This is a genomic window from Prosthecobacter sp. SYSU 5D2, from assembly GCF_039655865.1.
Lineage (GTDB): Bacteria > Verrucomicrobiota > Verrucomicrobiia > Verrucomicrobiales > Verrucomicrobiaceae > Prosthecobacter.
In genome coordinates this window covers 1-52,381 of record NZ_JBBYXL010000019.1, presented here as the reverse complement: position 1 = coordinate 52,381, position 52,381 = coordinate 1, and the positions used below count along the sequence as shown (strand labels likewise).

The following is a 52,381-nucleotide window of genomic DNA, read 5'->3' as shown; positions in this document are numbered from 1 at the left end:
GTGGGGCGAGGGGCGAGGGGCGAGGGGCGAGGGGCGAGGGGCGAGGGGCGAGGGGCGAGGGGCGAGGGGCGAGGGGCGAGGGGCGAGGGGCGTGGGGCGTGGGGCGTGGGGCGTGGGGCGTGGCAGAAAAAGCTGAAAGCTGAAAGCTGAAAGCAGAATGCCGAATGACGAATGACGAATGCCGAATGGCGAAGGACGAAGGACGAATGACGAATGGCGAATGGCGAATGGCGAATGGCGGAGGGCGGAGGGGCGGAAGGCGGAGGGGTCAGGGGCGGGGGCGGGTGATGAAGATGGGGAGCTTGACGCTCCAGTACATGGCGGCGAGGCGGAGAAAGAGGATGATGGCCATGCCGATGTAACGATGGCTGGGCGATGCGGGGAGCCAGTGGACTGACAGGACGTAGGCGGTGGCTCCGAGGCCGGCCGCTGTGGCGTAGAGCTCAATCTCGGCCCGCAGCACGACGGGGATTTCACCGCGCAGCACATCTCTGAGGATGCCGCCGGCGACGCCGGTGATGATGCCCATCAATACGGCCACCAGTCCGGGTGAGCCGACCATGAGGGCCTTCTCGGTGCCGATGATGGCAAAGAGCGCGAGACCAAAGGCATCGGCCACGGCCAGGGCGCGTGCGGGCATGTCCAAAAACCTGGCCAGGATAAACGTGCCGACGGCTGCGACCAAGGACACGGTCACGAAGTCCGGCACCTGGATCCAGAACACCGGCAGATCCAGGCAGAGATCACGAAGGGTGCCGCCGCCGACGGCGGTGACGAGGGCGAGCACCAGCGCGCCAAAGAGATCCATCCGCTTCCCTTCTGCGGCCAGCACTCCGGAAATGGCGCATACGGCACAGGCAGAAAATTCGATCCAGGGCGGCATGGGAATTGGGGTGTTGGAAGGCTCCGGGAAGACCGGCTTTGGGCAGTTCTGAGGAAGAGGCTCAAAGAACCCGTCCCAGCATGATACATCTGTCCCCTTCCCCGACGACTGAAATGGACTGGCAACGACCCAAATTTTACCGCGAGGGGCAAATCAGGGGGTACTGAGGATTGAAGACGCTTGCTGCCGCGTTACATCTTGATGTCTGGATGATTTACCTCGACCACAATGCTACAACGCCCGTCTTGCCTGAGGTCAGGGAAGCAATGCTTCCATTCCTGACTGAAGAATGGGGCAATCCATCCAGCTCTTACAGATTTGGTTCGCATTTAAAATCAGGGATAGAACGAGCTCGTGAACAAGTGGCGGACTTGATTGGAGCTAATTCAGCTTGTGAAGTGCTTTTCACCAGTGGCGGTACGGAGAGCAACAACACTGCCATCCATGCCGCCATTCACAGCACCCAAAAGACGCACATTGTCACCTCGAAGGTCGAGCATTCGTCCGTGCTAAGCTATTACCGCTTCTTGGAAGAATTTCGCGGCTACAGGGTGACCTACCTGCCAGTGAACCGCGAGGGATTGATCACCATGGCTGACCTGGAGGACGCGATTGTTTCGGACACAGCGCTGGTTTCGCTTATGTGGGCGAACAATGAAACAGGCGTCTTGTTCCCAGTCGAGAAGATCGGCGAACTCTGCCGCAGCAGGGGGGTTCTTTACCACTGTGATGCCGTGCAGGCTGTCGGAAAGCTGGCAATGAAGGTTGAGGAACTTCCCATCGACTACCTCTCCCTCACTGGGCACAAGATCGGCGCTCCGAAAGGTATAGGTACCCTCTATGCGCAGAAGTGGGCACCATTCACGCCCTTCTTGCACGGCGGTCATCAAGAGCGCTCTCGACGCGGCGGCACAGAGAATGTTGCAGGCATCATTGGCCTCGGAACTGCAGCAGCCGTTGCACAAAAAAAGCTTCCAGCCTACGATGCTACTGTTCGCCCACTCCGCGATGCCTTGGAGGAAGGCCTCCTTGCAGCCGTTCCAAATACTGAGCGCAATGGCCATGTGATCCAGCGCCTGCCTAACACTACTAATATATTCCTCCCTGGAATGGATAGCGATGCCACACTCACGTTCCTGGATAGTCAGAATATTTGTGCTTCTTCAGGGTCGGCGTGCATGGAGAGTGCCATCACTCCTTCACATGTGATTCAGACAATGTCAGGTTCCCATGATCGTTCTTCTGAAAGCATCCGATTTAGCCTTTCGCCTGAGAATACACTAGAAGAGGTCCATGAGGTCTTGAACAAGATCGAAGGGTTGATGAGCTTGATCGATTAATCAGCCAGCGATGCCATGAGTTGCTCCGCTGCGCAGTGAATGGGCTCAGCCTGCTCTCAACCCACTTCTGGTAGTGCAAAGCAAATGTTTGCTTCCGCATCCACGTTGACAAGAGTGTCGAAAAGAACTTTTAGTTTCACTTTGAACAGGCCTTTTTTAAATCTTCCAAGAAATTTGTGATTTCTTCCGTTCTTTTTCTTTTATCTACGGGAATCACATGAATAGAGAAGTCGTGAAACAGCACCTTGTCCTCAGCATCCAAACGTTCATCAGATGGAATAAGCGCGTAGTGTGTTGCCGTATCCCCGTGGAAAGCACTATGGAGAAAAGTCAGCATCATTCTCAGGTCCGGATCTGCTAGCGAGCACCCAATGAACAAAAATGAATTGGTTGTAAAAAGAGCTTGCAATACTGCTTGATAACCTATTTCTCGATGCACCAAATTGCGGTAATCAGATTCGGTCAATACTACTGACTCGGGCTTCATCTTCGCATCGCCATGTGCTTTGACAATAAACTTCTCCCCTCTTCGATAGTTTGAGGCTATACCTCCTGGACTAGCGTATGTCAAAACGGGTATATCTCCCTGATCTCCAAGCTTGCGAGCAAATGCGCGTTCAATTAAGCGATCATAATTAGTGGTGACAATAGCACTCCATGGAAGGTCCACGATCAAATCGTGAACTTCATTGGGTTTAATCTTGGAGTCAGCAAATCTGCGGCCAACAAACTCATTAAACTTTTTGCCGAGTTCGTTTCTCAATAGTTGCGCAAGGGTAAGCCACTTACTCCTATCTTTCAGAAGCTTCCTTGCGTCAGCTATCAACCTTGTGGACACTCCTGGCTGCCCTTTCAGCTCAACGATGAGCTCATCCAGCAAACCGGACCATGATGGCAATCCGCTTATCGCTGAAATACCCGCCCCCACAAACAAGCTCGCCCTGCCATTTTTGAAAGCGGCACCCAGCTCATCTAGAGCTCTTTGTCTGACATGCTTTTGGCTCATTGGATGATAGTTGCTACTAAATACTGAAGACGAGAATCCAAGCTTTCCTTTAGAGCAGCTCCTGTTTGATAAGCTTTGATGTATTGGTAGAGAAGACGTTTGTTAGGCACTCGGCATGTTGTTTCCATAAGCATCTCCGGGCGTTTGGAGTATTCCTTCCGCCAATCCTCAATCTTGCCGAGAACTTCGGCAAAAGCCTTGGGGCGCAGTTTTTCAGTTCCATGATGAGAACAGTAGATCACCGCATCCACAAAGGACCATTTGTTTCTCAGTGTCTTTTGCCTGCATTTGACGACCGCCTGCAAGAAGGTCAGGATTGCATCAATCCGCTTTTGGTCTGCGCGATCAACACCATGTTGTGATTCTAGCACATACTTTCGCAGAGATGGAGCCTTGATATCCTTTAAAAGATTTTTCCGAGAAAAGTGCAGATACGCGAAAACGTGTGTTAAGTAATCTTCGCGCTTGTAGCGGACGTTGCTGATACCAGCGTTATCGAAAAAAGAGTGGGTTGTCGCAAATGAGCGCAAATCTGTAGGCGTCGAGCTTGGAAGCGCATTGCGCAGCTCGGCTGAGTTTAAGCGTTCACCTAGCTGCAAACGCTCAAATAAAGTCCTCTTGAACGTTGGAGATGCATCCGAAAGAATTGTTACAGTTAGACCAAAACTATTAAATGACTCCTTAGCTTTTTCAGATAGATCCTTGTAATTGGTGTATTCAGAATCAGAATTTCCGTTGATTGAATCTGACGGCACTGAGAAGAGATTATCCGCGAACTCAAAAATAGCTCGCACTCGTTGCTGGCCATCAATTACTTCAAACTTTTGGCTTTGAGCACTTCCGATTTTAGCCAAATAGATTTTTGGCAAGTCATAGGATCTAAAAACTGAGTCAATCAGCAGTGCTTTTTTGTCGTCACGCCAAGCTGGCCCCCGTTGGTAAGCGGGATTCAATTCGATGTGCGGCGCTGCTGCAACCAGCTGACCCACAGTCCATGTTTGAACTTCTGTTTTCATTTTTGACACAGTAAGCAAGCCTCATTAACCTTCACCGAGGCTCCAGTGAAGACGCTGACAAGGGACTTGTCGGTGGATTTTGTTTTGGCTCGAATGCCACCTGTTAGGATTTTCTCTCGCGTGGTTTCATCGAGCAATGATTCAAGCGGGCCTTCAGACATCCATGTGAACTGCTTATTTGGGTTGGATGGATCTATAGTTTCATACTCCATTGCTTCTTTGAACTTGTCCGGATAAGTTTCCTGCAGGCGGAGCCATTCGTACGGTGTTTGGAAGAAACAAAAGGTGCATCCGGAGTTTGTCCTTCCCCATTTCATAAATGTCGGCAGACCGAGTCCACTGTCTTCGAGAATGCGAATGACACCATTGTAGTCGATGCCCGCCTCACGAAGGGGATACCGAGTCTTAATATTGGGCTTGGTGCTGATGTATCCGATCCGATCTTCATCGGCACGAAGGCCCACATAACTGATCACCGCATCATCACCTACGTGAGATTCGAAAGGCTTGAGTTTGAGGAGTTTTGTACACCAGCGGTTCTGCGGCGAGGGCAGGTAGCCACCGAATACTTTGTGCCAGTGATCAAAACCCGCCTTGGCGTTGAGGTAAGTGATTTTGCTTCCAAGTTCCGCCTCAAGGCGGGACAGGTATTCGTAAGTCTCAGGCAGTTCCTTCTGCGTGTCGCAAAACAGGTACTCCATGTCGTCCAGGCGAAAATGTTCCAGGCCACGAATGCGGCCCGCCATCAGCAGGGCCATGGCGGAACTGTCCTTCCCTCCTGAGACGTTCAAGACGTGGCGTACAGGCTGATCCTTACCAAAATGAGGGTCGGGTGGCTTCATGAAGAGGAGTCCATCATTTCCCAGAGAAGCTGGGAAAGAGCGGCAACAGCAAGCTTTTTATCCTCCGGCATCTGAGACTGCAATCGTTTTCTTAAATCAATAGCCTCTTTTACTTGTGATGAGCTAAGGTGGAACACCTGATCCCGTTCCTCTCCCGTTTTCTGGGTAAGGGCAATCCGCACAGCGTTCTCGGGCGCTCGTGAACCTTCTCCAAAGTGAAGCGACTCGACTCGTTGAAACTGCCGCACCAGCCCAAGGACGCCCTCTCGAAAAGCGGTCTCGTCTTTGTCCCTCCAGCGGGACGGAGGAACACGGGTCACCAGACTACCGAGCGCCTCAAGCCAGACAGACTCTTCCGTGGCATCGTCAATCAGTTTCAAGGTGAATGCCCGCAACTCTGGGTTGGTCACCCCCACGATCACGGTTTCTGCCCTCTCAGCGACCGACCGCCGCCAGGCAGAAAAGTCTGCAACCTTTTCACTAAATGCTTCCAAAATCGTCTGGGTCATGCGCTTCCGGCATTCTGGCAAAGCACGTCGTAATTCAGAGAGGCTTTGAGCCAACTTGGAGGCCAGCTTAGAGGCTTCTGATTTGCTCACATCCCCCTTGAAGCCAAGTGCCTCGGGGATGTCTCTAAACACCAAGTGAGCCGGTTCCTCAGCCGCTAAAACGTGCTTCCGCACTGTTATTGTCTGGGGGCTGAGATTTTCTGTGTTCTTTGCGTAGTCAGGTAATTCGGCCACTATCAGACAGATAGGCCGGACGATGGAAAGCAACTCAGTGCGCTCGGCACGCTCCAACTTCACAACTTCAGCAAGGTGCGAGAGCAACTCCCTTCTCATGCCATGAATGCGGCAAAGCTGGAACTCGAAGGTTTGCGGAGCTTTGGCGAGGCGCATTTTCAAGAATTCCTCGACATCGCTGACAAAGCGCCCGTCCTCATAAATGGCCAGTTCTGCCTCATGCTGCACATAGATGGCAACCAGGAGGACCGGGATCAAGCCATCGCGTACACCATAAGGTGGGCGGCGAAGTTTTTCAACGATTCGATCAACCCGGATTCTTGCATCTGGCCTTGCCTCAAGCATCTCAATGACATGCTCCAGTGCCGGACGCAGGCGAAGTGGGTCTTTTTCCGGGAACTCAATGCTCCAACCATGAGCCCGCTCCGCATGAATACCTGATTCTTTAAGGACTGACAGATACAGTGACTTCTCGGGTGGTGCTTTGTCAAGAGGCAGCCCCAAGTGGGGATCATCTCCATGATTAAGCATCAGTTCAAACAACCGTTGACGGGCAGCAGCAGCGGCGGAACTAAGGGTATTACGATTCACAAGCTCATTATGAACGTTTGGAGCTTTCGGGAACAAACTGTCACACAGCTCCGACAAATAGCATTGCAGAGAACCATCACGATCCAGGCCCTTAACAGACATGGAATTGTAAAACCAGTGGATCCTTGATTGCACGTCCTGGGAGAGTCCACGGAAACCCACATAGCGATGAAGGGCGTTCTCCAGGGCCTGGTTTGCATGAGCTATCTGTCGGGACACCTCCTCGGCGGCAAAACGGTCATCCTTCAGCTCGGGTGTATGGCGCTCGACGTGATTCCAACGCTCCAAGCTCAGAATGAAACCATTCAAAACTTCCAGCGCTTCCGTCACTCCAAACAAGACCTGTGGACTGGCGGGCATTTCGGCAATCTGTTTTTGCGCCCGCTTCCTCTGCTCTTCTGTTTCGCTCAGAACGATCACGATCATACCGTCCGCAGGGTATTCCGGCTGGAAGATTGTGGGGTCTGCACTGATTTCATCAGTAGAGGAGAACCGAATGGTAAAATGCCTGAGATTGCCAGTACGTATGTAGTGAGCACGAGCGACGACCGGTCTGGCATCCAAGCGCGCACGAAGCAGTTCGCCCATGTTGGAGATTTGCTGGATGGATTCGGATGCCTTGGCGTACTCGTGCTCCAAATTGACGCTGGTGTGCGACCACAGCGCATAACCTCTTCTTGCCCCTCTGAAGAAAAGCAGGTTCTCCTTTTTCAACCTTGCGACGGCTGCTTTGAGATTTTCCGAGTTCCCCAAGGCGAGAGCAAGCAGGTCATCTCGCGGAAGCAGATCAGCAGTGGAGTCGATAGTATTTAGGACACCAATTGTCTTCAAGATGCGTAGCTCCAACTCGCGCTCTGCGGGAAAGCTCCGAATGACTGCATCTATGTGACTCCAGTGGCTCCGAAAGCTCTGGGCGCTCAGACGGCCTCCGAAGTTCTGAGCAATGAAGTCGTAGAATTCAGGCAACCGGTAGATGAATCTCAACGTGGCCTCGTTCTGAGCGAAGTCCTGCAAGGCATGGGGTTCCGATGATAACAGGAAGCTGAACAACGAACGCTCATTCTGACCAAAACGGCGAAAGAACTTCGCCAGCACCGGAAGGACTGTTGGATGCAGAGGATACAAGCTAGGGGCAAGCTCAACGAGAGCGCTTTTGCCAGCGTTGGCTCCAAACAACCCAAGATCGACCGCCGCCCGCATGTCGGTATGGGCTTCTGACTTCCATCCACGAGGACACTCATCCTCCTTCACATTCAAAGCAGCGCTTAAAAGTGAGGCAACCTGGCTTAACGGCTGGGCAAAGACGATTTCCTCGAAACGCTCCGCCACTTTCTCCCATTCACGCTGGGCCTGTTCTGTTAGTTTGTCGGCATAGGTGCTGAATCCTTGATGAAGGAGGCCCACAGTGAAGAGACAGTTTTCACCGCTACGTGATGATGCCTCCCCCAACTGCTGGAGGAAATACACATCCTGCTTTTCGGGGTTCAGTGCGGAATATTCAAGGAACTTGCCCAGCTCATCTATGATGACGAGAACACCATCGAAGAGATCATGTTGCCGAAGCTCTGCTGATGCCTGTATCAGCAACGCGATTACACGGTGGTCCAGATTGGACTTCGGAGCGGCTAGAGTTTCGTCCACTGCCATCCTGACCTTGAGTTTTTTCCTTCCATCAATGTTCTGATGCAGTGAGTTCGACAGCGCAGAGAGTAACGCCATCGACATCTGCTGCCGGGAACCTGTGACCAAAACTGGAAGGAACCCACGTCGAGAGCGTGTCAGGCCCATATCAACTGGCAACCCTCGCAGGTGCTTGGGCAGATCGGAACTGCTGGGGGAAAGCAGATTCGCCAGCAACAAGGCAAAGCTCGATTTGCCGGAGCCGAAGTCGCCTGTGACACGCCATGAACGCTGACCAGACACTGATCTCGTGCCTTTCAACAAGCGTGAAAGGTGCGCGCGCGTATCCTGGGTCAACACATACCCACCTAGAGCTTCGGGGTCGCGGAAGTCGCGTTCTAGCTGCGCCGACCGAAGAAAGCGGGGGCTGATTCGAAGAAGTTTATTTATGGAGCGCGATGCCATCAGGCGGGAACGTAGATATTTTCAAGAAAGTCGAACGAATCAGCCTTGCTAGACCGGGTTACCTGCTGAAGCGAGGCGGACTCTTGGAATGCAATCGCTCCATTTGTTGTCTGCTTGATCTGATCGAGATAGTGTCGAACCGATGCTTCGGGAAGTTTGAAGATCTGCCCCGGACTTCCTTCACCAACAGCTGCTGCGCCAAATGAGATGGTTTGCTCGTTGGCATGTTCATTTCGCCAGAAATCGTTAAGACAATATGCAAAGAGCTCGGCTGAAATGCCCGGCTTGTCTTCGATTGCAAAGGAATAGATCCATTCGAGTTGACCGCTCTTGATGTCGGTGCGCTCACCGCAGCGTCGAAGCAGGCCAAGCTCAACGAACGGACTGTCGAGGTTGTCCTCGGCGACCTCACCTTTGCGTCCTCTTGTGGGTATGAAGGTGTTGATAAACACCCGAAGGCCATCCTCGGTCGTCCGGTCTGAGAGGCTTTGCGCCTTCGGTGGTAGATTCTTCTTCAAGAACCCCATCGCTTCAACCTCGGTGAATTCAGAACGATGCCAGTGATTAAGCATTTGTACCCACTGGTATATCGGCCCGTTTGGATTTGTGGCGATTTTCCAATGCAGGAGCCAGAGGGTCGATGGGTGTTCTAGATATGGATCATGCCCATCGTGCCCGAGCAATTCCTGGCCGAATGGAGTGACTGCATAACCTTTGTGGTCGCCAAGAGACACGATAACACCCGCCGTCTCAGCCCAGAACCGAATGGAGCGAACCATGTTTTTGCCTACACCGAGCCGGACCATGGCATCATTTTCGTCACTGAAGAGTTTCGAGTTTCGCCCATCACTAAGATGCTTTACTGCCTTTGGCAGCCAGGCATATCGACAAACGAAAGTTTCGTGGCCTGAATAACGGAAGGTGGACGGGGAAACGGGCATTGATGCAAAAAGATGTATGCAAGAGCCACTATGCACGGAAGAGATCGAATGAAACATCATTTCTCTGATACTGTGAAACAGTCTCATTCGTCGTGCCAACGGACGTTAGGGGCTTGATGACGAGAGGCGGGAAAACGAAAGGGGTCATCGGTTGATAAGGATGAGGTTTAATCTGGCGTGTCGTCATGGGGAAGCGGCTCGAAGAAGCTGACCCAGCAGGAGACATCCACCTCGTCCTCGATGTCCCCGAGGCGGAGGGCTTCTTTCCGGGGGTTAAAACGCCCCGGCTACCGGTCAAATGTCGCTTCGCGACAGGTCCCCTCCCCTCCCCGCACTGGGGAGGGTGAGGAGTGGTGTACGGGGAACCGCACCAGGGACGGTGCGGACCACTTTACGGGGAACCGCACCAGGGACGGTGCGGAGTACTGTACGGAACCGCACTGGGACAGTGCGGACTACTGTACGGGGGCGGGGGCTACCTAAAATCGTCTGATTGCGGACGGATGGCTCGGCGAACTTCATATTCGGACGGGCTTTTGCCTGGGTCCCAAAAGCTGATGAGGGAGCGGGTGACCTGCCAGTCCTTAAAGGCATCGAATGCGGCGGCCTGGTGGATGAGGAGGATGAGGGCGAAGACGATCTGGTAGCTGCGTTTGGCGCATTTATGCCGGAGGCGGCGCTGGGCGATCCATGCGCCGGGCCAGCCGCCGAAGAACTCGAGGAAGTGGAGATTGAACTCGGGGATGCGCCAGCCGCCGGATTCGGCGAGGCGCTTGTCCAGGGCGTAGGCGGAATAGGTGGTGAGGCTGAGGATGGCGACGTAACCGGCGACCCAGCGCCAGTCCCAGCCGAGGGCCTGGACGGCCTGATAGGGCAGGATGAGCAAAGCGGCCAGCAGCAGCAGATTGACCAGACTGAAAGTGCCCTTTCGCGGTCTGGCCTGCTGGCGGGGGAGTGGATCCCGATGTGGGGGCCGTTTGTTCATGGGGGAGGGCGGGCTTTTTAGAGCTCCTGGTTCCGCACCCGGGACGGTGCGGAGTACTGTACGGGTCGCGGGAGGGGAAACTGCGCGGGCAGGAGTGCCCACGGTATTTTTACTGGCGGGAAACCGCGCGGGCAGGAGTGCCCACGGTACTTTTTACTGGCGGAATACTGTACCGGCAGGAGTGCCCACGGTACTTTTTAGCGGCGGATGGTGGCGGGGAGGGCTTTTTCGAGGGCGGCGAGGATGCGGGCGTGGGTGGCGTCCACTTCGGGGGTCTCGAGGGTCTTATCCGGGGCGCGGTAGGTGAGGGTCCAGGCGACGGATTTGCGGTCGGTGGGGAGCTTGGTGCCGGTGGGGTCGGCGAAGACGTCGAAGAGATCGGCTTTGATGAGGAGGGGCTCTTTGAGGCCGGTGAAGAAGGCGTTGACCTTGGTATTGGGGAGGTCGGCGGGAAGCTCGAAGGCGACGTCGCGGGTGACGGAGGGGAAGCGGGGGAGGTCCTCGAACCGGGCGGGGCCGGTGCTGCCCTGGCGGAGGGCGCTGAGGAGGAGCTCGACGATGTAAACGGGGTGGCGGGAATCCAGCTGGCGGGCGCGGGAGGGATGGAGCTGGGCGATCCAGCCGAGGACGCGGTTGCCAACTTTCAGCTCGCTGTGGAGGAGGAAGGTGGGGCTGTCGGCGAGGGGCTTGATGTCCAGGGAGGTGACGCCGGGGAGGGCCTCGACGATGCCGCGGAGGTCGAAGATGTCGGAGGCTTTTGGCTCGCGGGTGTGCCAGGAGCCGGGGGCGACGGGGCCGCTGAGGAGGATGGCGAGGCGGTCTTCTTCGCGGGTCTGGCCATTGGGGAGGCGGAGGAAGATGCGGCCGGACTCGAAGAAGCGGAGGCGGGGGGCGCCCTGGCGGTTATTCAGCGCGGCGGTGGCGAGGAGGCCGGGGATGAGGCTGGGGCGGAGGGTGGTGAGGTCTTCGCTGAGGGGGTTTTTTAACGCGACGCTGACGGCGGCGGGGGTGGGGTGGCCGAGGCTGTCGCTGATCTGGGCGGTGGAGATGAGGCGGAGGGTCTGGGCTTCATTGAACCCGCGATGGGCGAGGGCGTGGCGGAGCTGCATGACGTGGTCATACTGGCGGTCTGTGGAGTCGCCACTGGCCATGACGGCGGTGAAGCGGGAGGGGACGCGGTCCAGGCCGACGACGCGGGCGATCTCCTCGACAAGGTCCACGCTGCGGACGAGGTCCAGGCGGTAGCTGGGGATGGTCCAGACGGTCTGGGCGGAGCCGCCAGCGGTCTTGGTGAGGCCGAGCTTGGTGAGGATGGCGTGGGCTTCATCAGTCTGGAGGTCGGGGATGCCTAACAAACGATGCGCGCGGGCTTCATCGAGGGTGACGTCTTTGACCAAGGCGGGGGCGGCCCCGGCGACGGCGAGGGTTTCTTCGACCTGGCCGCCGGCGATTTCGAGGATCAATTTCACGGCGAGATCGGAGGCACCCTGGACCTGGTGGGGATCGCAGCCGCGCTCGAAGCGGTAGCTGGAGTCTGAGTGGATGCCGAGGCGGCGGGAGGTGCGGCGGACGCCGGAGGGGGTGAAGTAGGCGCTCTCCAGGAGCATATTGACGGTGGAGTCGGTGACGCCGGTTTCCTCTCCGCCCATGACGCCGGCGATGGCGATGGGGCGCTGGCTATCGGCGATGACGAGGTCTTCGGGAAGGAGGGCGGGCTGGGTGCCATCCAGGGCGAGGATTTTTTCGCCCTCGGCAGCGCGGCGGACGACGATGCCGCCCTGGAGTTTGCTGAGATCGAAGGCGTGGAGGGGCTGGCCCATTTCCATGAGGACGTAGTTGGTGATGTCCACGATGTTGTTGATGGGGCGGAGGCCGATGCTTTCGAGGCGGGCTTTGAGCCAGGCGGGGCTGGGGGCGACTTTGATGCCTTTGATGATGCGGGCGGTGTAATAGGGGCAGGCGTCGGCGGCCTGAAGGGTGACTTCGTTTTCCTGGGCGGGGCGGGTGGTGGAGGTGGGGGCGGTGTGGTCGCGGGGGCCTTTGAGCGGGAGGCCGGTGAGGGCGGAGAGCTCGCGGGCGAGGCCGAGGTGGCTGAGGAGGTCGGAGCGGTTGGGGGTGATCTCGAGATCGAAGACGGTATCGGAGGCGAGGATGTCCTTGAGGGGCTGGCCGGTGGGGAGGGAGGGGTCCAGGATGAGGAGGCCGCCGGTGTCTTCGCCGAGGCCGATTTCTTTGCCGCTGCACATCATGCCGTTGGAGATGACGTCGCGGAGCTTGCCTTCTTTGATGGTGAAGCCGCCGGGCAGGACGGCACCGGGGAGGGCGAGGGGGACTTTGTCGCCCTGCTTGAAGTTCTTGGCGCCGCAGACGATCTGGCGCAGGGTGCCGGAGCCGTCGTCCACCTGGCAGACGCTGAGCTTGTCGGCATTGGGGTGCTGCACGAAGGAGTCGATCTGCGCGACGACGACTTTGTCCGAGGCGATGCCGGTTTCCTGGATGCCTTCGACTTCGATGCCGGCGAAGGTGAGGAGGTCCGAAAGCTGGGCCGTGGAGTAAGCGCTGAGGTCAAGATGGGTGGTGAGCCAGGAGAGGGAAACTTGCATGGGAAAAGAAGAGAAGATTTTGAAACCACTAATGGGCACTGATAAACACTAATAATTTCTGGCAGAGGGGATTCTGACACGGGTGTTTAGGAGTGGAGGGACCGGCTTTAAAACTGCTGCAGGAAGCGGGCGTCGTTTTCGATGAGGTGGCGGATGTCGGAGATGCCGTGGAGGATCATGGCGAGGCGGTCGAGGCCCATGCCGAAGGCGAAGCCGGTGACTTGGTCGGGGTCGAAGAGGGTGTCGCCGCGTTTTTTACTGACTTCGGCGAAGACGGCGGGGTCCACCATGCCGCAGCCGGCGATCTCGATCCAGCGGGCTTCTTTGCCTTTGGCTTCGAGCTTGACGTCAATCTCGAAGCTGGGCTCGGTGAAGGGGAAGAAGTGGGGGCGGAAACGGACGACGGTTTTGGGGCCGAAGACTTCGCGGAAGAAGAATTCGAGGGTGCCTTTGAGGTCGGCGAGGCTGACGTCCTTGTCCACGTAGAGGGCTTCGATCTGGTTGAAGACGCTGAGGTGGGTGGCGTCAATCTCGTCGCGGCGGTAGGCGGCGCCGGGGGCGATGATGCGGATGGGGAGGGACTTGGCGGTCTCCATGGTGCGGATCTGCACGCTGGAGGTGTGGGTGCGCAGCAGGCGGCCATCGGGGAGGTAGAAGGTGTCGCTCTCGTTGCGGGCGGGGTGGTCGGCGGGGGTGTTGAGGGCATCGAAGCAATGCCACTCGGTCTCTATTTCCGGTCCGTCCGCGAGGGTGAACCCGACGCGGCGGAGGGTGCGCACGGCGAGGTCGCGGATCTGGGTGAGCGGGTGCAGGCTGCCGACGCCTGCGCCGGGGCGACCGGGCAGGCTGAGATCAATGCCGGCGACGGAGGCGGCGTCCTTGGCGGATTGGAGGGCTTCCTGGCGGCTGGTGAGGCCGCCGGTGATGGCCTCGCGCACTTCATTGAGCCTGGCGCCGACTTCTTTTTTCAGGTCCGGGGACACATCGCGCATGCCGGCGCTGAGGGCTGTGAGTTTGCCTTTTTTGCCCAGGTAATCAATGCGGAAGGACTCCAGCGCGGCTTCATCAGACAGGGTGTCGAGCGCAGCGAGGGCTTCGGTTTTCAGGGAGTCGAGTTGTGCGAGCATGGGAAAAAGAATGGCGGGTGGCCAAAGAAGGGCCGCGATGATGCGCCCGAATCGGGCTGAGTGCAACCTGGAGACGGGGGACGGGGGCGGTTTTCGGTGTTCGGTATTCAGGCGGAGTGGCGAGGAGCATGGAGAAAATGACGAATGACGAATGACGAATGATCCGGTGAAGCGTGAATGAAGGGCGGGGGGCGAGGATGTCGTGTTGGAGGGGGATCAGGTGCGCAAGCGGGACTGAATGGCGGTGAGTGATGTTTATGGATGTTTTGGGATAGGCGCTGCAGGGCCGGGGGCGCCGGACTCGATTCATCTAGTAAATGGTGTTTTATGATGCATAACAAAGCAGGAACGGGTGGGGCTGGGATGAAGTTTTTCCAGTCTTGCTATGCAGAACGTCCCGGACGCTCTGCACCATCGCAGAAGCGTCCAAGCGACCTATCCCCAGCCCACGCTCTCCCGCCGGCAGGCCGAATCTCAATCCAGCCTTCGAAAAACAGGATTCAGGATCAAAAAGTCTGGACAGCCTCAACGCTGGTCAAACGGGCCAAGCCATCAATTCTCATCCACCACCGCCGGATCCACTGTCAGCAGGAGCATGCGACCGGAGAGGGTGGGGGCGGTTTTGAGGGTGGTGGGCGGAGTGGCACCGGGAACGGCCAGTTGCTTCAGCAGGAAATGACCGCCGGCGGCCAGGTCATCGCCCAGGCCGGGAACCAGCATCCCGGAGAATTTCACCTTGCGGGCGAGGGTCTTGCCCGCCTTTTCCGGATTGGCATCCGTCAGGGTGAAGGTGCCTGAGGCCAGGCCAGTGGCGGCGGTGATTTTCACGACCGCCTTGCCGGGATTCAAAGCGGGCGACACCTTGAAATTCGGCACTGCGGCCTTGTTCTTGTCATTCACCGTCACAGGCAGGGCGGTCAGCATCATCGCGCTCAGCTCCAGGCCGCCGTTTTCAAAGGTCAGCCACAGATTGGGCGCCGGGCTGGCGGAATTATATTGCAGGCCCAGCACCGTGGCACCCTTCGCGGGTGACCAGGCGCCGCCCGCCACCGTCAGCGTGACGGGGCCGGCCTCATCGGCACCGAACCCGGCGGCATAGACCAGCGGCTTTTCCTGAGGATTCTTAATCCAGGAACCGGTGCCGGTGAGCGCGGCCGTTTCACTCAGCCTGCCCTCCATGATCACCGACCCCTGGCCTTTATAAAGGTTGGCCCACAGAGCCACATCAAAATCAGGCCCCAGCAGGGTGCTGCCGGTCAGCTTGCTGCCGTCCGCCAGTACACCGGCCCAGGCAGCCTGGCCGTTGTTTTTCAGCGTCAGCGCGGAATAGCTGATCCCCTGCGGCACCCGGGTCATATTTTCCGTATCCGTCCAGGGCGCACCGCTGAGGTCGGCCAGCAGGTTCACGCGGCCGAGATGGGGCTCGGGGACCGGATTGTCCTTTGCGTGCCAGGTGTTCCGCCATCCGTTCATATCAGCCCCCTCTTCTCCATCCTTCAGGGCACCTGCGATGGTATGATCCTCATTGAAGCCAAACTCTACACTGTAAGCCGCCAGCGGTTTTTTGCGCGCCGCCGTGCTGGTGAAGCTGACCGCATTGTTAGCCCCCACTGTCACCGTGCCTTTGAAGGACAGCTTCTCCGCTCCCAGCATGATTTTTCCAGAAACCGTGCCCTTCGTGGTGATGCTGGCCGTCAGCCAGCCACCCAGGCCGTCACCCACGTCCGCGTCCCGCTGCACCAGGGCCTGGAAGGTCCCCACCACCTCATCCGGCAGCGGCAGGATGCTCCAGTTCAGAGCGAGCGCAGGCCCGGTGCCCTTGGCGTTGGCCGCGCTCAGGGTCACCGCATACGGAGCGATGCTACCGTCCTTGTTGTACTTCGGCGTCGTCGGCACGCCTTCGATCATCAGGGTCTTCGCGTTCCACTTCAGGCCCTTCGGCAGGCCCTTAACCGTCCACTTCGTCGGGCTGTTGGAGGCGCTCAGGGCCAGGCTGACCTGCGTTCCCACCAAAGTGTCTGACAGCACCAGCGGGCTGATCACCGGCCTGCCGTCGCCGCCACCGATGTCCGGCAGCTTGCCCGTCCCGGACAGGGTGATGAAAAACGGGTTCCGCTGCGGATCGTTGCTGGCCAGGCCCAGAGTCGCCGTGTGGGCCCCGGCCGTCTGCGGAGCAAAGCGCACCGTCACAAAGGTTTGCTCCCCGGCCTCCAGCTCCGCATCCGGCGGCGTCACAATCGTATAAGTTCCCGCCTCCGTGCCATCCAGCTCCGCCACGATGTCCGTCAGCGGCAGCTCGCCCCCATTGTGCAGAGTCAGCGTCACCTCCTGGCTCTGCTCCAGCACCACCGGGCCAAAGTTCACCACGGCGCTGCCATAGGCCAGCGGGTTGTCGTCCTGGCGCACCACCAGCTCCGGCTGCACATAGTCCACGCGCACCTGGTCCAGCCACGCGGCATCGTCCCCGCGCGCCGCACCGTCATCCTTGGCATAGGTCCAGCGCAGCGTGTGCGTACCTTCCGCCAGTTCATACTCCTCCTCCTGCCAGCCATTGCTCAAACCGGAGATGCTTTTTTGCGTGCTGCCGTCCAGGGTGAAGCTCAGCTTGTCATAGTCTCTTTCGGACGAGACGCGCCAGTGAAAGGAGACCGTGGCCGGGCCCACCACCGTCGTCTCCACCCAGCTCTCCTCCTCATCGCCCAGCGCCCCGCTCTGCGCGGCCTCGCCATCCGGACTCAGCGCCGCCTGGCCCACCCAGGGCAGGTCACCGCCGCTCGTCCACACCAGGCCGAGTGCATTCACCGCCACGCCGATCGGGATGGTCACTTTCAGTTTCAGGGTGGCCGCAGTCGTGCCCTCCCCGTTTGTCGCCGACAGGGCCACCTCAAAAAGGCCCGACTGGGAGGGAGTGCCGGAGATCAGACCCGTGCCCGCATTAAAAGTTAGGCCCGCAGGCAGTCCGGTGGCCGCCAGGGTCTGCGCTACGCTGCTGGTTGTCACCGTGTATTCAAAAGCCTGCCCGCGCAGCGCCTGCACCTCCAGCGCACTGCTGATGTGCGGCGCCAGGCTCGGCGTAAAGTCCACCTCATCCAGCCAGCCTACCCCATAGTGATCGTGCACCCAGTACAATCCATAGGACCAGCGGACCGTGTGCGTCCCTGGCGGGATCTCCATCGCCACCGTCTCCCATTCAGTTGTTCCCCGCAGGGACGGCACCGTACCGGTCTCCTCCCCGTCCAGCGTCACACTCAGGCGATCTAGTTGCCAGGCATCCACCGTCTTCCATTTAAAGAACAGCGTACCCGGCCCCGTCAGGGTGGTTTCCATCCATGTTTCACCATTCGCGCCGGTCTGCGCCGCCGTGCCGTCGGCAAATGAGACCTCCGTCTGGTCAAACCAGAACGAATTCCCGCCGCGCGTCCACACAAGGCCCGGCGCGTTCAGGGCCTGCCCGATCTGAGGAAAGACATGCAGCGTGAGCGTCGTGGCCTTTTCCCCCGCTTCATTGACGGCCGTGAGGGTCACCTCATAAACCCCTGGCTCCGCCACCGCGCCGGTCATCATCCCCGTCTCCGCATCCAGCACCAGGCCTTCCGGCAGGCCGGTGGCCGCAAAGGAGGTCGCCTCTGACGTTGTCGTGATGGCATGGCTGATAGCGGTTCCTACCTCGGCCCGCACCTCGGTGGCGCTGATGATCCACGGTCTCAGATCAGGCACAAAGGTCACTTCATCCACCCAGGCCGCAGTGCCTGGACTACCGTTATAATACGCCCAACGCAGAAGATGCTCTCCAGGCAGCAACTCAAAAGTGCGGGAGACCTCCCAGTCGCGTTCTTGCCCTGGAGGAATGTCAGCTCCATCGAAAAATTTTCCGGAAGCATCCAGAATGGTGAACAGAAGCTGACTGCCAAGCCCGCTCTTCTTCCATTTGAATGTTACGGTCCCCGGCCCGGTCACCGTCGTCCGCATCGTTGCGTTACCGCTGCTCCATGGGTAATCCAGCGCACCTGCCTGTGCGGCGGAGGGCGTCTCATCCACGGTCACAGTCTGGCCGAACCATTTGGCCCCTGCCGTACCCCAGCCCGTGCCGTCGGTCTGCCACACCAGTTCAGGCGCATCCAGGACCTCTCCCAGATCAGGCTCCACCGTCAATTGCAGAGTCTCCGAGCGGCTCTCAACGCCGTTGCCCAGGGTCACTTCCACCGCGTATAGGCCCGCTGTGACGGCCGTGCCGGAGATCACCCCTGTGCTGGCATCCATCTCCAGCCCGTCCGGCAGACCGCTGGCGGAAAAAACCGCCGGCCCGTTGGCCACAGTCACCGTGTGGGTGAAGGGCACCCGCGGCACAGCCGTCAGAGCCAGCTCATTGGAGATGAACGGTGCCGAAGTGGCCTCAAAAGCCACGTGATCCAGTGCTGCGGTTCCATGATGCGGTCGGAGAGCCCAGTTTCCAGGCCCGTCCTGCCACGGCAGGTAAGTCCACCGCAGCACCTGCACCCCAGCCGGGATGGCCACCTTGGCCGCCCGCCAGCCATCGCTCGTGCCCCTTAGCACAGCCATTTCCACCCCGCCGACCGTGAGCTGAAATCTTTCTCCATAGCTGACGTTTTCCGCCATCCACTGGAAAGTCAGGATGCCCGGGCCTGTCACCGTGGTTTCGATCCAGGATTCTCCTTTATTGCCACTGACGGCGTGAGGCTCATTGTCAGCCAGGCCCCTAGACCAGGACGAATTTCCACCCCGGTTCCACACCAGGCCGGATCCCTGCACATTCACCACCGGGCCGATGGGCTCCAGCACGTTCAGTTTCAGGTAAAAGGGCGGCGACCACCCGTCCTCATTCCTGGCACCGAGGAAGATGGAAAACTCCTCCTCCCCCACCAGGGTCGTCCCGGAGATCACGCCCGTGGCAGGGTCCAGCACCAGGCCCTCCGGCAGCTCCGCCGAGGTGAACAAATCCGCCTCCGTGTGCGTGGTGATCGTGTAGCTGAAGGGCACGCCCCTCTCCACCACTAGCGACGACGCACTGGTGATCACCGGCCCCGCCACCGGGGTCAGCACAATCTCATCCACCCACCCGGCATCCTCGCCATCGCTGCCGCCGCCATCGTTCTCATACTCCCAGCGCAGCACATGGCTGCCCGGGGGGATGTGGCCGCTCAGGCTTCTCCAGACCGTCCCGTCCGTGCCGGACAAGCTGTGCCACACCCTTCCATCCACCTTGAAATCCAGAAAATCACGGTCTTCTCGCGAGGACACACGCCATTTAAAATATAGGAAGCACGGCCCGGTGACCGTCGTCTCCATCCACGTGCTGCCATAAGATCTGACGGGCCCGCTGCGTGCCGCATCCACCCCGTCGGAGGTGAGATCATCCTGGCCAAACCAGGGCGCGTCTGGCGATGTCGTCCACACCCGGTCCGGCGCATCCACTGCCACCGCCAGCGGCACCGTCACCCGCAGATACAGGTAGCCCGTCGGCTGGTTGTTGCCGTTCCTGCCGGCAATCTGCACCTCAAACAAACCCGCCTCCGCCGGTGTGCCCGAAATCACCCCGCTGGCCGGATCATAATCCAGCCCTTCCGGCAGTCCTGACATCTCAAAACTCGTAACATTCCTCGTCAGCACCGGCCAGGAAAAAGGCACGCCCACCTCCGCCGTCGCCTCATTTCTTTCCACCAGCGTCAGCGCCTTCGGCTCATACGTCAGCCGGCTCACGCGGTTGTACCCGGGATTCCCGATGAGCAGGTCCCCGTGCACCGCATTGTACTCCGGCACCTGCTTCCACAGCCCGCCGCTAGCAGGTCCCGCCACGGCCTCCGACATTTCCTCCAGCTGGTCCAGACTGCCGCTCACCGCCCCGTCCTTGTCCCCAAAGATCACCGTAGCACCGTCCGTATGCTCGGTGTGTTCTCTGACCACCACATAACCGCCCCCCGGCAGCGCGTTCACCTGCGTGCCCAGGGCATCTCCCCCGAGATACCTTTCAGACTCCCATTCATCCCATCCCAGATATCCCTCATTGATGCCCATGATGGAATTCAAAAGCGAAATCTCCCCCGTGACGCCGCCCGTCGCGCTGCCCCACGTCGCCGCGCCGCGCCCCTGCCACCACTGCGAGCTGCCCACCACAAAACCACCCCCGGCCAGCTCCTCCACCATGGGCAGCAGCCGGTCCACAGGGTAGTCGTCCTCAACGATATAAAAGGGCTGCTCGGCCAGGCCCACCCGGTCCCCAGCGCGGCTGCCCACCAGGGAATTCACCGCCCCCACCACACCGCTCACACCCGCCGTCCCGCTGCCCCAGGTCACCGCCCCACGCCGCTGGTTCCAGTTCGGGCTGAACACCAGATAAGGGCCGCTGGCCAGCGCCCGCAGATGCAGGCCCACCTCATCCCCTGGCGTATCAATCCCGAGCTCATCATCACGGAAAGCCTCACGGCTGCCCACCAGGGAATTTGCCGCCGAGACCACAGCTGCCGTCGTTCCCGTGCCCGTGCGCCACGTCGCCGCCCCGCGTCCGTTGTGCCAGTTCGGACTGCCCACCACATAGTGCCCGCCGGCCAGCGCCACCGCCTGGCTGCCCACCTGGTCGCCCCCAGACAGGACATCCTCATTCGGGTCAACCTCCCCCGGCATCTCCCCCGTCAGCGAATTCGCCGCCGTCACCGTCCCCACTGTGCCCGTCTGGCCGTTGCCCCAGGTCGCCGCCCCGCGGTTAAAGTTCCAGCGCGGACTGCCCACCACATAGTGGCCGGTGGTCAGCGCCTTGACCGACTCGCCCACACGGTCGCCCGTTTCAACAATCACATCATTCTTGTCATACTCCCACGCCCGTTCCCCCACCAGCGAGTTGGCCTCCGTCACAGTCCCGGTGCGCCCAGTGCCGCCATTCCCCCAGGTAGCCGCACCGCGGTTGGAGCCCCAGTTCGGGCTGCCCACCACATAGTGGCCGTTGCTCAGCGCCGTGATGGTCTGCCCAACCCGGTCTCCATCCCTCCCCCCCCAATAACTTGCCCCCCATGTCCCGACGAGAGAATTGGCCGCCGTCACCGGTCCCGTCGCCCCCGTGTTCCCGTTCACCCATGTCGCCGCCCCCCGGGTCTGGTTCCAGCCCGGACTGCCCACCACATAGTGGCCGTTGCTCAGCGGCACCACCAGGCCAATCATGTCCTCCCCCAGTACAAGATCATAGCCCCAGCCGATCATGTCCCCCTCCTCCGTACCCACCAGGGAATTGGCCGCGCTCACCGCCCCGGTCACCCCCGTCGTGCCGTTCCCCCACGTCACCGCCCCGCGTGTTTCGTTCCAGTCCGGCGAGCTCACCACGTAGTGGCCGTTGCTCAGCGGGATCACATGCCGGCCCACCTCAAAGCTGAGGGCGTTGCCCACCAGTGAATTCGCCTCGCTGACCTCGCCCTTCACCCCGGTGGTCCGGCTGCCCCAGGTCGCCGCCCCGCGCCAGTCATTCCAGTCCGGGCTCTGCACCACATAGTTCCCGTTTGCCAGCAGCTTCACCCCCCGGCTGCCCACGCGGTCCCCCTCCACCGCGCCCACCAGGGAATTCCCCTCCCCCGCCACGCCCTTCACCCCCGCCGTGCCGCTGCCCCACGTCACCGCCCCGCGCGCCTCATTCCACCAGGGGCTCAGCACCACATAGCTGCCATTGCCCAGCCCCGTCAGCCCGCCGCTGCCCACCGCATCCTCACTGTCCTCCCGGCCCACCAGGGAATTTTCCGCGCTCACTTCCGCATTCAGTCCCGTAACCCCATTTACCCACGTCACCGCCCCGCGCCCCGCCCCCCACTCCGGGCTCAGCACCACAAAGTGACCGTTGGACAGAACTTCCACCCCGCCCGTGCCCACCCCCTCCCCATACAGCGCACTGATCAGCCCATTCGTCGCCCCATCGTACAGGTAAACCGCCCCCACCAGACTGAAAAGCCCGTCAAAATGCTTCGGCGTCGTCACCACATAATTCCCATTTGGCAGCACCTTCACTACCACGCCAAAATCCTCCGTGAACTGCGGCGGCTCCACATCCGTCCGCCCCGCCAGCACCGTCCCCGTCCCCATCATCATCATCAGCAGCAGCAGCATCCGCCCCATCAACGTCCCGCCCACCCGCCGCCCCAGCACCCCGCCCGTCCGCATCACCCACTCACCGGCACAGGCACGCACACAGGCAGATTCAATGGCTGCTCGGCCAGCCACCTGGCCGCAGGTCACATCAGAAAAGTCAGAAATCATATCAGGGGTGGGCGGACAGAAAAAAGAGGTCAGTTCACCCCCTATTACCTGACACCTGCCTCCCGAGTTACAAAAAACAACCTTTAAATCAAAAGCCCCGCCCTATTCTCACCTCCGGCACATCATAAATCTACGACACCTAAGCCTTTAACCCCAAGCCCAACCGCCGAGATCCACTTCACAACCGCAAAAACGCCCGCTGGCGGTATAACCAAAAGCATAGCAGCCACAGCACCGCCAGCACACTGCATCTTTCCCATACCGGCCCCCAGGAACCGCCGAAGAGCTCCGCCCCCGCGTGCGTCTTCAGCGTCGTCAAAATCCATCCCGCCGCCAGGCTGTGCATCACATAGATGAACAGGCTGTTCATTCCCACCACCACCAGCGGAAAGACCAGCCGCCGCCAGCCCGCCACCTCCACCAGCCAGTAAAAAGCCGCCAGCATCATCAGCACCCACCCGCCGCTGAACATCACCCAGGACGGCGTCCAGATCCGCTTCACCACCGGCACCGCCACAAAGCCCATCACCGTCCCCACCAGCAGGCACACCACACCCGCGATCAGCAGACCCGCCGCCCGCTGCCCATGCGTCCGCCCGCTCCGCATCAGCCTCTCCCCCGTCACCGCCCCCAGCAGCATCGTCGCCAGCGCCGGCACAAAATTCATTGTCGTATAGCCCCCCGCATTCGTCACAAACGGCTCCCCGCGCGGCAGCAGATTCAGCAGCCAGCGGTCAAATTCCGCCGCCACGTTCACATGCTTGCTCCAGTGGATGAACCGCCCCGGCAGCACCTCCCCCGCATTTGCCCCCGCCGCCGCCAGCGCCTCCTCTGTCACCGTCACCGGATGCTGGAAAAACCAGTACCAGTCCCCCACCAAAATCACCACCACCGCCGCCGCACAATACTCCCAGCCAAGCGACGCCAGCACAAACAGAAACACATACCCCAGGCCGATCTGAGCCAGCACATTCGTAAAGATCCAGTTCGTCTGCCCGTCCCCTGCCCTCGTCGCCAGCAGCACCCCCAGCAGCACCAGCGCCACCGCCCGCAGCAGCGCATGGAAGCCCCGTTTGGCAAAGCCCTGCCCCTCCTGCTTCCTCCGCATCATGGACAGCAGCACCGCCATCCCTACCATGAACATAAACGCCGGCTGGATCAGATCCCACAGCGCACACCCGGCCCACTCCACATGCGAAAGCTGAAAAGCCACCGCCTGCCACCCCGCCGACTCTGGATACCCCTTGGCCATCTGCACCAGCCCAAACCCCGATGACACCATCATCAGCATGATAAAACCCCGGAACGCATCCAGAGAGACAAGGCGTTGGTGAACGTGCATGAGACCCAAACATACGCCCCGCCCCACCCCCGGCTTTCCACCGCCGAAAAGTCTCCCATTAATGCATCCCTCCCCAAGGAGAGGAATCCTGCCAATTCCCTGCCCGGCCTCGCCACCCTCTGTACCGCCTGCCTGACTGCCCCCAGCCGAGCAAGAACGCATTCCCTCAGCCTGTTGGCAAATCGGCCATGAAACACCTGAAATTCTAATAATATCAAGGTGGCGGTGGACCTTTCCAACCTCTAAATCACCTCTCTAAATTCTCCATTTTCAAAGACTTTGTCTGAGATGGGCGCAGCCGCTTTTTGGCAAATGCAATGCCCGAGCCTGTTTTGAGGTAACGCTCAAATTCCAACGCCTGATTTCGATCTGAAAAAGCAAGGTAAGTTTCCAGAGTCCAGGGCAGGTATTTCTTGGTATGAACGGACTTTCCTGCATTGTGATCCAGCAGCCTCTGCCGCAGATTTTCGGTGAATCCTGTGTAAACTTGGTTGGCGTCCACCTGGCTGCGGATCAGATAGACGTAGTACATCATATTTCGAATTTCATCGTTGGCGTGCCATTCGTAGCCGGGCGGGAGAAGATCAGCCCGTCCTTCGCTCTTCGAGCTTCGGAGGGCATTCTTCACCTCCCAAGGTCGGCGAAGAATGGCGGAGAGGGTGGGATTCGAACCCACGGTGGGAATTACCCCACGCCAGTTTTCAAGACTGGAGCCATAAACCACTCGACCACCTCTCCTGGTGCGTTCGTCTGTGGAACAGGGGTGGATTTTATCGCATCTTGGGCACTTGGAAAGGGGAAGTTGGGCAGGGGGTGAAATTCGGGCGACCGGGCGGCAGCGCACGGAAGCCGCCTTGACCTTTTGCCCCTTGACCCTTGACCAACTTGGCGGCCAGGAGTGGCCACCGTACTGCACAAAAAACCCCGGTCGGGGGACCGGGGTTCTTGAGGAAGCGATGAGGCTGAGGCAAATCCGGCGCACCGGGCTCGGTCAGACCAGCATGAGGGCGGGGCTTTCGATGAGCTTGCGCATCTCCGCCAGGAAGGTGGCGGCGACGGCGCCGTCCACGACGCGGTGGTCGCCGCTGAGGCCGACCCACATGCGCTGGCCGACGACGATCTGGCCTTTGTCGTTGACGACGGGGGCTTTGCGGATGCTGCCGATGGCGACGATGGCGGCCTGGGGCGGGTTGATGATGGCGGCGAACTGGTCAATGCCGTAGGCACCGAGGTTGGAGACGGTGATGGTGCCGCCGGCGAAGTCATCCGGGCTGAGCTTTTTGTTTTTGGCTTTCCCGGCGAGGTCTTTGACGCCCTGGCTGAGCTCCAGGAGGGTCTTTTTCTCGGCCTGCTTGATGACGGGGGTGACGAGGCCGTCCTCAATGGCGATGGCGACGCTGAGGCCGACGGATTTGAATTTGACGATGGCATCCCCATCCCAGGCGGCATTGATGGCAGGGTGGGCCTGGGCGGCGCGGATGACGGCTTTGAGGATGAAGTCGTTGACGGTGTATTTGTTGCCGCCGGTTTTTTCGTTGGTGGCGTTCAGATGCGCGCGGAAGTCCATGAGCGGGCCGGCGTCCACTTCCATCTGGAGGTAGAAGTGGGGGATCTGGGTCTTGGAGGCGAGGAGGCGCTCCGCGATGATGTTGCGCATGGAGCTGGTGGGCACGCGCTCGTCCTCGTCACCATAGGTGGGGCGGATGGCGGGGGTGGCGGGGAGGCCGCGGCCGGCGGAGGCTCCGCCGACAGGGGCGCTCTCCACATCAGCCCGGATGATGCGGCCGCCGGGGCCGCTTCCCTGGAGGGCGGTGAGGTCCACGCCTTTTTCTTCGGCGATCTTGCGGGCCAGGGGGGAGGCCTTGACGCGGGCTCCAGCCATGACGGCGCGGCGGGCGGGCTGCGGGGCGGTGGGCAGGCGCGGGCCGGGGGCGGAGACGGCTTTTTTGCCGCCGGCGGCACCGGCTTTAGGCTTCTCTGGCTTGGCGACGGGGGCGGCATCAGCCTGGGCTTTGGCGATGAGCTCGTCCAGGTTGGCGGGGGCTTCTTCGTCCTCGCCCAGGATGACGGCGATGGGGCTGTTCAGGGGGACTTTGGACCCGGCCTGGACGATGATTTTGAGAAAGGTGCCGTCAAAGGGACTGGCGTATTCCATGGTGGCCTTGTCGGTTTCGACATCGGCGATGGTCTGTCCCGTGGTGACCTTGTCGCCCTCTTTGACGGTCCATTTGGCGAGGGTGCCCTCGGTCATGGTGTCACTCAGTTTGGGCATTTCGATGATTTTGGGCATGGCAGGAAGAGAGCGTTAAAAAAGGGATGAACAGGGCGCGAATGAATCAGCAGATGGACAGCGCTTTGGCGACGATAACATCCGCCGTGGGGAGCTGGATGGCCTCCAGGGGCGGGCTGTAGATGGCCGGGGAGTCCAGGCTGTTGACGCGGAGGACGGGGGCGTCCAGCTCGTCAAAAATCTGTGCCTGGATGGTGTAGGCGATCTGGGCGCCGATGCCGCAGAAGGGCTTGCCCTCCTCCACATAGATGGCGCGGTGGGTCTTGGAGACGGAGTTTAAAATGGTCTCCTCATCCAGGGGGCGGATGGTGCGGATGTCCACCACCTCGGCGCTGATGCCGTGCTCCTCTTCCAGGATCTGCGCCGCCTCCAGGCAGGTGATGACGGCGCGGCCGTGGGCGATGAGGGAGATGTCTGTGCCCTCGCGCTTCACATCGGCGAGGCCGAGGGGGATGAAGAGCTCGCCATTGGGCAGCTCGTCATTGGACGGCACGTCCCACTCCTCGCCATACAGCTTGGTGCTCTCCATGAACATGACCGGGTCATTGTCGCGGATGGCGGCTTTCATCAGGCCTTTGGCATCGTAGGCATTGCTGGGGACCACGCACTTCATGCCGGGGAAATTGGCCATGATGTTTTCCGGGGTATGGCTGTGGGTGGCGCCCACGCCGGTGCCGCCATTGGCGGGGCCGCGGATAACGATGGGGCAGTTGATCTTGCCACCGGACATGTAGCGGACCATGGCGGCGTTATTGACGATCTGGTCCCAGGCGACGGTGTAAAAGCTCCAGAACATGAGCTCCATGACGGGGCGCACGCCGAGCATGGAGGCGCCGACGCCCATGCCGATGAAGCCGGCCTCGCTGATGGGGGTGTCCACGAGGCGTTTGTCGCCCCATTTTTCCCACATGCCTTCCGTCACTTTATACGCCCCATTGTACTGGGCGACTTCCTCCCCCATGACGACGACCATGGGATCGCGGGCGATTTCTTCGTCCAGGGCTTCACGGATGGCGTGGCGGTAGCTGAGTCGGCGGGGCATTGGGTGGAAAAGGGGAGAAAAAGTGAAGCCAAGTAGTTCGGCGGCAGAAGCCCCGAGTCAAGAGCAGGAAAATGCCCAAACGCTGACGAATCCGCCAGACGTAAGGTCAAGACACAGACAGAGACAAAGAGACATGAAACATGCCCCGGTTTGGCATTGCATCAAACCGGAGCGCAACGCAACATCCCTGTGATGAATTTCCCCCAAAAATACCTGACATGCACCCTGCTGGCCCTCCTGGCCGGCCTTTCCGCCCTGCCTGCGGCTGAGGAACCGAAAGGCCGCTGGACGCCCCCCACCACGGACGCCCGCCCCTGGAAGCACGGCCCCACCCAGCTCGCCTTCCCCCCCATGCTGGGCGGCTACCGCTTTGTGGGCCACTTTGACTACGAGGACAACGGAGTCTTGCTGCGCTACGAAAACCTGGATGAGCAGGGGCGGCTGGATCTCTTTCTGTTCAAATCCGAATCCTCCCTGTCCACGGTGGCAGACATCCAGGCGCGTCTGATGACGGAGATGGATATCGTCGTCCGGGACATGGAGACCATGATCAAAAACGGCCGCTACAAGAACCTCAATACCGGCGAACTCGTCGGCGGCGAGCTGGACCTCTGGCAAAAACAGTCCCTACCCATCGCCACCCGCATCATCACCGCCACGCGCATTGGCTACTCCGATGCCGGCAGCGAGGAGGCCGTGGTGCGCCAGTGGGTGGGCATCACCGCTCTGGAAGACCACATCATCACCATCCGTCATATGCGCCCTGCCGCCACCGGCGATGCCGGGGAGGAATCCATGAAGCAGGTCGTGGGGCTCGTCTTCCAGCTTTTAAAAGACCCCTCCCTGCGCACGCACATCCGTGAGCTGGTGGATGACTATTTGAAAGACCCCTTTTCTGAGAATGGGGAGCAGGCCGCCGCCGCCGTGCTGGCTTATCTGAAACAGACCCCCTACTTCCCCATCAACATCCCGGAAGACCCGGTCTCCGGCTGGCTGGACCACGTGAAAAAGGTGGCCCCCGGCACCGAGGAGCACCTCCTGCGCGCCTTCATGCTCGGCAGCGCCAAAGTCGCCTTTGCGGAGGGGGATACGGAGTCCTGCTTCAAAGCCGGCGCCCGCCAGTTTGCCAAAATCTACCGCCAGCTCCTCGCCGACCATCCCCAGATCACCCGCCCCGAGATCGAGCAGTTCGTCACCGCCGCCGAAGCCGGCCAAGCCCTCGACTGGATGAAAGCCTACGAGCTTCGGAAGTGATGGCGGAGCGCGGGCGCTCCCGCCCGCATCTGAATGGCCCTGGCCCCACGGCCCCCTTTGTCACACCTCCCGTTAGGCCCTCCACCCCGGATTCTGCCTGGCAGCTTGCTGTCTGTCACGGCCTCTTCACGGACAGATCGCGCAACTGCTTCAGCAAACCTTCATCCGTCACGCTGCTGCCGTTGTAGGGTGAGCCCCTGTACCCACGCCTGGCACCCTTCACGGTCGTCAGGGGGGCGATGGCAAAGCGAAATCCCTCCCCAAAGACCGGGTGCCCTTCCTTGAACTCAAAATGCACAATGAACAGCCGGCCTGTCGAGTCCTTGAACAGGTAGGGAATCACCGGTCCGTAAAACGGCTCCGCCGTCCATGAGGTCTTCTGAAAATCCTGGTACAGGGTCATCAGGCTCTTCCCGCCCGTCGTGAAGACGGCCAGCTCTTTGCCCGCCGTCACCGCCTCGCCCTGCTTGATGCATTCATACACCGTGATGTCCTCCGCCCGCATCTGGCCGCTGCCGAGGAGGAGCAGGGTCAACGTCAGCCTGCAGGCGCTTAAGAGGGGCGTCTTCATGGGGGAGGGGCGGTGAATTTCGCGGAACACGTTGGGGCGGACGTTTCGGATGAGGCGATGGCAGCCCACCTCGCCTCCCCTTCCCCCTCCTCATTTTTCCTTCGCCTCCAGCACAATCTTCACCTCCGCTTCCGCCGCCGCCGGTCCGCCATCCGTGATCCGCACCACCAGCCGGTACTTGTTCTCTTTCGTGGGCTGTTCCTGAATGACGGCCTCACCCCGGCCCTGGATGAGCTCCACCTTCGCCACGACGTCTTTGAGGGAGCGAAGCTTGGGTTTGAACCGGGCATAAGAGCTCGATGTGCTCCCCTCCCAGGAGGGTTCCCAGGCCTCCCCGTTGACCGTCATCGTGTGCGGTTTGTTCCGGGCCACATGCTCGATGTGCAGCTTGCCATTATAGATCACCAAGTCATCCGTGGCATCCACCGTCGCCTTGAAGACGATCTCCTCCGTCTCAGGCCGCGCGCCAAACGGCAGCCGCTCCGGCGCTGGGTCCGCGTGCGCCACCAGGGCCGTTGCCAATGCCAGCATGAGGAGGGTCAGGAAGCGTTTCATAGGAATAACCCTGAATGAGACACAATTCCGGCCCGGACGTCAATCTTGGTCTGCGGGGCCTACTGAGGGAAATCGGCGGGCGCTTCTCAGAACCATCTTGCGCTGACCCGCGCCAGTTGCTTGGATGTATCCTCTAGTGTGAGCGCTGAAATTTCTTTTCCGATTTGCGGGATGACAAATCCTTGCTTTTTGGTATCATGTGATACCAAGGAGGTTGCCGCATGAAAATAACTGCCATCAATGTCAAGCCATCTGCCAACGCCGAAAACCGTTGTCGCCAAGGTCCGGGAGGCCATCAAAGCGCTCGACAACGGCAAGTATGCTGCGATCGCCGAAAAGCATGTGAGTGCTGATCTCGACGAACTGGGTTTCACATCGGTGGGGGACTACTGGGATGCCATTTTTGGGTTCCTGCACGAGATCCAGGCAGCCGGTCCAGCCAGTTGTTATGCCGGTGGGAGACCGCCTCAGCGCTCGTATGAGCGCGGTTTTCAGGGCCTGGAGTTGTTTGCCTATGCATGGGACAGCCCTTCTGCCCAGCGCCGGATGTATCTGAAGTTCGGCATTCGTAACGAAACGTATTATCATCTGGACTGTCACGAAGACCGTCCGAAACGCTGAGTCCCACCGCAGGGGTCCAGATCCAAAGAAGCATCATCATCATGAAAGTAACGATCACCCACCGCCGCGAAGTGCGGGAGCAGAAACTGGCCGAAGAGTGCCCGGGCTGCGGGGAAAAGGCTGTCTGGCGGGCAGTCACCCGTGTGATGCCGCAGGAGTTTCGTGGACAGATCCTGAGCGTGGAGACCGGCTGCCAGGAATGCTCCCAGTGCGGCTTCGCCATCCTGACGGACGCTCAGATAGAAGGCCTCAGGAAGAGTACCTTGAAAGCCTATCAGGAGCACGCCGGGCTGATGACGGGCGGAGAGATCATTGCCGCCCGCAAACAGAAAGGCTGGAGCCAGGCAGACCTGGCCGCGCAGACAGGCCTCGGCATTGCCAGCATCAAGCGCTGGGAACTCGGGCTCCTGGTTCAGACCGAGGCGAATGACCAGGCCCTTCGGAGAGCGCTGACGCCTGCACTTGAGGCCGGATTCCAAAGGTTTCACCTGCCCATGGCTGTGGTGAAGAGCCAAGGTTTCACGGAGACCTGGAAGCTTGGCTGGCAGGTCAAGGCCGCCGTGGTGCAGCGCCAGACAGGCCGTGCGCCCGCCCGGAAATCCAGTCCAAACCCCTGCTGGGATTCACCTCTTGCGTTAGCCTGAAAACTCCAGCCTTCACTCATCCGCCCATGCTCAGCCCCATTCAACTGCGTCAGCATGTCTTCACGGTGATCAGCATTGAAACGATCGAAGATGCCGGCTCTCCGGAGGAGGAAAGCTATTCCTTTGACCTCAAGTTCGCCAAGCCGGAGAAGCATGAGGACCTTTGGCACAGCTTTTTGGAAGTGAGCTTCCAGCCGGAGGCTGAAAAGAAAGCCCGGTATCGAGGACGGGTGGCGGTGCAGGGCAGGTTTCAGGTGCATCCCGATTTCGACAAAGCCAAGGAGGAAGACCTGGTGAAGTTCAACAGCGGCAGCCTCCTGCTGGCCGCCATCCGGGAGATGGTCCTGATGCTCACCTCCCGCTCGGCATTGGGTCCCATGGAACTGCCCACCTTTAATCCCCAAATGTTTGTCCAGGAGGCGGCGGCGAAACAAGATCCCAAAAGGTCATCATTGGAACGGTAGGCATCCCCTTCCCCGGGTTTTCCCCATGCTGTTTCAACAAAGCGCCAGACAGCGAAACGGATCGCGGTTAGAGGGCGTTTTGCTCGTCCCTTATCAGACCATTCGTTTCTGTATTTCTTTCGAAATCTGGTCATGAAATCTCAAGATGACGTTGAGGTGGTCAGCCATTGTTATTCCAGAACTGGTTACTGTAAGCTTCATCCTCCCTGTATCGCTGAAGACCCGAAGTAATGTCATGCCCTTTAAACACCTGCTGGAATATAAAAATGCCAGATCACGGATCAATTCATGTTTCGTCTCGGGGTCCACCGTTGCACTGATTATTCGAGAGTAGGTGGTATCAACTCTTCCAATAAAGAAATATAGGTCCTGAAAGAATACATCACCCACAAGGTCATCATGAGAGGCAGATTGGGAGAAGTGTTCAGCAAACGTCTCTATGGCCGCTCTACCCGTATAACGAACGGTTAGAGTCTTTCCGTCACTATCGGCGTCTAGATGATAGTGCAACTCTGAGAGATCAGAGCGTAAGCTGTCAATGTCGGCTCGAAGTCGCTGCTCAATCTGAAAAATCCTCATTTGGTCATTCGATCTAACCTGCTCTCGATACGCATAATAAACAAACGCGACTGAGGCAAATGCGACAATGGTGCCTAATATGCCACCAAGGGCATCACCCAGTTGGGCATATTCAGTGAGGGTCATTATTGGAATGAGATTGTTTTTATTGTTAGCCGAACGTCAACCACCATCTATAGGCAGGAGTGCGCCGAAAACAAAGTAAAGGTTGAGTTGGGAAGCGCAATTTCGACTCAGAAACACAAAGAAAGTGCCACGTTAGATTCGCTAGCGAGCGATATGCGTGTCTGAGGTGAGCAAGGGACACAACAGGTCCCCCCCCACCCACCCCAGATTTTTTCAACAAAGCATCAGACAGCGAAACGGAGTGCGGTTAGGGAGCGTTCATCTGATTCCCTTTCAAGCTCATCCCCTGTCCATGCTCATGCTCATGAAGAAACCGCTTTTGCTCTGCCTCCTGCTTTCCTGTCCAGTCCTGGCTCTGGCCGCGACGCTGAAGACGCCGCTGGAAAGCATCCGCGCGGTGGACCGGGAGGGGGCGGGGAATGAAGCGGCCACGGCGGCGTGGCAGGAGCTGACGCAGGCGGACCCAGCGACGCTGCCGGAGGTACTGGCGGCCATGAACGGGGCGAATCCGCTGGCGGAAAACTGGCTGCGGGCGGCGGTGGGCGTCATCGCGGAGCGGGCGGTGGCGGCGAAAAAACTGCCGGTGGCGGCGGTGCAGGCTTTTCTGCAGGACACGAAAAACAGCCCGGCGGCGCGGGTGGTGGCCTTTGACCTGATCCAACAGGCGGAGCCGGCGCTGGCGGAAAAAATCACGCCGGGTCTGCTGGAGGACCCGAGCAGCGAGCTGCGCCGGCACCCGGTGTCCCGGCTGCTGGAGACGGGGGATGAAGCCCTGGCCCAGGACAAAAAAGACGCCGCCATCGCCGCCTATCAGCAGGCCATGAACAGCGCCCGCGATGAGGACCAGATCAAGGACCTGGCCAAGAAACTGAAGGACCTGGAACGGCCCGTGGACCTGCCGAAGCACTTCGGTTTCATCATGGACTGGAAGCTCATCGCCCCCTTCACAAATGTAGAGCGCCAGGGTTTTGACACGGTGTTTCCGCCAGAAAAGGAGATCAATCTGGACGCCGTCTATCCCGGCAAAAATGCCGACGCGAAGTGGACCGCCTTCACCAGCCAGGATGAGTACGGCATGATTGATTTTAACAAACCCTTCACGATGCTGAAGGAGGTGACCGGCTATGCCTACAGCGAATTTGACTCCGCCGAGGAGCGCGACGCGCAGATCCGCCTGGGCTGCAAAAACGGCTGGAAAGTCTGGCTCAATGGCGAGCTCCTCTTCGCCCGCGATGAGTACCATCGCGGGGCGAAGCTGGACCAATACAAACTTCCTGTTAGGCTGAAAAAAGGCAAAAATGCCATCCTGGTGAAGTGCTGCCAGAACGAGCAGACGGAGCAATGGACCGTCGAATGGCAGTTCCAGCTCCGCGTCTGCGATGCCACCGGGACGGCCCTGGTGGCGAAGGCCAAAGACTGACCTCTAGCCTCCTGCCTGACATGAATGAGCGTCCCATGCCCCGCCTCAAACTGTTCATCGCAGCCACATGTGTCAGCGTGATCGGCTCTCTCGATCTTTGGGTAGGCCTGTCCCGTACAGGTTGGGCATATTGGAACGCCTGGATTCAATTTCCATTCGGCATCCTGCTGGCGTTTTATGGCATCTTCAGGGTCATGTTCATCCAGCTCGCCCTGGGCTGGACAGCCGTGCTTCTCTTCCTGGTCTCGCTGCTGGCTGCAGCCGTCCAATGGCAGCATCCAGAACAGAGCACGGAGTGGGTCTTTTTGCTGAGCGCCGCCTTGGCGTCCGCCATCACCGCTTACCTGCTGCTCCTTGACCCCGAAGTCCGCGCCTTCCGCACCCGCCAGCCTCGCCGGGTGTAAAAAGACTCTGCACACATTTACCCTTCACTTGTCACCCATCTCCATCCCCACCCAATCATGAAACTCCGCCATCTTCTTCCCCTCCTGGCCATTGGCCTTCTTTCCACCATCACCTCTCAAGCTGAGGACTTCACGCCGGAGCCGGGCTTTGTCAGCCTGTTCAACGGCAAGGACCTCAGCGGCTGGTGCTTCCGTGAAAAGACCAAAAAGGACAACCCGAATCCGGGCAAGATCTTGGAGACCTTTGACGGCAAGACGGAGGCTGGCGAGGTGGGCCGTTACTTCGCCAAGGACGGCATTCTCACCGTCAGCTTTCCCACGGAGATGGACAAGCTCACGGGCCAGTTTTACACGGTGCAGGAGTTCCCGAAAAACTTCATCCTGAAGATGCAATTCCGCGCCGGGGTCAATGCCGACAGCGGCATCTTCATCCGCAAGCCGCAGCTCCAGTGCCGCGACTACCTGGTGGCCGGTCCCTACACGGCGCTGAAGGCCTACAAACCGCAGGACTGGAACCAGATCGAGGTGACGGTGAAGGACGGCGTGGCCCACTGCACATGCAATGGCGAGGTCCTGGAAGCCGCCCTGGCGCTGCCCGCCACCGGCCCCATCGGTGTGGAGGGCGACCGCGGCCAGATGGAATACCGCCACATCCAGCTCAAGGAACTGGAGTAAGCTTACGCGGCCATGTCTGACCCCCAGTGGCAATCGTTGAAGCAATGGCTGTTAGGCGGCATCCTGCCCGCTGCGCTTTTCCTTTACGCCGGCTCTGCCCTGTTAACCGGAGAGAGCCTGCTCCCCTTGGGCCGCCGCGGAGCGTTCTCTGCCAGAAGGGCGGAAGTGTTTACTGGCATGGCGGGCGGGTTTCTGGCCCTCACTTATCTGGCAGGGGCTGCCTGGCTGCACTTCCACTGGGTCTGGGGATATTCCCATCGGCATTGGGCCCGCGCGGCAGGCTTCAAAAAAGCGGCTCTCTATTCCGGTCTCGTCTTCCTGGTCGCTTTCCTGTCCGTCCTCATCACCCGTCAGAGATGATCCTTTGCCCTATATGAAAGGTTTCCTCATGATCATCATGGAGCTGTTTGGGCCGCCGGATGGCGGGCCATCCACCCGCTTTTTCATGGGCCATCTCATTCCGGGCATGATCGGTCTATATTCCCTCACGGCCATCTTCATTGGCAAGACGGTGCTGCCAGCCAAGACTCTGCCCACCATCGGCGGAGTGCCCGGCGTGTGTGTCGCCTGCATCTATCTCGGTGTGGCAGGCCTGCTGCACTTTCACTGGGGCTGGGGCCTGTCTCATGAGCGGTGGCATCTCAGTGTCCGCGGCAAGTGGGCCGCCTTTGGCTTCATCGTCCTCAGTTTTATCGGCCTCATTACTTTCCACCCCTGACTCCCCTGTTCCCGTTATGAAACCTTGTTTCTCCATCCTCTCCGCCGCCCTTCTGCTTTCGTCATTCGGAATTCGGCATTCAGCCTTCGCCGCCGACTGGCCGCAGTTTCGCGGGCCGAACGGCTCCGCTGTCTCAACCGAAGCCGCCCCCGGTCCGAAGCTGGCTGTGGCCTGGAGCGCGGACCTGCCGGGGCGTGGCCTCAGCAGCCCCATTGTGGTGGGCGGGAAGATTTTTCTCACCTGCGCGAGCGGCCCGGACCAGTCCAATCTGCACGTCTTTTGCTTCAATGCGGCCGATGGCAAAAAGGTATGGGAGCGCGTGATGAAGGCCACGGGCCGCACCATGTCGCATAACAAAACCAACGTCGCCGCCGCCACCATGTGCAGCGATGGCGAGCGCGTCTTTGCCCTGTATTCCTCCAATGACCTCTTCGCCTTTGACCTGGCCGGGAACCTCCTCTGGCTGCGCGGCCTAACGTATGATTACGCCAACGCCAGCAACAGCCTCGGCATGTCCTCCTCCCCCGTGGTGGCGGATGAGACGCTGGTGGTGCAGAGCGAGAACGACAGCGAATCCCTGGCCGTGGGCATCGACGTGACCACCGGTAAAAACCGCTGGAAGATGGAGCGGCCCAAAGCGGCCAACTGGACCAGCGCCGTGGTTTATCAAGACGTGGTGGCGCTGCAGTCCAGCAAGGGCCTCACCGGCATCCGCCCGCGCACGGGCGAGGTGGTGTGGGATTACACCGATGGTGCCTCCACCATTCCCAGCTCCGCCGTGACCCAGGCGGCCATTTATGTCCCCTCCAACGGCCTGACGGCCCTGGTGCCGGAAAAGGGTGCCGCCTCCCAGCTCTGGCGCGCCTCCGGCCTGAAGCCCGGCACCGGCAGTCCCGTGGTCATTGGCGATGCCATCTATGTGCTGAACAACAGCGGCGTGCTCATCCAGGCCAGCACCGCCACGGGCGATGAAGCCTGGAAACTGCGGCTCAAAGGGCCCATCAGCGGCTCCCCGGTGGCTGCTGGAAAATACATTTACATCGCCAGCGAGCGCGGTGACTTCCAGGTCGTGGACACCACCGCCAAGGAGGGCGAGGTGATCCACAGCGTGGAGCTGAAGGACACCATCCTCAGCACTCCGGCCATCAGCGACGGCGCGGTGTACATCCGCAGTGACAAAAAGCTCTGGAAGCTGAACTAGCCACCCGCCACACGCACCCGGCCCGCCTGCCGCGTATAGACAAAGTTGCCGCAAGGCCAGTTGACGCACCGCATGGCCTGTCCATGAGTGCGTGCCTTCACTTCAAAAAACTCCTTTTCTCCTCACTCCACTCTCGATGAAACCCACCCTTCTCATCCTCGCTGCCGGCATGGGCAGCCGTTACGGCGGTCTTAAACAGCTCGATGCCATGGGCCCCTCCGGCGAGGTGGTGTTGGATTACTCGGTGTTTGACGCCATCCGCGCCGGTTTTGGCAAGGTGGTCTTCGTGATCCGGCGCGACTTTGAAGAGCAGTTCCGCAGCCAGATCGGCAGCAAGTATGGCGACCGCATCGCCGTGGACTACGCCTTTCAGGACATCAACGACCTGCCCGCAGGCTTTACCGTGCCGGAAGGCCGCACCAAGCCCTGGGGCACGGCCCACGCCGTGCTCGCTGCTGAGAGCGTGGTGAACGAGCCCTTCCTGATGATCAATGCGGATGACTTTTACGGTCGCGATGCCTTTGCCAAAATCGGTGCGGACCTGATGGCGGAACGCCCGGCGGACGGCAAGAGCCACTACTCCATGGTCGGTTTCTATTTGAAGAACACCCTCTCAGATCACGGTAGCGTGGCCCGTGGCGTCTGCACCCGCGGTGCGGATGGCATGCTCAGTTCCGTCACCGAAATGACCAAGATCTTCCGCACGCCCACCGGTGCCGAAAACCGCGAAACCGACCCGCCCCAGGCCCTCACCGGCGAGGAAGTGGTGTCCATGAACTTCTTCGGATTCACGCCGGACATCTTCGGCCACCTGCGCGCCGCCTTCACCCAGTTCCTCCAGGAAAACGGCAGCGACATGAAAGCCGAATGCTACGTGCCCAAGGAAGTGGACGTCCTGATCCGCGATGGCAAGGCCGACGTCAAAGTCCTGGAATCCAACGACTCCTGGTTCGGCGTCACGTATCCTGAAGACAAAGCCGACGTCGTCGCCAGCATCCGCGCACTCGTCGCCGCCGGTGCCTATCCTGAGAATCTCTGGGCCTGACCCAGGATTTTTTAAACCACGCATGCCCGGCCATCAACGAGCATGCGTGGTATCAATGACAGCGACTGCCGAGGCAAAGGACTTGCGTCCTGCCTTTCTGTTCCGCACTCCGGGACGCTCCGTGCCTTCGCAGATCCACTTGCCGCGCAGAGCGTCCCGGAGTGCAGCAGGAAGCGCTCGGGCGCGATGCCGCTCTTCCCCGAAGCCACCTGACAGCCTAACAGGATGCATGACCCATCCACCCCGCCCGGCCAAGGTCATGCCCTTCCCCGAAGACACCTCCAGCCTAACAAGAGGTCTGACCACACTCACAAATCACCCCAGCTTCGAAAGCACTTTTTCAACTGTGGCATCCACAGTCAGTCCATGTTTTGAACGTAAGATGGCGGGGGTGCCGTGCTCGACAAATTCATCTGGCCAGCCGATGCGAACCACGGGGGTGGGGATGCCGGCGGTGGAGAGCTGTTCCATGACCGCGCAGCCGAAGCCGTTCATCAGCACGTGGTCTTCCAGGGTGCACACCACCTTCACCTTTTTGGCGTAGGTTTCGATGACGGCAGTATCCAGCGGCTTGATCCAGCGGGGGTTGATGAGGGCCACAGAATACCCTTTTTCTTCCAGGATCTTTTTGGCCTGCTCCGCCGTGGCAAACATGTCCCCCAGGGCGATGAGGGCGATGTCCGTGCCGTCCGCCACCACCTCGGCCTGGCCGATTTCCAGAATGCGTGGCGTGGTCTTGGGAGTGACACCTGGACCGTTGCCTCGAGGATAACGGATGGCGATGGGTCCCTTGTCGTAATTGGCCATGGTCCAGAGCATGTCCACAAACTCGTCCTCATCCTTGGGCTGCATGTGGACGAGACCGGGGATGCCGCGCAGATAGGCGATGTCAAAGAGGCCGTGATGGGTGGGGCCGTCATCGCCGCTCAGGCCGCCGCGGTCCATGCAAAGGCGGACGGGCAGGTGCTGGATGGCCATGTCATGCAGGATCATGTCCACCGCACGCTGCATGAAGGTGGAATAAATGGTCAGGAAGGGCTTCAGCCCCTGAACCGCCATGCCGCAGGCAAACAGGGCGGCGTGCTCCTCCGCAATGCCGACATCAAAGTAACGCTCCGGAATCTCCTTTTTAAAAGCCATCAGGCCCGTGCCACCGGGCATCGCCGCCGTGATGGCGACAATTTTGAGGTCCTCTTTGGCAAAGTCTGTGACCGTGCGCGCATAGATCTGCGAATAGGTAGGCTTGTCCGTGGCCTGTACCTCACCGGTCTCAATGTTGTATTTGCCTAGTCCATGAAACTTGCCGGGATCTTCCAGAGCAGGTTTGTATCCCCTGCCCTTCTCCGTGAGGATGTGGAGAATCACCGGCTCGTTCTGGGTCTTGAGAAACTCAAACGTCTGGATCAGCAGCGGCAGGTCATGGCCATTGATGGGGCCGTAGTAGCGGATGCCAAATTCCTCAAACAGCGTACTGCGGTTGTGCGGACCTTCGCTCTGCGGAAGCAGCAGGCCTTTGGCGGAATTTTCCACGCGCTCGGCCAGCTTGCGGGCACCGTCGCCGAGGACAAATTCGACAAACTTGGCCGCCTTGTCATGCAGATTCGCAAAGCCGGGGTGGGTGGCGATGGTATTAAAATACTTGGCGATAGCGCCGACGTTTTTGTCAATGCTCCACTCGTTGTCATTGAGCACTGTGATAAGCCGCTTCGTGTGGGAGGAGATGTTGTTCAACGCCTCAAAGACCGGCCCGCAAGTGAAGGCGGCATCACCGGCCACGCAGACCACATGTTCATCCGTGCCTTTAAGATCCCGCGCGGAGGCCATTCCGAGTGCGGCACCGAGGGAGGTGCCTGCGTGCCCGGCACCGTAGCAGTCATGCTCGCTTTCGCTGCGCAGCAGGAAGCCGTTCAGCCCCTCATACTGGCGGATGGTGTGGATCTTGTCCCAGCGGCCCGTCAGCATCTTGTGCACATAGCCCTGGTGGGCCACATCGAAGACAAATTTGTCCTTCGGCGTGTCAAACACCCGGTGCATCGCGATGGTCAGCTCCACGACTCCGAGATTGGGACCGAGATGTCCACCCGTGAGGCTGAGCGTTTCAATGAGTGTGGCGCGGATCTTTTCAACAAGCGCAGGCAGCTTTTCCAGCGGCAGGGCTTTGAGATCAGCGGGGCAGGTAATGTCAGGCAGGGTGGTGTCCACGTTGTAAAAAAATCAGAAAAGTCGGATGTCGTCAGTGTCCTCAGCGGCTTCGGCAGGCTTCTTTTTGCGGGCGGCAGGGACAGGGCGGGCTTGGGTTTTCTCCTCAGCCGATTCGGCAGCGGCGGGATCAAAGGATGCCACCATCGTGCGGCCCTCTGCGTCAGCCGTGATGACCTCGATGCGACGACGGGCCACCTCAATGCGCTGGCGGCAGGTTTTGAGCAGGCCCATGCCCTCTTCGTAGCTGGTGACCATTTCATCCAGGGGCATGCGGTCCCCCTCCATGAGCACGACGATTTCCTCCAGGCGGTCCATGGCCTGTTCAAAGGAGGTTTCGGTGGGTGGGGTGGCGCTCATGCGGGAGGAAGAAAGGGCGGGCATTATCAGGATACAGGGGGCTGCCGCAAGCGGGAAAACCGAAGTCGTGAGAAGAAGAAAGCCGTCTTGATTCATCTTGGCACCGTTCTTATGCTGTCGTCACCATGAAAAAGCTCCTTCCCAGCCTGACATTTGTCTTTCTCGCCTTCGCCACCAGCCTCCCGGCCAATCCCGAGGTGCCGGGTGCTGTGGCCCAGAGCTTCGGCACCGCCATTGCGGAGAGCATTGTGCTCATCAAAGGCAGCAGCACCACCGCCGAGCCTATCGAGTGGACGGCCTATGCCAGGGATGCCTTCCGCCCGGCGGACATCCTTCGCATCAGCGTGAAGATGGAAGGTCCGGTGTGGAAAGCCAGTCCTGCAGGCGCGGGAACAAGGATTTTGGACCGGGTGCCGCCAATGGCGATAGACTTCAGCAAACTGCGCTACAGGAGTGCCGATGCACGGGTGGTAGCGGCCAAATCGGCAGCGCTGGCGCAGACCACCTTTGCCAGCATTGACTACCAGCTTGCAGCCAATGCCGAGACCGGAACTCCCGAATGGGGCATGGCCATGAAAGACGACACCGGATACGAAGTGGGTTTTGTGGTGGTTTCCGCAGCAACAGGAGCGGTCAGTTTCCAGGACTGGTCGCCGAAAGTGCCAGCCTCCACGGCCAATGATGAAGGGGACGAAGGAGAAAGGGCCGCCCGCGCTGTCAAAAGAGCAGCGCGCAAGACCTGGAACTGGACGGACAATGCCCGCAAAGAAACGCGTGGATTCTTCCGGGAACTGTTCCGTTGAGTGTTCAGCAGGAGCAAAATTTCCCCCAAACCCGCCCAGGACGCCCCCGTCCGGGCGGGTTTTCTTTTGCAAAACTTAGAGGTCAAACCTGTTTTTACACCTTGACGCCCCTTATGAAGGTCAGCATTACTGCTGTGCTCCCGCCTCTTTAGGCGAGATCTCCTCAGCACTTCTCCCGAACCCACTCAAGCCGTTATGATTCACGGAGTCCTCTCTTCTCCCCAAAACGCCCTGCGCCCTTTCCTGGTCGCCGCCCTCTTCTCCCTCACCCCTCTTGGCAGCCAGGCACAGGTTTCGCTGGATTCCCCAGCTGCTGTCGGCCGCAAAATCGTGCGCGAGGTAGATGTTGTTTTCACAGGTCCGGCCACGATGGATCCCGCACGTGTGCGGGCCCAGATGTCCACCCGTGAAGGTGAGCCGTACACAGATGAGTCGGTGGAGCGTGATCTGCGCTCCCTGTATGCAACGGGTGCAGTGGAGAATGTGGACATCAATGCAGTGAATGTGGCCGGTGGGGTCAAGGTAATCGTGACGATCTCCGGACGTGGCGGCATTGCTGAACTGGGCTTCCTTGGCAATGCAGCATTTGACAACGCCAAGCTGGCCAAGGAAATCGAAATCAAAGTGGGTGATCCGGTGGATGATACCAAGCTGGTGGCGGCTCAGCAGAAGATCCTCGAACTCTACACGAAAAAAGGGTTCTCCGACGTGCTGGTGACTTATGATGTCAGTCCCTCAGCAAAAGAAGGTTTCTCCACCGTGCTGTTTAAGATTGAAGAAGGCGGCCGGGGTTTGATTGGTGACATCCGCTTTGAAGGCAACACCGCCATCAGTGACCGCAAGCTGCGCGCTGAACTAACCTCCAAGGAAAAAACCTTCTGGCGCCTCTGGGGCAAGGCCGGCAAGCTGGACAACCAGGCCGTGCTGGATGACGTCCGGAAGATTGAGCAGGCCTACCAGGACATCGGTTACGTCTATGTGCGGGTCGGCTACCGCCGTGAAGAGTCCGGGAGCGACAAGGTGGCACTCGTTTTTGAAATCACGGAAGGCGGCAAGTATGATGTCGCCTCCGTCACCATCCAAGGCATCACCATTTTCTCCCAGGAGGAGCTCACCCCCGCCATCCTCACGGAAGCAGGCCGCCCCTATTCCGGCAGCGATGTCCGTGGAGATGAAAAAATGATCCAGGATTATTACGGCTCCCGCGGTTATGCTGATGCACGGGTGGAAACCCGCCTGTCCGATGCCGGCCCCGGCCTCCTCAACGTCACTTACAGCGTGTATGAAGGCGGCAAATCCTTCATCCGCAAAGTCAACATCAGCGGCAACATGAAGACCCAGGACGAAGTCATCCGTCGGGAACTGCCGATGTCTCCTGGGGACGAGCTCAACACCGTCCAGCTTGAAACCGCCCAGACCCGTCTGGAAAACTTGAACTACTTCGAAGGCAAAGGTGAAGCCAACCCGCTGACCGTGCGCCCAGTCTCCACTGAAGTGGACGGCTTCAAGGACATCGAAGTCAACGTCACGGAAAAGTCCACGGGTTCCGTGAACTTCGGTGCAGGTTTCAGCTCCATTGACAGCATCGTGGGTTTCATTGACGTGACACAGACCAACTTTGACATCTCCGACTGGGGTGACTTCCGCGGTGCCGGCCAGCGCTTTAACATGAACATCCGCTACGGCCCGCGCCGTCAGGATTTCAACCTGTCCTGGACCGAGCCTTGGTTCCTGGGTCAGAAACTGGCCTTCACAGTTGAAATGTTCTACCGTAACATGTTCTACCTCTCCCAGGCTGACCGCTATGAGCAGACCAATGCCGGGATGGCTCTGAGCCTGCGCAAACCCGTGGGTGAGCACTCTTACTTTGAGACGACCTACACGCTTCAGAACATCAATCTGGATGTGAACGATGATGAAGATCCAACCAACATCATTCGCAACGAAGAAGGTGACTTCCTTCAGAGCAAGTTCGATTTCGGCTTCGTGCATGACACCCGTGACAGCGTCTTCATCACCCGCAAGGGCCATAAATTCGAAGTGGGCCTCATGGCTTCCGGCCTGGGTGGTGATGTGGAAGTCTGGGGCGGCAACATTGGCGGCCAGCAGTTCTTCTCTCTTCCAGGGGACACCATCCTGAGCTTTGAGGGGATGGCCCGCATCGCCGACGGCTGGGGCAATTCCGGCAATGCGAATGGCGACGTGCCGATCTTCGAACGTCTCTTCCTCGGCGGTGCCAACAATCTGCGCGGTTATGACTTCCGTGAAGCTGGCCCCAAAGATGACAGCGGTGAGCCTATCGGTGGTAACGTTTCCATGTACGCCAGCATTGAATATTCCTTCCCGATCATTGAGAAGGTGCGCGGAGCGGTCTTCTACGATGTGGGTTACATCTCCACGGATGTCACAGCAGCCGGCGGCAGAGATGCCCGTGGCGTGAAGAATGGCGGCCCGATTGTGGGTGATGGCGAGGTGTATTCCAACATCGGCGTCGGTCTGCGCATGTTCCTGCCTATCGGCCCGATCCGCCTGGACCTGGGCCTGCCCCTCGTGAAAGACGACTTCACCGGCGACAGCCCGCGCTTCCAGTTCAACATGGGCTACAAATTCTAAGCCCAGAATTCCTCACATTGAACAAATTCCCGTTAGATATCACTTAACTTCCTCTATGATCCGTCTTCTGACTTTAGCTTTTTTATCTGCCAGCATCACCCTGGCCAGCGCTGCTGACCTGAAATTTGGCGTCGTGGACATGTCCAAAGCCTTCTCTGAATTTCACAAAACCAAGAAAGCTGCTGCTGACTTCAAGGGCAATGTGGACAAGGCTCAATCCGAAATGAACGACCGCTGGGCCGTTTACAAGAATTTGATGACCGACATGCAGAAGCTGAAAAAAGAAGCAAGCGATCCAATCATGACCCCGGATGCCCGGGCGAAAAAGGCGGCTGAATTTGAGAACAAGGGCCAGGAACTGCGTGCGCTGGAGCAGGAAATCGGTGAGCAGCAGAACCGCCGCTCCACCCAGCTCAAGCAGGAAGACGTGCAGATCCGTCGTGGCATCTATGATGAGATCCTCGTCGTCGTCCGTGACAAGGCCAAGACGGAAGGTTATGACTTTATTTTTGACAAGTCAGGCATGAGCCTTTCCACCGTCCCGGTCCTTATCTATTACAAGGATGCCGTGGACATCACCGACCAGATCGTGGTGGAACTGAACAAAGGGGCTGATGCGGCTGCCCCCGCCGCCGCCGCACCGGCAGCCACCGAAGCCAAACCCTGATTTATTAAGGTCTCAACCGGGCACGCCGAAGCATTTCGGCGTGCCCTTTTTTGTGCCCCCCGCCGTAAGCCGGTCCCCGCAGGCGCAGAGCGTCCCGGGTGCAGAGCATAGAGGCAAGACGCAAGTCATTGCCCCGGCAGCGCCGCTCCCGCCGGAGTCCAGGCGGCACTCACACCGCCGCCTGCACTTGAATAGCCCTGGCCACACGGCACACTTTATGCCACACAAGCTGTTAGGCCATAGGCACCTCCATTGAAGAGCAGTGCTGCGCTTGAGCGCTTTCACCGCACTCCAAGACGCTTTGCGCGGCAGGGACCACCGTGGCAATCCCTCACTTCCGCTCACTGCTCCACGCACCGGCTCCCTCATTCAAAATTTTGTCAATCTTGTTAAAAGGTGCCCCTGCCCACGTCCCTTCTGCCTTCCTCATTCCAAATCTCTTCTTCCTTCCTCTGAGCCCCTCACGGTGCCGACGGATCGTCGGGCTCCATAGACAGCTTATGTCCAACCCGCATCAAGGAGCCACGGAAGAGGAAGGCTGCGGGGCCTGGACGGAAGGAACAGGAACGGGGGTGGGACTTATCTCGGAGGTGGTGTCCAGGGGAGAGGAAGTCCGTTCATCCATGGCCAGGGCGGCCTCGCCGAAGCGAAGCACATACCCGAGCATGGCTTCCATGCGCCCGGTCTGGGTGAACCGGCCTGTAAGCCGCCATTTTTCAGACAGATCATAGGTGGCCTGCACACTGTCATTGCCACGGTCAGCCCCGGACGGATTGAAGGTCATGTTCAGTTTGGGCGGTTCCTCGCGGACGACTTTTTTCTTGTTAAAGGTCTTGCGATAGAACTCGCTAAGGAAAAGGAAGGCGGCACGGGTGGCTGCCTCGGAGGCCAGTTCACTGGCGGAGCCGTCCAGGGTGGTGCCGGTGGCCAGCATGGTGATGATGTTCGTCTCACTCATCGGCGGGGTGCTGGTGAAACGGGTCTTGGGGCTGGTGGAGTCCCCATAAATGTAAAGGGTGATGTCATAGCTGCCCATGCGAGATTCCCCCCGGATATCGAGGTCCGGATCGAAGGGATGATCTGGCCGCAGGGTGATGACCCCTTTGGTGACCTTGACGACGCTAAAGGGCAGCTTCAAAAGCAGGCGGTCCACATTGGCAAAGCCGGTGAGTTGAGGAGAGGCACCGGTGCCGCCCAGCCGCACATCGGCGGAAACCGCTCCATTGGCCAGATTACCTGAAACCAGGACGGGATCGCGGGTCCGGACATTGACATTAAACACCCAGTCTTTGACGATGGGCGGCAGGGTCAGCTTCGCCTCACTGCGGGCGGTGTTTTCAGGAACGGGGGGCACGTCTGCGGGCAGCTTCAGCACGGGCAGCAGGTCAATTTCCTTGAAGACGCGCCCACGGACGATTTCCACCAGCCCGGCGACGGTGGACTGCTGGAGGGTGCCGCGGCAGGTGATGTCGCCATTGGCCCGGACGGAGGTGGTGGGATCGCGGAAAACAAGCGCCTCCCGTGCCATTAAGCTGAGGTTGAGACCTGGATTTTTCAGATCGGTGGCATCCACTGTGCCGTCCAGTTTCACACGGCCGCCGGCCAGCACAGCAGAGACTTCCTGGACGGTGATCTTCTGGCCATTGGCCTGAATAAGGGCCCGCACAGCGCGCACGGAGGGCAGGTCCGGCTTGGACCAGGCGATTTCGCTGATGCTCAGATCCACCTCGCCACTGATGACAGGCTTGCCCACCGTGCCCTTGATCTCGGCATCAATCTTGAGCCTGCCCGGGATGGAGCTGATCATGTCCGGTGCGTACTCGCGAAGAAAGCCCAGGTCGCTTTGTGGCAAGGTCACACGAAGATTCAATGGCGTAGCCTTCAGCTTGGCAGGCTCCTTCATGAGCGCCGGGATGTCAAAGGGCAGGTCGCCTTCCACGGTAAGCGTTTGCAGCGGCGGCTGCACGACGGTGGAGAGCGTGTTGATGCGACCATTTTCCAGAGTAGTTTCTGTGCGCAGCGTGGCCGGCTTGAAGGCTTTGGGAGCATTGGGAACTTTGACATCCTTCACCTCCACAAAGACCCGGCCCTTGGCGGTATCAAGCCGCCCGGTCACCTGGATGTCCGCATTCAGGATGCTGGGCGGGATGTTCTGGATGCCGGCGGCGGCCAGGATCTCTCCCATGCGCAGGTCTTTGGCAACGATGGAAACGTTCATCGGCTGGCCATCGGTGACGTCAGGCTTCATCAGGTCAAAGGGGGCAAAGACGGTGCCGTTGAGCAGCTCGGTCTTGTTTTGCCACACTTTTAGTTCGGCCAGTTCCGCCTGCTTTTCATCCACCGTGCCCTTCACGGCCAGGCGCCAGGGGCCCAGGGTGGCCTCCAGCTTTGTTAACTCTGCCCGCGTGCCTTCAAAGGTCGTGTCCAGCGTGGCATTGGCGGGCTGCGGCATGGCGGCGGTGCGCACTGTCGTGGCCTCCAGGCGCACGCTGCCCTGAGACTGCCAGGGCTGGAGCTGGCCGGTGACATCCAGCTTGCCGGTCACTGCACCGCTTTCCATCAGCGGGGCCTCGAAGGTCTTCAGCCAGGTGTTGAGAACGGTCAGCTCCGCCAGACCAATGTCTCCTTTGGCCTGAAAAAGGTGGGGGGCCGTGAGGTTCATCTGGCCGGTCAGGTCAATGGCATTCTTCGCATCCAGACGAATTGTAATGCTGTCCAAAAGGGCCTCGCCTTTCTCCACCCTGGCGCGCAGGGAGAGCTGCTGAAGCTCGCCCTCCCCATAGCGGGCTTCATTGACCGTCACGTTCATGTCCGCCACCAGCGCATCATAGTTTTTCGCACTCAGATCCTGGACATTCAATTTGGCATTGCCCACCGTTTCGATGACGCCCTTCACAGTCTTGGGCGGCGGCGGCAGGCCGGTGGTTTCCATCAGCAGCGCCGGATCCGTGACCCGGATCAGCCAGGAGGCATCCACCGGCATCGCATCCTCCATCAGCAGGCTGGCCTTCAGCGCGATGGAATTGCCCGTGCCAAGCTCCAGGCCGGGAATCTCCAGGCGGGCGGTTTTGCCATCCAGGGAAAAGACCGTGCGGAGCTGCGGGAGCCGGTAGGTCTGGAAGGCCAGGGTCTCCCCGGTGAGCTCACCCTGCGCTTTCACGTCGTTAGCCCCCTTCCCCTCAGCGGTGGCTTTTATAGCCAGGCTGCCCAGGACAGGCGGCGGCTGGTCGAGAAATTCCGTGGCCTTAGGCAGGGTGGCTTCAAGTTTGGCCGTCCAGGAGGTGGTGGCCAGGTCCTTGAGGTCCGCAGGCAGGGTGGCCTCCGCCGTGACCAGGACCTGGTTTTCACCCCGGTTTACCTGAATGGACTGCACCTGGGCAAGGCCATCCTTGACGGTGGCAGCGACGCTGATCGCATCCACGGTGGCCCCGGCGGTGCGGATGTTTGCCAAAGACAGGTTCATTTCCACGCCCATCTGGATGGGAGTGGTGGGATCACCTGCGGCTTGCAAATCCAGCTTGCCGTTTTCAAAAAACACATTCGCAGGCAGGCCCAGCGTTTGCAGTTCTTCGGAGCGCAGATCACGACCCTGCACCTTCGCCGTCACGCTGAGCGGAGGTTTCAAAAGGCCCGAGGCTGTCGCCTGCACATCGAAGCTGGCGGCACCGAGCTTGGCCACCAGCTCCACCGCCGCCGAGCTCTGGCTGTCCCACATGCCGTGGAGATCCACGACGAGGCGCTCCATGATGACGGCCTTGGGCAGAGTGAGATTTTGAATGGTGAGGCTGCGCGGCTCCCAGAGGACATCTGCCTTCACATTCTCCAGGGCGAGATTGCCCGGCTCGCGGCGCAACTCCTGGCATTCAAAGATGCCGGGCATGCCTTCGCCCATCTGGAGCGTCAGCCCCCGAATGATGAGGAGGCTACCGTCTGCGAGGGTGACGGTGGCGTTGACGTTTTTGATGTCCACCGTGCGCGGCCACACGATGGGCGGCAGCTGGCCGGACTTTTCTTTTTCGGGCTTTGGAACATCGGGCTCCTTCCCCGGTGGCAGCTTGCGCAGGTCCACCTCCGCTTCGACGTCATGCAGGGTGATGCGGTTCACCGCGTTTTCGAAGTCCTTGTTTTTCAAAAGACGCCAATCGTAGTCGGCGCTGAGTTCGCCGATTTTGGCGACCGGCAGCCAGTGGCCTTCGCCACCACCCGTCTCGATATTGGCCAATTTAAAATCACCCCACAGGGAGCCCTGCACCTGCCAGCTCAGGGGCAGATCCAGCGAAGCAGCGGCCTTGGGGCCGATCCAGGTGATGAGCCCCCGGATGATGGGACGGTGAAAGGCCACCAGGATCACCAGCAAAAGCAGGAAAACGAACAGCAGCCGCTTGCACCATTTCCAAAAACGGCGGCGGGGTGGCTGAGGCGGGGGGGGCTGCGACACAGGGACAGTTGACATAAAATGGCCCTCCCGCAATCACTGTCTCAGTCAGGAGAGGACAGGATGTATCGGTTCCACTTCACAAATCGCGCTTGCAGGTTAATCCGACATGTCCACTCTAGCGCCCACCTGCATGCTGCCATCCCCCGCCTATCCGGAACTGACCACCGCCCGCGATGACATGCGGACCCAGGACGAACTTTACCGGCCTAGCCCCTTCTGGGATGAAGCCTCCTCGCGCATCGTGGATGAGCTGTGCGAGCATGGCATCGAAAACTTCCGTTCCCTGCGCTACCCGCTGAGCTTCTTCGCCCCGACCTACGGCACACCGGGAAACTTCATCAATAAGGAAACCTCCGCCCTGCTGCTCTCCACTCTGCAACAGGCCATGCCTGAGGCCAAAAAACCCTGGCTCGGCCTGGAGCAGTTTTTATCTGGACAGGCTGCGGCCAAGGCCGATTACCGAGTGCTCCTGGCGGCCGACATACCCTCCAAGCGGCCCTTTCTTCACACATTTTCCGAAGGCACCGCAGGCAATCCCGTCGAGCACTTTGAGTTTGAAGGCCGCTGGTTTTCCCGCTCCGCCTTAAATTACCTCCTGGGGCTCTGCATGCTGAAAAGGCACCTTCAGGCTGATGAAGAGATCCGCACCGTTGTGGAGATCGGCGGCGGTTTTGGCACCTTGGGGGAAATTCTCGCCAGTGCTGGCATTGAGGACCTGCACTATGTGGACATTGACATCCCGCCCATCAGCTACGTCGCCCAGTATTATCTCAGCCAGACCCTGGGTGCTGACCAGGTGACCACCTATGCGCAGACGCGGGACCAGGAAGAAATTGAAATCAGTTCGCTGACTCCCATGGCGGTGCTCTGCGCCTGGCAGATCGAAAAACTGCGGGGTACTGCAGATCTGTTCGTCAACTTCATCTCCTTCCAGGAAATGGAGCCGCACATCGTCACCAACTATCTACAGCACATCACCCGCCTGAAAACCCGCTGGATCCTCCTGCGCAACATGCGGGAGGGCAAGCAACTGCGCAAACCCGGCCAGCTCGCCGGAGTGGAGACGCCCATTTTGGGCGATGACTACCTGGTCATGCTGCCTGATTACGAACTGGTGGACCGCAATGTCCACCCCTTCGGCTATCAGACGGTGGACGGTTATCACTCGGAACTGCTGCTGCTGCGCCGGAAAAAATAGCCTCCCAGAGGAAGGAACGTGCGGCTCTGATTTTGCCCGCTTTGTCCCTTCCTCCCTAAATCCCGTCTTGCCAGCATCGCCTGTCAGGACTTTACTCAGCCTTCGCCAGCCCCCTTTCACCAACCCAGGAACATTCATTATTGTGTCATCAGCCCGCTCGATTCTCGTCACCGGAGGTACCGGCTCATTCGGTAAGAAATGCATCGCCACCCTGCTCGCCGATCCGGACGTCAAACGCATCGTCATTTACTCGCGTGATGAACTGAAGCAGTTCGAGATGGCCCAGACCTTCACGGACCCCCGGCTGCGCTTTTTCATCGGCGATGTCCGCGACCGCCAGCGCCTCTGCCGCGCCCTGGAAGGCATAGACACCGTCATCCACGCCGCTGCTCTCAAGCAGGTCCCGGCGGCGGAGTACAACCCGATGGAGTTCATCAAGACCAACGTCCTCGGGGCGGAAAACATCATCGAGGCCTGCCTGGACAACAAGGTGACCAATGTGGTGGCCCTTTCCACCGACAAGGCCGCCGCGCCGATCAACCTCTACGGTGCGACGAAGCTCTGCTCGGACAAGCTTTTCATCGCCGCGAACAACGTCAAAGGTGCCCGCGACATCCGCTTCAGCGTCGTCCGTTATGGCAATGTCATGGGCTCACGCGGCTCCGTCATTCCGTTCTTCCTGGACCGCCGCAAGACCGGCGTCCTGCCGATCACAGACCCCGCCATGACCCGTTTTAACATCACCCTTGAAGAAGGTGTGGAGCTGGTCCAGCACGCGCTGGAGCATGCTCTGGGCGGTGAAATTTTCGTGCCGAAAATCCCCAGCTATCGCATCACCGACGTGGCGGAAGCCATCGGCCCGGATTGTGAAAAACCCGTCGTCGGCATCCGTCCTGGGGAGAAGATTCATGAAGAAATGGTCACCTCCACCGACGCCATGCAGACGCTGACCACGGACAAGCATTACATCATCGTCCCCAGCCACTCCCGCGGCTACGCAGCCACGATGAAGCTGTTTGGCGACCACCACAAAGGCAGCCCGGTGGCGCCTGACTTCGCCTACAACTCTGGCACCAATACTGAGTGGATGACCGTGGCGGAGATCCGCTCCATGATCCACCAGTACGTGGACCCGACGTTTGACATCGTCTGATCATGGCCGCCGATTTCCTACCCTACGGCCGCCAGTCCCTCAATGAGGCGGACATCGCCGCCGTGGTGGAGGTACTGCATTCCGACTTCCTCACCCAGGGTCCTGCCATCCCGCGCTTTGAAAAGGCTGTCGCCGACTGGTGCGGTGCCAGACATGGCATTGCCATGTCCAACGGTACCGCCACCCTGCATTGCGCCGCCCTGGCCATGGGCCTGGGCCCTGGTGACTGGCTGTGGACCTCTCCCAACACCTTTGTCGCTTCTTCCAATGCAGGCCGCTACTGCGGAGCAAAGGTGGATTTTGTGGATGTGGACCCCGGCACCGCCTGCATGAGTGTGGAGCAGCTTGAAGCCAAGCTTCAGGCCGCTGAAAAAACCGGCCGCCTGCCCAAGATTGTCGTTCCCGTTCACTTCGCTGGCCAGTCCTGCAACATGCCGCGTATCCATGCACTGGGGCAGAAGTATGGCTTTCGCATCCTGGAAGACGCCGCCCATGCCCTGGGCGGCACCTATCAGGGCGAGCGCATCGGTAACTGCCGCTGGTCGGACGCCGCCTCGCACAGCTTCCACCCCGTAAAAATCATCACCAGCGGCGAAGGCGGCATGATCACCGTTAATGATGACGAGCTGGCCTGGCGCATCGCCACCCTGCGCACCCATGGCATCACCCGCGATGCCGACCGCATGCAAGGGGAGAGCGACGGCCCCTGGTATTACCAGCAGATTGAGCTTGGTTATAACTACCGCATGACGGACATCCAGGCCGCTCTCGGAGCCAGCCAGATGGACCGCCTGGACAGCTTCGCCGCCCGCCGCCGTGAAATCGCCGACCTTTACGACCGCACCCTCGCCGGGCTGCCCTTGCGCCCCCTGGCCCGGGATCCCGCCGGCATCAGCGGCTGGCATCTGTACATGATCCGGCTGAATCTCGATGAGATCGCCCCCCGCACCCGGCGGCAAGTTTTTGAAAGCCTGCGCTCCCAGGGCATCGGCGTTAACGTCCATTACATCCCCGTGCACCTGCAGCCTGACTACGCCCAGTTCGGCTTCAAAAAAGGCGACTTTCCCGAGGCCGAACGCTACTACGAAGAGTGCATCACCCTCCCCATGTTCCCCGCCATGCAGGACGAAGACGTCCTGCGCGTGAAGGATGCGCTGGTCCAGGCCTGTCTGCTCTGATACGATTGCTCACATCGGCAGGTTAGAATCCGTTTCGGCCTTCTAGACCCAGATTGGCATCCCGGCCGTCTTTCTCCGCAAAGGCCGTTAATGTCCGGCCTGGGCCTGCATCCACTGCTTCAGATCGGCCTCGCTGCTCATGTCCAGGAGGTCCTCCGTGAGCTGCTCCAACTGGCCATAGTTCAGGGATTCAATCGCGGCAATCGTCTCGTCCGAAAGCGCGCCCCACTTTTTCCGCGCCAGCCGCAGGCAAGTCTTCAGCACACCCTGCCCATAGCCTTCTTCACGGCCCTGGGCGATCAGTTTTTGCGCGATGGACATGGTCTGATTCCGCAACGTGCGGTTGTCTTCCATTCTACGGGCGATCTGCTCCAGGTCAAGGCTGCTGTCCACGTTGAAGGCGTACACC

Annotated in this window: 39 protein-coding genes and 1 tRNA gene; 18 read left to right on the top strand and 22 right to left on the bottom strand. The window is 59.7% G+C overall.

Annotated elements, in window-relative coordinates; translation table 11 throughout:
* Positions 1-268: 268 nt before the first annotated feature.
* The gene (locus tag WJU23_RS23365; RefSeq protein WP_346335054.1) at positions 269-883 is read right to left on the bottom strand and encodes a trimeric intracellular cation channel family protein; all 615 of its coding nucleotides are present in this window, start codon (positions 881-883) and stop codon (positions 269-271) included.
* Positions 884-1,092: 209 nt separating this feature from the next.
* On the opposite strand from WJU23_RS23365, the gene WJU23_RS23360 reads away from it, so the two are divergent.
* Positions 1,093-2,223: an aminotransferase class V-fold PLP-dependent enzyme gene (locus WJU23_RS23360; protein ID WP_346335053.1), complete on the top strand. Its 1,131-nt coding sequence runs from the start codon at positions 1,093-1,095 to the stop codon at positions 2,221-2,223.
* A gap of 136 nt (positions 2,224-2,359) precedes the next feature.
* Here the strand turns inward: WJU23_RS23360 and WJU23_RS23355 are convergent, their stop codons facing one another.
* From WJU23_RS23355 to WJU23_RS23290, 14 genes are all read right to left on the bottom strand, one after another.
* On the bottom strand, positions 2,360-3,229 hold the full coding sequence (locus WJU23_RS23355) for an SIR2 family protein (RefSeq protein ID WP_346335052.1): 870 nt from the start codon (positions 3,227-3,229) through the stop codon (positions 2,360-2,362).
* Positions 3,226-4,245 carry a DUF262 domain-containing protein gene (locus tag WJU23_RS23350; protein WP_346335051.1) on the bottom strand — a complete coding sequence of 340 codons (1,020 nt, stop codon included), beginning with the start codon at positions 4,243-4,245 and terminating at the stop codon, positions 3,226-3,228. The genes WJU23_RS23355 and WJU23_RS23350 overlap by 4 nt, the downstream gene beginning before the upstream one ends.
* Complete coding sequence (locus WJU23_RS23345; protein WP_346335050.1) at positions 4,242-5,087, bottom strand: phosphoadenosine phosphosulfate reductase family protein; 846 nt, start codon at positions 5,085-5,087, stop codon at positions 4,242-4,244. Before WJU23_RS23345 ends, WJU23_RS23350 begins: the two co-directional genes overlap by 4 nt.
* Positions 5,084-8,506: a hypothetical protein gene (locus WJU23_RS23340; protein WP_346335049.1), complete on the bottom strand. Its 3,423-nt coding sequence runs from the start codon at positions 8,504-8,506 to the stop codon at positions 5,084-5,086. Before WJU23_RS23340 ends, WJU23_RS23345 begins: the two co-directional genes overlap by 4 nt.
* The gene (locus tag WJU23_RS23335; protein WP_346335048.1) at positions 8,506-9,447 is read right to left on the bottom strand and encodes a DUF4007 family protein; all 942 of its coding nucleotides are present in this window, start codon (positions 9,445-9,447) and stop codon (positions 8,506-8,508) included. Before WJU23_RS23335 ends, WJU23_RS23340 begins: the two co-directional genes overlap by 1 nt.
* A gap of 475 nt (positions 9,448-9,922) precedes the next feature.
* The gene (locus tag WJU23_RS23330) at positions 9,923-10,432 is read right to left on the bottom strand and encodes a DUF1294 domain-containing protein (RefSeq protein ID WP_346335047.1); all 510 of its coding nucleotides are present in this window, start codon (positions 10,430-10,432) and stop codon (positions 9,923-9,925) included.
* A gap of 197 nt (positions 10,433-10,629) precedes the next feature.
* Positions 10,630-13,035: a phenylalanine--tRNA ligase subunit beta gene (pheT, locus tag WJU23_RS23325; protein ID WP_346335046.1), complete on the bottom strand. Its 2,406-nt coding sequence runs from the start codon at positions 13,033-13,035 to the stop codon at positions 10,630-10,632.
* A 107-nt stretch (positions 13,036-13,142) separates the two neighbouring features.
* A complete protein-coding gene (gene pheS / locus WJU23_RS23320; RefSeq protein WP_346335045.1) occupies positions 13,143-14,162 on the bottom strand; it encodes a phenylalanine--tRNA ligase subunit alpha in 1,020 nt (339 codons plus the stop codon).
* A gap of 552 nt (positions 14,163-14,714) precedes the next feature.
* Entirely contained in the window at positions 14,715-22,412 is a 7,698-nt protein-coding gene (locus tag WJU23_RS23315) for a putative Ig domain-containing protein (RefSeq protein ID WP_346335044.1), read from the bottom strand.
* 178 nt (positions 22,413-22,590) lie between these two features.
* Complete coding sequence (locus WJU23_RS23310; protein WP_346335043.1) at positions 22,591-23,754, bottom strand: heparan-alpha-glucosaminide N-acetyltransferase domain-containing protein; 1,164 nt, start codon at positions 23,752-23,754, stop codon at positions 22,591-22,593.
* A gap of 247 nt (positions 23,755-24,001) precedes the next feature.
* The gene (locus tag WJU23_RS23305) at positions 24,002-24,430 is read right to left on the bottom strand and encodes a GIY-YIG nuclease family protein (protein WP_346335042.1); all 429 of its coding nucleotides are present in this window, start codon (positions 24,428-24,430) and stop codon (positions 24,002-24,004) included.
* Positions 24,403-24,492: transfer RNA gene (locus tag WJU23_RS23300), tRNA-Ser, on the bottom strand. The genes WJU23_RS23305 and WJU23_RS23300 overlap by 28 nt, the downstream gene beginning before the upstream one ends.
* A 253-nt stretch (positions 24,493-24,745) precedes the next feature.
* Positions 24,746-26,044, bottom strand: coding sequence for a pyruvate dehydrogenase complex dihydrolipoamide acetyltransferase (locus WJU23_RS23295; RefSeq protein WP_346335041.1), 1,299 nt, complete (start codon positions 26,042-26,044; stop codon positions 24,746-24,748).
* A 46-nt stretch (positions 26,045-26,090) separates the two neighbouring features.
* A complete protein-coding gene (locus WJU23_RS23290) occupies positions 26,091-27,086 on the bottom strand; it encodes an alpha-ketoacid dehydrogenase subunit beta (protein ID WP_346335040.1) in 996 nt (331 codons plus the stop codon).
* A gap of 192 nt (positions 27,087-27,278) precedes the next feature.
* On the opposite strand from WJU23_RS23290, the gene WJU23_RS23285 reads away from it, so the two are divergent.
* Positions 27,279-28,340, top strand: coding sequence for a hypothetical protein (locus tag WJU23_RS23285; protein WP_346335039.1), 1,062 nt, complete (start codon positions 27,279-27,281; stop codon positions 28,338-28,340).
* A 115-nt stretch (positions 28,341-28,455) separates the two neighbouring features.
* Here WJU23_RS23285 and WJU23_RS23280 read toward each other — a convergent pair whose 3' ends face one another.
* Both WJU23_RS23280 and WJU23_RS23275 read right to left on the bottom strand, forming a co-directional pair.
* Positions 28,456-28,911, bottom strand: a complete 456-nt coding sequence (locus WJU23_RS23280; RefSeq protein WP_346335038.1) for a hypothetical protein — start codon at positions 28,909-28,911, stop codon at positions 28,456-28,458.
* Between the two features lie 90 nt (positions 28,912-29,001).
* Positions 29,002-29,466 (bottom strand): hypothetical protein, encoded by a 465-nt coding sequence (locus WJU23_RS23275; protein ID WP_346335037.1) that lies wholly within the window; start codon positions 29,464-29,466, stop codon positions 29,002-29,004.
* 240 nt (positions 29,467-29,706) lie between these two features.
* Here WJU23_RS23275 and WJU23_RS23270 point away from each other — a divergent pair, with 240 nt between their 5' ends.
* From WJU23_RS23270 to WJU23_RS23260, 3 genes are read left to right on the top strand one after another with little or no spacing between them, the layout of a single operon-like run.
* Positions 29,707-30,087, top strand: a complete 381-nt coding sequence (locus WJU23_RS23270; RefSeq protein ID WP_346335036.1) for a hypothetical protein — start codon at positions 29,707-29,709, stop codon at positions 30,085-30,087.
* A 41-nt stretch (positions 30,088-30,128) separates the two neighbouring features.
* The gene (locus WJU23_RS23265; RefSeq protein ID WP_346335035.1) at positions 30,129-30,731 is read left to right on the top strand and encodes a type II TA system antitoxin MqsA family protein; all 603 of its coding nucleotides are present in this window, start codon (positions 30,129-30,131) and stop codon (positions 30,729-30,731) included.
* Positions 30,732-30,757: 26 nt separating this feature from the next.
* Complete coding sequence (locus tag WJU23_RS23260; RefSeq protein ID WP_346335034.1) at positions 30,758-31,195, top strand: hypothetical protein; 438 nt, start codon at positions 30,758-30,760, stop codon at positions 31,193-31,195.
* A gap of 93 nt (positions 31,196-31,288) precedes the next feature.
* On the opposite strand, the gene WJU23_RS23255 is transcribed toward WJU23_RS23260, so the two are convergent.
* On the bottom strand, positions 31,289-31,900 hold the full coding sequence (locus WJU23_RS23255; protein WP_346335033.1) for a hypothetical protein: 612 nt from the start codon (positions 31,898-31,900) through the stop codon (positions 31,289-31,291).
* A 304-nt stretch (positions 31,901-32,204) separates the two neighbouring features.
* Between WJU23_RS23255 and WJU23_RS23250 the strand changes: the two genes are divergently transcribed.
* The 7 genes from WJU23_RS23250 to WJU23_RS23220 all read left to right on the top strand — a co-directional run bounded on the left by WJU23_RS23250 (position 32,205) and on the right by WJU23_RS23220 (position 37,363).
* Positions 32,205-33,320 (top strand): hypothetical protein, encoded by a 1,116-nt coding sequence (locus WJU23_RS23250; protein ID WP_346335032.1) that lies wholly within the window; start codon positions 32,205-32,207, stop codon positions 33,318-33,320.
* A 20-nt stretch (positions 33,321-33,340) separates the two neighbouring features.
* Positions 33,341-33,724, top strand: coding sequence for a hypothetical protein (locus WJU23_RS23245; RefSeq protein WP_346335031.1), 384 nt, complete (start codon positions 33,341-33,343; stop codon positions 33,722-33,724).
* A gap of 57 nt (positions 33,725-33,781) precedes the next feature.
* Complete coding sequence (locus WJU23_RS23240; protein WP_346335030.1) at positions 33,782-34,399, top strand: DUF1080 domain-containing protein; 618 nt, start codon at positions 33,782-33,784, stop codon at positions 34,397-34,399.
* A gap of 12 nt (positions 34,400-34,411) precedes the next feature.
* Positions 34,412-34,759 carry a hypothetical protein gene (locus WJU23_RS23235; protein WP_346335029.1) on the top strand — a complete coding sequence of 116 codons (348 nt, stop codon included), beginning with the start codon at positions 34,412-34,414 and terminating at the stop codon, positions 34,757-34,759.
* 13 nt (positions 34,760-34,772) lie between these two features.
* Complete coding sequence (locus tag WJU23_RS23230; RefSeq protein WP_346335028.1) at positions 34,773-35,117, top strand: hypothetical protein; 345 nt, start codon at positions 34,773-34,775, stop codon at positions 35,115-35,117.
* Positions 35,118-35,133: 16 nt separating this feature from the next.
* On the top strand, positions 35,134-36,318 hold the full coding sequence (locus WJU23_RS23225) for a PQQ-binding-like beta-propeller repeat protein (protein ID WP_346335027.1): 1,185 nt from the start codon (positions 35,134-35,136) through the stop codon (positions 36,316-36,318).
* 136 nt (positions 36,319-36,454) lie between these two features.
* Positions 36,455-37,363 (top strand): sugar phosphate nucleotidyltransferase, encoded by a 909-nt coding sequence (locus tag WJU23_RS23220; protein WP_346335026.1) that lies wholly within the window; start codon positions 36,455-36,457, stop codon positions 37,361-37,363.
* A 315-nt stretch (positions 37,364-37,678) separates the two neighbouring features.
* Here WJU23_RS23220 and dxs read toward each other — a convergent pair whose 3' ends face one another.
* Positions 37,679-39,565, bottom strand: a complete 1,887-nt coding sequence (dxs, locus tag WJU23_RS23215) for a 1-deoxy-D-xylulose-5-phosphate synthase (protein ID WP_346335025.1) — start codon at positions 39,563-39,565, stop codon at positions 37,679-37,681.
* Positions 39,566-39,577: 12 nt separating this feature from the next.
* Complete coding sequence (gene xseB / locus WJU23_RS23210; protein ID WP_346335024.1) at positions 39,578-39,922, bottom strand: exodeoxyribonuclease VII small subunit; 345 nt, start codon at positions 39,920-39,922, stop codon at positions 39,578-39,580.
* Between the two features lie 125 nt (positions 39,923-40,047).
* Between xseB and WJU23_RS23205 the strand changes: the two genes are divergently transcribed.
* From WJU23_RS23205 to WJU23_RS23195, 3 genes are all read left to right on the top strand, one after another.
* Positions 40,048-40,725 (top strand): hypothetical protein, encoded by a 678-nt coding sequence (locus tag WJU23_RS23205; protein WP_346335023.1) that lies wholly within the window; start codon positions 40,048-40,050, stop codon positions 40,723-40,725.
* Between the two features lie 195 nt (positions 40,726-40,920).
* Complete coding sequence (gene bamA / locus WJU23_RS23200) at positions 40,921-43,338, top strand: outer membrane protein assembly factor BamA (RefSeq protein WP_346335022.1); 2,418 nt, start codon at positions 40,921-40,923, stop codon at positions 43,336-43,338.
* A 55-nt stretch (positions 43,339-43,393) separates the two neighbouring features.
* On the top strand, positions 43,394-44,005 hold the full coding sequence (locus tag WJU23_RS23195) for an OmpH family outer membrane protein (RefSeq protein WP_346335021.1): 612 nt from the start codon (positions 43,394-43,396) through the stop codon (positions 44,003-44,005).
* Between the two features lie 514 nt (positions 44,006-44,519).
* Here WJU23_RS23195 and WJU23_RS23190 read toward each other — a convergent pair.
* A complete protein-coding gene (locus tag WJU23_RS23190; RefSeq protein WP_346335020.1) occupies positions 44,520-48,443 on the bottom strand; it encodes a translocation/assembly module TamB domain-containing protein in 3,924 nt (1,307 codons plus the stop codon).
* A gap of 106 nt (positions 48,444-48,549) precedes the next feature.
* Here WJU23_RS23190 and WJU23_RS23185 point away from each other — a divergent pair, with 106 nt between their 5' ends.
* The 3 genes from WJU23_RS23185 to pseC all read left to right on the top strand — a co-directional run bounded on the left by WJU23_RS23185 (position 48,550) and on the right by pseC (position 51,972).
* Entirely contained in the window at positions 48,550-49,641 is a 1,092-nt protein-coding gene (locus tag WJU23_RS23185) for a putative sugar O-methyltransferase (RefSeq protein ID WP_346335019.1), read from the top strand.
* Positions 49,642-49,777: 136 nt separating this feature from the next.
* A complete protein-coding gene (gene pseB, locus WJU23_RS23180) occupies positions 49,778-50,794 on the top strand; it encodes a UDP-N-acetylglucosamine 4,6-dehydratase (inverting) (RefSeq protein WP_346335055.1) in 1,017 nt (338 codons plus the stop codon).
* 2 nt (positions 50,795-50,796) lie between these two features.
* Positions 50,797-51,972: a UDP-4-amino-4,6-dideoxy-N-acetyl-beta-L-altrosamine transaminase gene (gene pseC, locus WJU23_RS23175; protein ID WP_346335018.1), complete on the top strand. Its 1,176-nt coding sequence runs from the start codon at positions 50,797-50,799 to the stop codon at positions 51,970-51,972.
* 87 nt (positions 51,973-52,059) lie between these two features.
* Here the strand turns inward: pseC and WJU23_RS23170 are convergent.
* Positions 52,060-52,381: DUF4351 domain-containing protein (locus WJU23_RS23170; RefSeq protein WP_346335017.1), on the bottom strand; the 322-nt coding region annotated here is incomplete at its 5' end.

What these genes read in the sequence shown, in the direction of transcription:
- WJU23_RS23295 (WP_346335041.1), bottom strand. Translation starts at nt 26,044, where the DNA reads ATGCCCAAAATCATCGAAATGCCCAAACTGAGTGACACCATGACCGAG.
- WJU23_RS23235 (WP_346335029.1), top strand. Translation starts at nt 34,412, where the DNA reads ATGTCTGACCCCCAGTGGCAATCGTTGAAGCAATGGCTGTTAGGCGGC.
- WJU23_RS23265 (WP_346335035.1), top strand. Translation starts at nt 30,129, where the DNA reads ATGAAAGTAACGATCACCCACCGCCGCGAAGTGCGGGAGCAGAAACTG.
- xseB (WP_346335024.1), bottom strand. Translation starts at nt 39,922, where the DNA reads ATGAGCGCCACCCCACCCACCGAAACCTCCTTTGAACAGGCCATGGAC.
- bamA (WP_346335022.1), top strand. Translation starts at nt 40,921, where the DNA reads ATGATTCACGGAGTCCTCTCTTCTCCCCAAAACGCCCTGCGCCCTTTC.
- WJU23_RS23270 (WP_346335036.1), top strand. Translation starts at nt 29,707, where the DNA reads ATGTCAAGCCATCTGCCAACGCCGAAAACCGTTGTCGCCAAGGTCCGG.
- WJU23_RS23290 (WP_346335040.1), bottom strand. Translation starts at nt 27,086, where the DNA reads ATGCCCCGCCGACTCAGCTACCGCCACGCCATCCGTGAAGCCCTGGAC.
- WJU23_RS23280 (WP_346335038.1), bottom strand. Translation starts at nt 28,911, where the DNA reads ATGAAGACGCCCCTCTTAAGCGCCTGCAGGCTGACGTTGACCCTGCTC.
- WJU23_RS23355 (WP_346335052.1), bottom strand. Translation starts at nt 3,229, where the DNA reads ATGAGCCAAAAGCATGTCAGACAAAGAGCTCTAGATGAGCTGGGTGCC.
- pheS (WP_346335045.1), bottom strand. Translation starts at nt 14,162, where the DNA reads ATGCTCGCACAACTCGACTCCCTGAAAACCGAAGCCCTCGCTGCGCTC.
- WJU23_RS23220 (WP_346335026.1), top strand. Translation starts at nt 36,455, where the DNA reads ATGAAACCCACCCTTCTCATCCTCGCTGCCGGCATGGGCAGCCGTTAC.
- WJU23_RS23345 (WP_346335050.1), bottom strand. Translation starts at nt 5,087, where the DNA reads ATGAAGCCACCCGACCCTCATTTTGGTAAGGATCAGCCTGTACGCCAC.
- WJU23_RS23335 (WP_346335048.1), bottom strand. Translation starts at nt 9,447, where the DNA reads ATGCCCGTTTCCCCGTCCACCTTCCGTTATTCAGGCCACGAAACTTTC.
- WJU23_RS23245 (WP_346335031.1), top strand. Translation starts at nt 33,341, where the DNA reads ATGAATGAGCGTCCCATGCCCCGCCTCAAACTGTTCATCGCAGCCACA.
- WJU23_RS23240 (WP_346335030.1), top strand. Translation starts at nt 33,782, where the DNA reads ATGAAACTCCGCCATCTTCTTCCCCTCCTGGCCATTGGCCTTCTTTCC.
- WJU23_RS23275 (WP_346335037.1), bottom strand. Translation starts at nt 29,466, where the DNA reads ATGAAACGCTTCCTGACCCTCCTCATGCTGGCATTGGCAACGGCCCTG.
- WJU23_RS23365 (WP_346335054.1), bottom strand. Translation starts at nt 883, where the DNA reads ATGCCGCCCTGGATCGAATTTTCTGCCTGTGCCGTATGCGCCATTTCC.
- WJU23_RS23285 (WP_346335039.1), top strand. Translation starts at nt 27,279, where the DNA reads ATGAATTTCCCCCAAAAATACCTGACATGCACCCTGCTGGCCCTCCTG.
- WJU23_RS23310 (WP_346335043.1), bottom strand. Translation starts at nt 23,754, where the DNA reads ATGCACGTTCACCAACGCCTTGTCTCTCTGGATGCGTTCCGGGGTTTT.
- WJU23_RS23185 (WP_346335019.1), top strand. Translation starts at nt 48,550, where the DNA reads ATGTCCACTCTAGCGCCCACCTGCATGCTGCCATCCCCCGCCTATCCG.
- WJU23_RS23195 (WP_346335021.1), top strand. Translation starts at nt 43,394, where the DNA reads ATGATCCGTCTTCTGACTTTAGCTTTTTTATCTGCCAGCATCACCCTG.
- WJU23_RS23350 (WP_346335051.1), bottom strand. Translation starts at nt 4,245, where the DNA reads ATGAAAACAGAAGTTCAAACATGGACTGTGGGTCAGCTGGTTGCAGCA.
- pheT (WP_346335046.1), bottom strand. Translation starts at nt 13,035, where the DNA reads ATGCAAGTTTCCCTCTCCTGGCTCACCACCCATCTTGACCTCAGCGCT.
- WJU23_RS23315 (WP_346335044.1), bottom strand. Translation starts at nt 22,412, where the DNA reads ATGATTTCTGACTTTTCTGATGTGACCTGCGGCCAGGTGGCTGGCCGA.
- WJU23_RS23360 (WP_346335053.1), top strand. Translation starts at nt 1,093, where the DNA reads ATGATTTACCTCGACCACAATGCTACAACGCCCGTCTTGCCTGAGGTC.
- WJU23_RS23225 (WP_346335027.1), top strand. Translation starts at nt 35,134, where the DNA reads ATGAAACCTTGTTTCTCCATCCTCTCCGCCGCCCTTCTGCTTTCGTCA.
- pseC (WP_346335018.1), top strand. Translation starts at nt 50,797, where the DNA reads ATGGCCGCCGATTTCCTACCCTACGGCCGCCAGTCCCTCAATGAGGCG.
- WJU23_RS23230 (WP_346335028.1), top strand. Translation starts at nt 34,773, where the DNA reads ATGAAAGGTTTCCTCATGATCATCATGGAGCTGTTTGGGCCGCCGGAT.
- WJU23_RS23340 (WP_346335049.1), bottom strand. Translation starts at nt 8,506, where the DNA reads ATGGCATCGCGCTCCATAAATAAACTTCTTCGAATCAGCCCCCGCTTT.
- WJU23_RS23255 (WP_346335033.1), bottom strand. Translation starts at nt 31,900, where the DNA reads ATGACCCTCACTGAATATGCCCAACTGGGTGATGCCCTTGGTGGCATA.
- WJU23_RS23250 (WP_346335032.1), top strand. Translation starts at nt 32,205, where the DNA reads ATGAAGAAACCGCTTTTGCTCTGCCTCCTGCTTTCCTGTCCAGTCCTG.
- WJU23_RS23330 (WP_346335047.1), bottom strand. Translation starts at nt 10,432, where the DNA reads ATGAACAAACGGCCCCCACATCGGGATCCACTCCCCCGCCAGCAGGCC.
- WJU23_RS23260 (WP_346335034.1), top strand. Translation starts at nt 30,758, where the DNA reads ATGCTCAGCCCCATTCAACTGCGTCAGCATGTCTTCACGGTGATCAGC.
- WJU23_RS23205 (WP_346335023.1), top strand. Translation starts at nt 40,048, where the DNA reads ATGAAAAAGCTCCTTCCCAGCCTGACATTTGTCTTTCTCGCCTTCGCC.